This window comes from Pantoea agglomerans, assembly GCF_020149765.1.
Classification (GTDB): domain Bacteria; phylum Pseudomonadota; class Gammaproteobacteria; order Enterobacterales; family Enterobacteriaceae; genus Pantoea; species Pantoea alvi.
The window spans coordinates 115,344-171,187 of record NZ_CP083809.1 but is presented as its reverse complement, the minus strand read 5'-3'; the positions used below and the strand labels follow the sequence as shown (position 1 = coordinate 171,187).

Sequence of the window (55,844 nt, the reverse complement as noted above, 5' to 3'; positions counted from 1 at the left end):
TCCTTTGCCTGCACGGCATAACGCCGCTGGTTTCGAGGATTATCTCCTGCCCCTTTCTGGCGCAGGAATAGGTGTCGGAAGAGCTGAAGGCTCTCTTCAGCGTCGGCGCTAACAACCTGCCGCTGCACGCCCTCTGTCTCGCTATCGAGCGCAGAGAGACGACGATTACCGCGGCAGCCTGCTAGCCGCCGGGAAGTGAACGGATTAGCTAAGGCGATCGAGCCAGCGCGCATAAGCCTGATCCCACAGCGCGGCAGGGGTGCCCGCTTTGCCAAGGCCAAAGCCGTGACCGCCGCGGCTGATCTCTATCAGCTCCACCGGCACGCGGTTGCGCCGACAGGTATCGCGCATCAGCTCGGTGTTATAGGGGTTGGAGACAGGGTCATCTTCCGCCTGCGCCAGAAAGGTGGGCGGATAGCTGCGGGTTACGTAATTCTGCACCGACCAGTTCGCCTCTTCCGCCGACGTCGCGCCGTTGCCCACCAGAATACGGTGCGTGGTGGTGTGGGTATAAGGCGCTTCCAGGGTAATAACCGGATAGATCAAACCAACGCTGTCGACTTTCGGCACCACGTGATCCAGCTCATCCTGGAATTCATAGGAGCGGAAATCTGGACGCGCCGCCGCCATGCCGAGCAGGTGCCCGCCGGCGGAGAAGCCCAGCACGTGCACTTTGCGCTCCAGCGAACGCACCAGCCGAATAGCGCGCTGCGCGTCCTGCAGCGGCGCAAGATGGCCCGCCTGCCACTTCTCTTCCGGCAGACGATAGCTCAGCACATAGGCGGTGTAGCCGTTGCTGTTGAGCCAGCGCGCCACCGGCCAGGCCTCGCGACCCATGCCGATAAACTTATAGCCGCCGCCCGCCGCGATCAGCACCGCTTCGCCGTTGGGGTTTTCTGGTTTAAACCGCTGAATAGCCGGGCTGACAATATTGGACCAGGAGCCGTGCTTGTTAACGCGCAGCGGCCCCGACGGCCCGCCGCCGCCCGGCGGTTCGTCCGGCCACAGCGGAATGACCTCATCGCGGGCAAAGAGCTTGCCTGCGGTCATCGAAAGGAGAAGGGCTCCAGACCCCAAAAGAAAGTGTCGACGCGTGATCATGATGCCCGTTGAGTCAATGCCAGTAGCTGATCCAGACGCGCCTGTCAGCGGCGGCGCTGTTATTATGTGACGCATATCAATTGCTGGCGATTATGTACGCAATCCGGCACAAAATGCCACAAAAAAAGGTGGGCTGAAGGCGTTAATTCGCCCGCGGCGCGGAGAGCATTTACTCTGTTTAAATCTTCCGCAGCCGCGCGCATAAAAGAGACCGCGCAGAGAGTTTTTCAGGGGGGAGATCGTCAGGCGAAACGGTTTGCCGGTCTGTTTCCTGTGCGAAAACAGCGTGATTAGCAGGAATTACAGAAGCCTGATTGAGTCGAGGACAGGCAAAAGAGGTTGGCAGGCAAAGCCGCCATCACGCCTGAAACGGCGCGGCGTCTGGAAGCGGAATAAGGCATAACCCCCTGCTGTTAAAAAGGCCCGCAGGGGTGCGGGCCAGAAGCGTTAGCGACGCGGCCAGCGTTAATCTTCCTGCTGAAACTGCGTCATTACCGTCTGCTCGCACAGCGGCTCGTCGGCGCGCAGCTTGCCTCGTTCGTCTTCGCCCAGCTGCAGCCAGGCGTTCGCCACCTCGCTGGCGATATCCTCGTCAAACGAAGGCTGGTTCATCGCGCTCGACGATTTGCTCATCGCCGTATAGCTTTTCATTTTCTGCACGTAGGAATCCGCCGTGCCCACCTGGGTCTCCCCGCTGACGATATGGCAGAGCTTGCTGGCATAAACGTTTTCCTGCGGAATATTGGTCTCATCGTCAGCGGCCAGCGCGGCGGATGAGGCCAGCATCCCCAGTACAATCAACAACGACTTTTTCATATCCACTCCTGTTTTAATCGGGTGACGGTTTACTCGTCGTGATGCCGGGCGGAAAGGCGCGCCGAGCGCCAGTTCAGCAGCGGCGTGACCGTCACGCCATGAATGACAATGCTGCACACCACCAGTGTCAGCGCCATATCAACCATTGTTTCGGCCTGTTGTCCCGCCATGCCGTGTACCCAGGCGAAGGCGATATAGTTAATACTGCCGATACCGCGAATGCCGAGCCAGCCGATCAGCAGACGGCGCACCGGCGGAATGCCGCAGCGCAGCGTTGTCAGCCATACCGCCAGCGGCCGCACCACGATAAATAATGCCAGTCCCAACAGGATGCCGTCGAGGTTCCAGTGATGGGCAAGCGTCACCCCCAGCACCACCATCATCGCCGCCGCCAGCAACCGCTCAATCGTATCACCAAATGAGAGCGCGTCGCTGACCACCAGCCCGACCGACTTCACCATATTGCCGCTTTCCCCGGCGTGTTCCAGACGGTTGTTGGGATTGACCAGCGCTTCAGCGGGCAGCACCCGCTCCTCTTCGCTCAGCTCTTCCGGTGGAAAACTTTTAAAGACGCGCAGCTCGGCGCGGCGCAGCCCGACGCCAGCGGCGAAGGTCGCCAGAAAGCCAGACGCGCCCAGCGCTTCCGCCGCCGCGTAGCTGAGCGCAATCAGCGCCAGCGCGAGAAAATCGTTGGGTGCCACATCGCCGTGCGCGTTGCGCAGCCGCGTCGCCAGCAGCCCGACAAGGCGGCCAAACAGAAAGCCTAGCCCCAGACCACCGCCGATGCCCCAGATCACCTCAACCGCCGTCCAGTGACCAAAGCTGCCCCAGGTCAGGCTTTCGCCGTTAAACAGCAGCAGCGCCAAAACAAGCAGCGGCAGCGCCGATCCGTCGTTCATGCCCGCTTCGCTGGAGAGCGCCACGCGCAGCGCGTCGTCGTCGCGCGCATCGTTAACGGAGATCAGGCTCGCCAGCACCGGATCGGTCGGCGCGACGATGGCGCCGAACGCCAGCGCCAGCGGCCAGTCGAAACCCGCCAGCCAGTGCGCCAGCAGCGTCATGCCGCCTACCGTCAGCAGCATCGCCGGGAAGGCGAGCAGCATTCCGAGCCGCCAGCTGTGCGCGCGCAGCGGCAGGCGCAGCTTCAGTCCGGTGATAAACAGCGAGGCCGCCATGGTGATTTCAGTGATATGCGCGGCGGCTTCCGAATGTTTCAGAATGTCGATCTGCACGACGTCGAACACCCAGGGTCCGCAGAGGATCCCGGCTAACAGGTAAAGCCCAAACGACGTCACCGGTCCGCGATGTATCCATCCCGACGCCAGCGACATTAATAACAGAAGGCAGCCGGTGGCTGCCATCCAGGCAAGAAAGCTCATAACGCTCCGTTTTCCCTAAAGATTATGTTTAATCCTGGCACAAGAGCGCGAAAACGGGATCAGTTCTTCAGGTGGCGGCTCGCCAGGCGAAGCGCGAGGCTGGCGGCCCCGGCCAGGGTAGCGAGCGTCACAACGCCATTCCAGCCCCAGCGCGCCAGCGCCAGACTGCCCAGCGCAGCGCCGGTCGCCATGCCGATAAACACCACGGTAAACAGCAGCGCGTTAAGGCGGCTGCGCGCCTCTGGCGCCAGGCTGTAAACCAGCGTCTGGTGCGCCACCAGCGTGGCCTGCACCCCGAGATCGAAGCCGATGGTGCTGAGCACGATCAGCGCCAGCTGGGCAGGTAACGGCAGCGCGGGCAGCAGAAACATCAGCGCGAAGGAGAGGGTAACCAGCCCGGCGCCGACGATGGTGACGCGCGCCGGGCCGATACGGTCGGCAACGCTGCCCGCCAGCGGCGCGGCCATGGCACCCGCCGCGCCCGCCAGGCCAAAGGCGCCCGCAACTGCACTGTCGAGGTGGAAGCGATCGCTGAGCATCAGCGCCAGCGTCGACCAGAAGGCGCTGAAGCCGACCGACAGCAGACCCTGGGCCAGCGCCGCGCGCCGCAGCGTCTGATGGTGGCGCCAGAGATGCGCCAGCGACAGCAGCAGTCGCGGATAGCTTACCGAGGTGCCGGGGGTAAAGCGCGGCAGCACGCGCCACAGCGCCAGGCTGATGCAAAGCACCATTGCCGCCGCCAGCCAGTACATGGCGCGCCAGCCGAAATACTCCGCCACCACGCCGCTCACCACGCGCGACAGCAGGATGCCTACCAGCAGGCCGGTCATCACCGTGCCGACCGTTTTGCCGCGGCTGCGCTCGGGAGCCAGCGCGGCGGAGGCCGGTACGATATCCTGCGCCACCGTCGCCGTCAGGCCGGTGACAAAGCTGGCAACCAGCAGCGCGTTCAGGCCACCGGAGAAGCCGCACAGCAACAGTGCCGCCACCAGCAGCAGGCCCTTAATCAGGATAATGGCGCGGCGATCGTGACGGTCGCCCAGCGGCGCCAACAGCAGAATACCCAGCGCATAGCCCATCTGCGTCAGCATCGGCACCATGCCAACCGCGCCGACCCCGACGCTAAACTGTTTGCCGATGATATCCAGCATCGGCTGGCTGTAGTAAATCGAGGCCACGCTCAACCCTGCGCCTGCGGCAAGGGTAAAGACCAGCGGGCCGGGCAAGGCTTCGGCCGGGCTGGCCGCAACGCTGTTAATTGCTGACATAATGATATTCTCCACAGGGGTATGGCGCTTAGTAAAGCGCATTGCCGCCATACGCGGTAGACTGATAAAAAGCAGAACTGTTATACGTGGTGAGTATGAACAACTTATCCAGTCCCGATCGTATTGAACTGATGCAGACCTTTATCCGCATCGTCGAGAGCGGCAGCCTGTCGGCAGCGGCGGCGCAGCTTAATACCACCCAGCCCACCATCAGCCGTCGGCTGCAGGCGCTGGAGCAGCGTCTTGGGCTGAAGCTGATCCTGCGCACCACCCACGCGCTCAAGCTGACCGACGACGGCGAGCGCTGCTACGCCCATGCGCGCCAGCTGCTGGCCACCTGGCACGCGCTGGAGGATGCGCTGACCCACGCCAACGATGAACCGGTCGGCACGCTGCGGGTGCGGGCGCCGCACGCCTTCGGCCAGGATCAGCTGGTCGCGCCGCTGGTGGACTATCTGATGCGCTACCCGCGCCTGAACGTGGAGTGGATGCTTAACGACCGCACGCCCGACTTTATCGCCGAGAATGTCGACTGCGCGATTCAGGTTGGCGCGCTGAGCGATCCCGCTATCGTGGCGATTTTGCTGGCAGAGGTGCCGCGCATCGTGGTCGCCTCGCCGGATCTGCTGGCGCGGCACGCGCCGATCGACGCCGTAGAGCAGCTGGCGACGCTGCCCTGGCTGGCGCTGACCAGCTTTTACCGTAACGAAATTGCGTTACAGCGCATTGACGACGGCCAGCCGGTCAATATGGCGATTGCGCCGCGCCTGAGCAGCGACAGCCTCTACGCGGTGCGTAAAGCGGCATTAATGGGAATGGGCGCGGCGATTATGTCGTCCTGGGTGGTGCAGGAGGATTTAGCGCGCGGCGAGCTGGTGCAGCTTACGCCTGAATGGCAGGCGCCGCCGCTGCCAGTCTGGCTGACCTACCCCTGGGCGAGCTACTACCCGGCGCGATTGCAAAAATTCTTTGAAATGGTGCGGGAAGTAATGCCCCAGCTGACCGGCACGCGGCCAGCCGGGAAATTTTAGCCCGCAGCCCGGCGGGGGTTACGAATGCTTTTTATCGTTTTTCGACATATTGTCCAGCCAGCCCATCACAAAGGCCGACAGCACAAAGGTCAGATGGATAATCACATACCACATCAGCTTGTCGTTGGGCACGTTGCGCGCTTCCATAAACACGCGCAGCAGATGGATAGAGGAGATTGCGACGATCGACGCGGCGACCTTGTTTTTCAGTGAGCCGGAGTCCATCTTGCCGAGCCAGCTCAGCTTCTCTTTGTGGTCGTCGATATCAAGCTTAGAGACGAAGTTCTCATAGCCCGAGAGCATCACCATCACCAGCAGGCCGCCCACCAGCGTCATGTCGACCAGCGCCAGCAGCAGTAAAATCAGATCGTTTTCCGCAATGCTGAGAATATTGGGCAGCAGGTGAAAAATTTCCTGGAAAAATTTAATCGTCAGCGCCAGCAAACCCAGCGAAAGTCCAATGTAAACCGGAGCCAGCAGCCAGCGCGACGCATACATCAGGTTTTCGGTAAAACGTTCCATAATTTCCCACAGATAATCAGACAGGTAAGGCAGTATAACCGATCCTCTGTGAAGTTATTTCAGCGCCTCTTCAGAAATTTCAGGCGCGGGCGGCAGCGGCAAGGAGAGGCGAAAAGCGACGCCGCCTTCAGGGCGATTTTCAGCCCAGATGCGCCCGCCGTGGCTCTCGACGATGGTTTTGCAGATGGCCAGCCCCAGCCCGACGCCCGGCACCGACGACTCTTTATCGCCGCGCGCGAACTTGTCGAAGATGCGCGTCAGGTCTTTGTCGGCGATGCCCGGCCCGTTATCCCAGACCGCTATCTCGAGCCGTTCGCCGTCGCGCCAGGCGCGAATGCCGCGCTGCGCGCTGTTGCCCGCATATTTCAGACTGTTTTCAATCAGGTTGGTCAGCACTCGCTCCAGCAGCGTGCTGTCGCCTTTGATCAGCACCAGCTCCGACGGCAGGTCGAGCGTGACGCCGTGTCCTTTTAGCGACGGTGCCATGCTGCTGAGCGCGCCGCCGATCACCTCGTCCAGCGCCAGCCACTCTTCGCGCAGGTTCAGTCCGCCCGACTGGATGCGCGCCATATCGAGCATATTGCTTACCAGCCGGATGGTGCTCAGCGTCTGCTCACGGATCTGGTTGGCCTGGGTGACATACTTCGACTCTTCGCTGGCCAGGTCCAGCATCAGCATCTCCGCCTGGCCGAACAGCACGGTCAGCGGCGTGCGCAGATCGTGCGACAGCGCGGAGAGCAGCGCGTTGCGCAGCTGTTCGCGCTCCGCCGCCAGCCGCGACGCCGCCTCGCTCTGCGACAGCGCCATCCGCTCCAGCGCGTTGGCGATCAGCACGGTAAAGGTCTCCACCAGCCGCTGCTGCTCCGGGATCATCAGCTGACGCAGGTTCTGCGGCTCCACCACCAGCAGCCCGCGGCAGTGCGCGCCGCTCTTCAGCGGCAGGATCTGGTAGGGCACGGCTGGCAGCGTGTCGGTGCCTGCACCTGCGGGCTGGCCTTTGCTGTAGCTCCATTTGGCGATGGCGCGATCGGGCTCGCTGCCCGGCGTCGCCGCGCCCGTCGCCACCAGCTCGCCCTGCTCGTCCGGCAGCAGCAGCAGGCTGCGCGCCTGCAGCGTGACGTCGATAACCCGCTGCGTGGTGGCGGCAATATCTTCAGGCGTCAGCGCGCTGCCCAGCGATTTAGCCATCTCATAAAGGTGACGCGCGCGCTGCTCGCGGTAGCGCGCGACGCGCGCCTGATAGCGCACGCCCGCGGTGAGATTGCCGACAATCACCCCCACCGCCAGCATCACCGCGAAGGTCACCAGATACTGCAGGTCGGAGACCGCCACCGTGCCGGTCGGGGCAACAAAAAAGAGATCGAAGGCGAGAATATTCATCACCGTGGCGATCACCGACGGCCAGCGCCCGTAGCGCAGCGCGATAATCACCACCGCCAGCAGATAGATCATCACGCCGTTGGCGGTATCGAATCCCGCCAGCAGCCAGCGTCCGGCGGCGGTGACCAGAATACAGAGCAGCAGCGCCATCAGCACGCCGCGCAGCGGCAGACGCCAGCGGTCGCCGCCGACGCGCGCATCCGCTAACGCTGGCGCTTCAGCCGCAGGCTCATCGAGCGCCACCACCAGCAGATCGAGATCCGGCCCCAGCTTGCCGAGGCGCGTGGCGAAGCTGTCGCGGTGCCAGCGCCGCAGCGGGCGGCGGCCGGTGACAATCTTGCCGAGATTATGCTCGCGGGCGTAGCGCAGCACCGCCTGCGCCTCGTCGGGATCGGAGAGCGTGGCGGTCTCCGCGCCCAGCTCCTGCGCCAGCTGCAGCGTTTTCAGGACGGCGCGCCGGCGCGCTTCCGGCAGCCGGTTAAGGCGCGGCGTCTCAACGTAGACCGCGTGCCACTCACTGCCGAGCCGCGCCGCCAGCCGCGCGGCGATGCGCACCAGCTTTTCGCTGCCGGAGTCCTCACCGATGCAGAGCAGAATGGCATCGCGCGTGTGCCAGACGCAGTCGCGGCCCTGCTGGTCGCGCCAGGCGCGCATCTGATCGTCGACGCGGTCGGCGGTGCGGCGCAGCGCCAGCTCGCGCAGGGCGAACAGATTGCCCTTGCGGAAAAAATTTTCGATGGCGCGCTCCGCGCGATCGCCCACGTAGACCTTGCCCTCTTTCAGGCGCTGGCGCAGATCGTCCGGCGGCAGATCCACCAGCACCACCTCATCAGCGCTGTCGAAAAAGGGGTCGGGCAGAGTTTCGCGCACGCGAATGCCGGTCACGCCGCCCACCACGTCGTTCAGGCTTTCCAGGTGCTGCACGTTGACGGTGGTGATGACGTCGATGCCCGCGTCCAGCAGCTCGTCGATATCCTGCCAGCGCTTGGGATGGCGCGATCCCTGCACGTTGGTGTGCGCCAGCTCATCCATCAGGATCACCGCCGGATGGCGCGCCAGCGCGGCATCAAGGTCGAACTCGGCATGACGCGAGCGGCCGGTAGCGCGCCGCGGCAGCACCGCCAGCCCATGCAGCAGGCTGGCGGTCTCTTCCCGGCCGTGCGTCTCCACCACGCCGATCAGCACGTCGAGCCCCTGCGCGCGCAGCCGCTGCGCCTCCTGCAGCATGGCGTAGGTTTTGCCCACGCCCGCGCAGGCGCCGAAGTAGATTTTCAGCTTGCCGCGATGGCTGTCGGTCTGCTGCAACAGCAGCGCGTCGGGATCGGGGCGTTCGCGTTCGTCGTTCATTACATCCTTCAGGGTTGAGTCAGCGCGTCCAGCGCCAGGTTAAGCCGCAGCACATTAACGGTGGGATCGCCGCTAAAGGCGAGCAGCGGCCGCTGCGTATTGGCGTCGATCAGATCCTCCACCGTTTTCAGCGGCAGCTGACGGGCGGTGGCGACGCGCGGCGCCTGCCAGCGCGCGGCGGCGGGCGAAATCGCCGGATCCAGCCCGCTGGCCGACGCGGTCACTAAATCTACCGGCACCGCCTGCGGCGAGAGCGGATTAGCGGCGCGCAGCGCGGCGACGCGATCCGCCACCGCCTTGTCGAGCGCCGGATTGCTTGCCGCCAGATTGCTGCCGCTCGACGCCAGCGGATTATAGGGCGCGTCGCCGGTGGCCGACGGCCGCCCCCAGAAATAGCCGGGTCGGGTAAAGTTCTGGCCGATTAGCTCAGAACCCTGCGCTTCAATCAGCGATCCGTTGGCCTGGGCCGGAAACAGCCACTGGGCCAGGCCGGTAGTAAGCAGCGGATAACCGACGCCGGTTATCAGGGTAAGCAGCAGTAAAACTAACATTGCCGGACGTAACTGACTCATTTTTTTCTCCTTACGCCAGACCGAGCAGCACTAACAGCAGGTCGATGGCCTTAATGCCGATAAAGGGCACCAGCAGCCCGCCCACGCCGTAGATCAGCAGGTTGCGGCGCAGCAGCGACGCCGCGCTCAGCGGCCGGTAGCTCACGCCCTTCAGCGCCAGCGGGATCAGAAAGACGATCACCAGCGCGTTAAAAATCACCGCCGAGAGAATGGCTGACGACGGCGAATGCAGATGCATCACGTTGAGCAGATTGAGCTGCGGATAGGTCGCCGCAAACGCCGCCGGAATAATGGCGAAATATTTGGCGACGTCGTTGGCGATACTGAAGGTGGTGAGCGAGCCGCGCGTCATCAGCATCTGCTTGCCGATATGCACCACTTCCAGCAGCTTGGTGGGGTTCGAGTCGAGATCCACCATATTGCCCGCCTCTTTCGCCGCCTGGGTGCCAGAGTTCATCGCCACCGCCACGTCGGCCTGCGCCAGCGCCGGGGCGTCGTTGGTGCCGTCACCGGTCATCGCCACCAGCCGCCCTTCCGCCTGATACTGGCGGATCAGCGCCAGCTTCGCTTCCGGCGTCGCTTCCGAGAGAAAGTCGTCGACCCCCGCTTCCGCCGCGATCGCCGCCGCGGTCAGCGGATTATCGCCGGTGATCATCACGGTTTTGATCCCCATTTTGCGCAGCTCGGCGAAACGCTCTTTAATGCCGCCTTTAACGATATCTTTCAGCGCCACCACGCCCAGCACCTTCGCCCCTTCCGACACCACCAGCGGCGTGCCGCCCGCGCGCGCCACCTCTTCCACCAGCGCGTTGACCTCCGCCGGGAAGCGGCCGCTGTTGGCTTCGATATGGCGCTTGACCGCGTCCACCGCCCCTTTGCGGATCAGCCGGTCCTGCACATTGACGCCGCTCATGCGCGTCTGCGCCGAGAAGGGGATAAAGCTCGCCCCCAGGCTGTTCAGGTCGCGCTCGCGCAGGTTGAAGCGCTGTTTCGCCAGCACCACGATACTGCGCCCCTCGGGCGTTTCATCCGCCAGCGAGGCGAGCTGCGCTGCATCGGCCAGCTGCTCTTCGCTGACGCCCGGCGCGGGCAGAAACTGCGTCGCCTGGCGGTTGCCGAGCGTAATGGTGCCGGTCTTGTCCAGCATCAGCACGTCGACGTCGCCCGCCGCCTCAACCGCGCGTCCGCTGGTGGCGATGACGTTGGCGCCCAGCATACGGCTCATGCCCGCCACGCCGATGGCGGACAGCAGGCCGCCGATAGTGGTGGGGATCAAACAGACCAGCAGCGCCACCAGCACCGTGACGCTGACCGGCGCGCCGCCCCATGCGGAGAAGGGCCAGAGGGTAACGGTCGCCAGCAGAAACACGATGGTCAGCGACACCAGCAGAATGGTCAGCGCGATCTCGTTAGGCGTTTTCCGCCGCTTCGCGCCCTCTACCATAGCGATCATGCGGTCGAGAAAGGTCTCGCCTGGGTTGACGCTGCACTGGATCACCAGCCAGTCGGAAAGGATGCGCGTGCCGCCGGTCACCGAGGCGAAGTCGCCGCCCGACTCGCGGATCACCGGCGCGGATTCGCCGGTGATGGCGCTCTCGTCGACCGAGGCGCCCCCCTCCAGCACTTCGCCGTCGCAGGGAATAATATCGCCCGCCTCCGCCAGCACAATGTCCCCCTTGCGCAGGCTATCGGCCGAGACCTGCTGCCACTGGCCGCCGTGGCGCGGCTCAGACAGCTTTTTCGCAAAGCTGGTTTTCTTGACCCCTTTCAGGCTACTCGCCTGCGCCTTGCTGCGCCCTTCCGCCAGCGCTTCGGCGAAGTTGGCAAACAGCACGGTGAACCAGAGCCAGAGCGCAATAGCGCCGGTAAAGCTGGCGCGGCCGTCGAGCCAGCCCCCCGCCATGCCCAGCGCCAGCAGCGTGGTCAGCAGGCTGCCGAGCCAGACCACAAACATCACCGGATTGCGAAACTGCACGCGCGGATCCAGCTTTTTCAGCGCGTCGACCAGCGCGACGCGCATCAGTGCGCCGTTCAGCGCCTGTTGTTGACGACTCATGAGTGCGTACCCTGAAGAAGTTGCAGATGCTCAGCGACTGGGCCCAGCGCCAGAGCGGGAATAAAGGTCAGCGCGCCCACCAGCAGCACCGCGCCGATCAGCAGCGCGATAAACAGCGGGCCGTGCGTCGGCAGCGTGCCGTTGCCTACCGGCTGCGCTTTTTTCACCGCCATGCTGCCCGCCAGCGCCATCACCGGAATAATGATGCCGAAGCGGCCGACCAGCATGCAGAACGCCAGCAGCAGGTTCCAGAACGGCGTGTTGGCGCTCAGGCCCGCAAAGGCGCTGCCGTTGTTATTGGCGGCGGAAGAGACCGCGTAGAGCACTTCGCTAAAGCCGTGTATGCCCGGGTTCGCCATCCCTGCGCGGCCTGCGTCGGTCATCATCGCCAGCGCGGTGCCGAGCAGCACCAGCGTCGGCGTCACCAGAATCGCCAGCGCGGTCATCTTCATTTCGCGCACGTCGACCTTTTTGCCCAGATACTCCGGCGTGCGGCCGATCATCAGGCCCGCGATAAACACCGCCAGCACCACGAAGAGCAGCATGCCGTAAAGGCCCGCGCCGACGCCGCCAAACACCACTTCACCCAGCTGCATCAGCCACATTGGCACCATGCCGCCCAGCGCGGTAAAGGAGTCGTGCATCGCATTCACCGCGCCGCAGGAGGCGGCGGTGGTGATGACCGCGAACAGGCTGGAGTTGAGGATGCCAAAGCGCGTCTCTTTACCTTCCATATTCAGCGCGCTGTCCGCGCCGAGCGCCAGCAGGTGCGGGTTGCCGCGGGTTTCCGCCCACATCACCGCCACCACGGCCACTACAAACATCAGCGACATCGCCCAGAGCAGCATATGGCCCTGACGACGGTCGCGCACCGCATAGCCAAAGGCGAAGCAGAGTGCCGCCGGGATCAGGAAAATCGCCAGCATCTGCACAAAGTTGGTCAGCGCGTTGGGGTTTTCAAACGGATGGGCCGAGTTGGCGTTAAAGAAGCCGCCGCCGTTGGTGCCGAGCATCTTGATCGCCTCCTGCGACGCCACCGGCCCCATCGCCAGCGTCTGCTTCGCCCCTTCCAGCGTGGTGATGTCGTGGTACGGCAGGAAGTTCTGAACGCTGCCCTGGCTGACGAACAGTAGCGCCATCAGCAGGCTGATCGGCAGCAGCAGATAGAGCGTGATGCGCGTCAGATCGCGCCATGCGTTGCCGAGCGTATCGGTGGCGCGGCTGGCGAAGCCGCGGATCAGGGCGAACGCCACCGCGATGCCGGTCGCCGCCGACACGAAGTTCTGCACCGTCAGGCCGACCATCTGGCTAAAGTAGCTCAGGGTGCTCTCGCCGCTGTAGGACTGCCAGTTGGTATTAGTGACGAAGCTCACCGCGGTATTGAGCGCCAGATGCCAGCTCAGCGCAGGCAGCTGCTGCGGGTTAAGCGGCAGCCGGTCCTGCAGCAGCAGGATCGCCATCAGCACGACAAAACCGAGCAGGTTAAACAGCAGGATCGCCAGCAGATATTGCGTCCAGCGCATGGCAGGCGCCTGCGCGCCGAGCAGCCGCCAGAGCGGACGCTCAACGCCCGCCAGCACCGGCTTGTCAGCGATCAGCACCGCCAGCCCGCGGCCCAGCGGCTGCGCCAGCACCATCAGCACCAGCAAATAAACAGCAATCAGTAAAAACGCGTTGGCGGCCATTAAAACGCCTCCGCATTTAACAGGGCATAGATCAGGTAGCCCAGTAACAAAAACACCAGCACGATGCCGGTTATTACGCCCACGCTCACAGCGACCTCCAGAGGGATCAGGGTTTCCCAATAGCCTGCGCGCATCGGTATAAAGAAGCGGTTAAATTGCCTGTAGCGGGCGTAAAAAAGTTATAAAAATGGCGAATAAACAGGTGGATGAGCGGGGGGTGCTGCCTTTTTTAATTATAAAACCCGCTGGCGCAGCGTAACGGCTCTGCTGACATTGTGAAGAAGATTGATATTCATTATCATTTCGATTTCCTTGCGAAATAATTGTGATGCGTTCTCTTTTTTCTCTGCTGCTGTTGCTGCTGTGCAGCGGCGCCTGCTTCGCGAAATCCATTGTCGATATCACCGGCCAGCGCGTGATGCTGCCCGATCGTCCTCAGCGCATCATTCTGGGCGAAAGCCGCATGCTCTATACCCTGGCGCTGATCGTGCCCGGCAATCCGGCGGCGCGTATCGCAGGCTGGCCTGCGGATATGGCGAAGTACGACGCGCAAAGCTGGCGCCAGTTCACCGCCGCGTTTCCGGCGATCAAAGCGGTGCCACAGCTGGGTAGCGGCGCGCTGCGTGATCTCAACCCCGAGCAGGTGCTGAAGCTCAGGCCCGATCTGATTATCCTGCCGCGCCTGGCGAAAAGCGGCGCGGAAGAGGCGCATTTCCGCCAGCTGATGCAGCAGGTCAATATTCCGGTGATTTATGTCGACCTGCGGGTCGATCTGCTCAACAACACGGTGCCGAGCCTGAAGATTCTGGGCGACGTGTTCGACCAGCCGCAGCGCGCGCAGGCCTTTATCGATTTCTATCAGCAGCATATGGATAAGGTGCGCGACCGGCTGGCGAGCTATCACGGCGCAAAAACCCGCGTAATGCTGCATCTGCACCTGGGCCGACGCGACACCTGCTGCACCACCGCGGTCAACGGCAATCTCGGGCAGCTGCTCGCCTTTGCGGGCGGCGACAATATCGCGGCGGGCGCGGTAAAAGGGGTGTTCGGCGAGATCAACCCTGAGCAGGCGCTGGCGCAGCCGCCGCAGGTCTATATCGCGACCGGCATGGCGGACGCGGACAACGACAAAACTCTTCAGCTCGGCCCGGCGATCGGCGCCGGCGAGGCGGCCGCCAGCCTGCAAAAGCTGCTGGCCGCGCAGCCGGTTCTTAGCCAGCTTGAGGCGGTAAAAAACCATCGCGCCTTCGGGCTGTGGCACAACTTCTACCTCAGCCCCTGGCATGTCGTGGCGGTAGAGTTTTTCGCCAGGGCGCTCTACCCGCAGCTGTTCGCCGACCTCGATCCGCAACGCACGCTTGAGCAACTTTATCAGCGCTTTCTGCCGCTGAATTTATCAGGGACTTTCTGGAGCCAGTTACCGCAATGAAACCGCTTTCTTCTCTTCTGCTGGGCGGCGCGCTGCTCTCCGGCAGCCTGCAGGCGCAGGAATCTACGCTGCTGGTGACGCAGGACGCCGAGCCGCAGGAGAATGGCTACCAGCCGCACAGCAGCGTGACCGCCACGCGCGCGCCGGCAAAGCTTATCGACACGCCGCAGAACGTTACGGTGGTGCAGCAGCAGGTGCTGCAGGACAGCGCCGCGCAGAACCTCGACGAGGCGGTGAAGTTCGTCAGCGGCATTACCCAGGCTAATACGCTGGGCGGCACGCAGGATGCGCTGATCAAGCGCGGCTTCGGCGATAACCGCGACGGCTCGATTCTGCGCGACGGCGTGCGTTCGATTCAGGCGCGCAACTTTACCCCCACCAGCGAACGCGTTGAGGTGCTGAAAGGCCCCTCCTCTATGCTCTACGGCATGAACGAGCCGGGCGGCCTGGTTAACGTCATTAGCAAGAAGCCGCTGCTGACGCCGCAGGTGCATCTGGAGGGCCGCAACAGCAGCTTTGGCGGCGGTGGCGGGCAGCTTGACGTGACCGGCCCGCTCGGCACCAGCGGCTTTGCGGGACGGCTTATTGTCGATCACGACGAAACTGACTACTGGCGCAATTTCGGCCGCACGCGCCAGACGGTGATTGCGCCGTCGCTGATGTGGTTTGGCGAGAGCACCACCCTGCGCGTCGCCTGGGAACATATGGAGTATCTGGTGCCGTTCGATCGCGGCACGGTAATCGACCCGAAAACCGGCAAGCCGGTGAACACGCCGCGCGAAGAGCGCTTCGACGAGCGTTTTAACGCCACGCGCGGCGATCAGGATACCCTGACGCTGGCCGCCGATCGGATCCTGAACGACAGCTGGACGGCACATCTTAACTACAGCTTTACCCGCAACGCCTACAGCGACCATCAGGCGCGCGCCACCGCCTTTAACGCCGATACCGGCGTGCTGACGCGTCAGGCCGACGCCACCGCCGACGCCCAGAGCCGCTCACAGATGGTGCAGCTGACGCTGAACGGCGACGTCGACTGGGGCCGCGTCAGTCACCAGCTGCTGGCCGGATTCGACTACGAAGCTGACCGCACCTTCCGCGGCGATATGCTGCGCGGCAAAAAGAATAGCCGCTTCAATATCTGGCATCCGGTGTATGACGAGATGTCATCGACCTCAACCGTGAGCGCTGCCGACAGCGATCAGCGCGAAAATATCGACAGCCGCGGCCTCTTTGTGCAGGACGCCATTCGCCTGACGCCGAACTGGCTGCTGCTCGGCGGCCTGCGCTACGACAGCTTCGACGTAATGGCGGGCAAAGGCCGTCCGTTCGTCGCCCGCACCCGCAGCACCGACAGCCGGCTGGTACCGCGCGCGGGCGTGGTTTACAACCTCAACGACTGGTCGAGCCTCTACGCCAGCTACACCGAATCCTTTAAGCCGAACGTCTCTATCGCCACCGAGATCGGCGCGCTGCCGCCGGAGCTGGGCAAAGCCTGGGAAGTGGGCGGTAAGATCGATCTGCCCAACGGCGTGACCGGCACGCTGGCGCTGTTTGATATTCAGAAACGCAACGTTATGGTTGATGAACTGGTGAATGGCGAGACCCTGACGCGCACCGCCGGAAAGGTGCGTTCGCAGGGCGTCGAGCTGGATCTGGCGGGCAAGCTGACCGACTCCCTCAGCCTGGTAGGCAGCTACGCCTGGACCGATGCGCGCGTCACCGCCGATCCGGCGAATAACGGCAACGCCATGAGCAATACCGCGCGCCATACCGCCGCGCTGTTTCTCACCAACGATTTTGGCACCACCGGCCTGCTGGCGGCGGACGATCTGCGCGCCGGCGTCGGCGCGCGCTACGTCGGTCGCCGACCGGGCGATGCGGCCAACAGCTTTTATCTCGATGATTACACGGTGGCGGACGCCTTCGTTGCCTGGCAGATGCCGCTTAACCGCTACCGCGTCAAGTGGCAGGTCAACGTTAACAATCTGTTTGATAAGACATTTTATCCGTCCAGCGGCAATAACCTGCGCGTCGCCGTTGGCGAGCCGCGCGAGATCGTGCTGCGCGCCAGCGTCGATTTTTAACTCGCCAGCGCCCAGACGCGATTAAGATCGGCGTTTACCCATAGCGGACTCTCTTCTGCGCCGATAATGCTGTCGGTGCAGAAGCTGTCGCTGAGATCGATACGTTCCGGCCTGACTTCGCGCTGCGCATGCAGCGACCAGAAGGCGTGTACCACCGGCTTCAGCAGCGAGCGCTCCCCCGCTTTCACCACCAGCGCGACGCGTCCCGAGGCGAGCCTGACCAGCGAGCCGACCGGATAGATGCCAATGGCGCGCACGAAAATATGCAGGATCTGCTGGTCGAAGTGGCCGCGCCAGTTCAGCATATTGTGCATCGCTTCGGCGGGCGTCCAGCCTTTACGGTAGCTGCGCGTCGAGGTGAGCGCGTCATAGACGTCGCACACCGCGGCCATGCGCGAGTAGAGGGAGATCTCCTCGCCCTTTAGCCGGTGCGGGTAGCCGCTGCCGTCATACTTTTCATGATGATGCAGCGCGATATCCAGCAGATCCTCGTCGGCACCCGCCTCCATCAGCATCTGCACGCCGGTCACCGGGTGCTGGCGCATAACCTCAAACTCTTCGTCGCTGAGCTTGCCGGGCTTATTGAGGATCTCCAGCGGCACCGCTGCTTTGCCGACGTCATGCAGCAGCCCGCCCATGCCGACGCGCCGCACCTGCTGGTCGTCCAGCCCCAGCTGCTGCGCCAGCGTAATCATTAACCCGCAAACCGCCATAGAGTGCAGATAGGTATAATCGTCATGATTTTTAAGGCGCGCGACGCTCAGCAGCGCGGTCGGCTCGCGCCGGATTGAACCGGCGATTTCGTCTACCAGGTCGAGCGTGCCCGCCAGGTTGAGGCGGTGCCCAAGGCGCGCCTCGTTGAACATCGCCATGACCTGCGTCTTGCCCTGCTGGAAAATCTGCTGCGCCTGGTCCAGCTCCAGGAAAAAGGGGGTGCGCGCGACGGGCTGACTGGCCGCCGACGGCGCGGCGGGCGCTGGCACCGATCGATTCAGATCGATCCAGAGCCGCTGGATCCCTTCACTGCGCAGCATTGCGATCTGGCGCGGATCGGTCACCAGCATCTGATTACGAATACGTTTGTCTTTAATCCACCAGACCTCGAGCTTATGGATAAACATCCCTGGCCGCAGCTCGTCGACGGTGATTTGTTTTATCACGATATCTCTCCTAAGGATCGCTCCCGGTAGAGAGATATCGGCAGATGAGCAAATTTTCTTCAGTGGGGAATGAAGTGGTCGGCGCAGCGCTTTATATCGCCTTCACGCCCTGCGCCGTCTTTTTCGCCTCGCGCGCCGCTTCAGGCGTCGGCGTTTCGCCGACGCGCGCGATCGGCCCCATCACAAACAGGAACAGCAGCGCGGCGACCACGCAGTGCGCGCCGACGAACCCCAGCCCGATGCTGTAGCTGCCGGTCAGCCCGACAATCACGCCGAACAGCAGCGGCGTAACGAAGCCGGCGATATTACTGATGCCGTTGAATATGCCGCCTGCAAGGCCGACCGCCTCTTTCGGCGCGGTGTCGCTAATCACCGTCCAGGTGCCGGCACCCGCCGCCACCCCCTTGCCAAAGAAGGCGAAAGACATAATGGCGATAATGCCGAGGTTGCTCGGGATAACCGCGGCCATCACCAGCGACGCCGCCATTAGCATGCCGATAATAAACGGCGTTTTGCGCGCCCAGGAGAGGCTCCAGCCGCGTTTGATCAGCATATCGGAGATATAGCCGCCGCTGATGCCGCCGAGAAAGCCGAACAGCGCGGGCGCGATGGTGGCGAAACCGGCGTCCATAATATTCATGCCGCGCGCCTGTACCAGATAGATGGGAAACCAGGTAATAAAGAAGTAGCTGAGCGCGATGGTGCAGTACTGACCGAGATAGGCGCACCAGAGCATGCGGCTGGAGAGCAGGGTTTTGAACATTTTTTTGTTCAGCGCGGGCCGCGCCTTCAGAGTATGGGCCGCGTCGATATCCACCAGCGCCCCGCCCTCGACGATATAGTTAAGCTCGCTGGCGGAAACGCCGGGATGGTTGCGCGGCTCGCGCATATAGGCCGCCCAGACAAACACCGCCAGCACCCCGATGCCGCCCAGCACGAAGAAAGGCCACTCCCAGCCAAAGCGCGACACCAGCCAGCCGGAAAGCGGCGAGAAAATGGCCACGGCGAAGTATTGTGCCGTGCTAAACAGCGCAGAGGCGCGCCCGCGCTCTGCGCCGGGAAACCACATAATCACCACGCGCGCGTTGGCGGGAAAGGCGGGCGCTTCTATCAGCCCCAGCGCAAAGCGCAGCGTAAACATCAGCACCAGCGCGGCGGTGATGCCGCCCGCCAGTTCGCCGACAAAGCCCATCGCAATGGTGGAAAGCGACCAGAGCGCCAGCGTGATGCCGTACACTTTTTTCGCGCCAAAGCGATCGAGCAGCAGGCCGCCGGGGATCTGGCCGATCACATAGGCCCAGCTAAACGCGGAGAGGATCAGCCCAAGCTGGATCGCCGAGAGTCCAAATTCATCTTTGATCGCCGATCCTGAGATCGACAGGATCGAGCGGTCGGCGTAGGCCACCACTGACAGAAACAGGATCAGGCAAAGGATCCAGATACGTACGCGGGTGGGCCGCGCGGCAGCGTGCTCTTTTCTCATCAGGTGAATTCCTTAAAAAGGAGGCATTCCGCCCCGGAAAAAACGATCAGGCATACCGCGTTAAACGCCCTGTGGAGGAAATATAGGTAGCAGGCGAAGGGTTGGTCATTGGGCGAGTGGTGAAATCATGGGCGCTATCTGGCCCTGATTTTGGCAGCCTTCACAACGCAGCTTGCGGCGCCGCACATAAGCGGCAAAAACGGCGGCTGCCGCACGGGGAATGTGCGCCAGCTCCAGGAAATCATGGTGCGCTGCGCTATGAAGCGCAGCCGTACCAACCGCCCAGGCTACCACGTCAGCTACCAGGGCAACGACAACGCGAAAGCGGTGCCCGAGCTGGCCGACACAGAGTGGGTAGAGCGGATGTAGATACAATGTTGATACAATACTGGTTAAAGAGTAGACTGACCTCAACAACAGAAGTGGCTGCAGTAGCAGACGAAAAGAAGCGGCAACGTGTTAACTGGATTATCTAAAATGCGACAGACAATTAAGCGCTGGGGCAACAGCCCCGCGGTGCGAATTCCCGCACATATGATGACCCTGATGAACATGGACATCGACGCAGAAGTCGAGATCAGCGTTCAGACAGACGCTAATAACATGCAGCGTCTGGTCATTGAGCCGGTGCGCCAGGTTACTCTCGAGACGATCATGAGCCAGGTAACCCCTGAGAATATGCATGGCGAAATGGACTTCGGAGACGCACAAGGACAGGAGATCTGGTAATGCCCTTTGTTCCCGATGCTGGAGATATACTCTGGCTCGATTTCACTCCGCACGCCGGGCATAAGCAAGCTGGCCGCAGGCCGGCGCTGGTCATGAGCCCGGCAATGTACAACCGCATCGGCATGATGATATGCGTCCCGCTTACCACCAAAATCAAAGGTAACCCTTTTGAAGTGCCGATCGCCGGCGCACCCGCAAACGTGGCGCTGGCAGACCAGGTCCGTAACCTGGACTGGAAAGCGCGCAACGCGGCGCCAAAGGGCAAAGCCACCGCTGATGAGCTCGAGGCTGTGCGTAAACTCACTCGCATGCTGGTCGGCTAAACCTTCGGTAAAGGGCTGGTCAGCGAATGAGTGCCCCCCCAAAAAGCGAGGCGATGCGGTTTACTCCGCTCAGCACAGAGGACGGGAAACTGACATGCTTCTTCCCCGTCGCCAGCAGCGCGCCGCTACTGTGAATAGTTTTCGCGCAGCATCGCCATCAGAACAATATCGTGATAGTCGCCGTCGCGCAGGCAGGCCTTGCGGCGCACGCCCTCCTGCTCAAAGCCGATGCGCTGATAGAGCCGCCGCGCGCGCGCATTATCGTGAAACACCTCCAGCTCTACGCGCGTCGCGCCCAGCCAGTTAAAGGCGTAGTCCAGGCCATTTCGGATTAAACGTTCGCCGATGCCGCGTCCGCTGAAAGCGGGATCGACGCCGATGCCGAAGCTCAGTCCGTGACGGGTACGCGGCCGGTTTTCAATGAACAGCGTCATTTCGCCGACCATCTGTCCATCCAGCTCCGCAACAAAACCGATATAGCCCTCGCTATCCATACGTTCGAATTTTTTCTGCCATATCGCCACGCTGGGAAAGGGCAGCTGGGTGGTCCAGCGATAGACCTCTGGGTGGCTGTAAAGACGCTGAAACCCAGCGGCATCGCTGGGTTCACGGCCGCGAATGATTAATTCCATATCGGTAATCCCTTATAAGTTGCACTAAGCTGTTTACTCTCCCCAGGCGTAAAGAGAGTCGTTATGTTGTATCGCCGTTTCGAACGTTTTATCAATATTTTCCAGGATGCTCCATCTGATTCGCCCCCGGGCCGCATCGGTGCCTTCTATTTTTACTACCTGCGCCAAGTGTGGCCAAGTTTCGCGGCGCTGCTGGTGGTCGGGCTGGGATCGGCGCTGATTGAGGTGGCCCTGTTTAGCTATCTCAGCCGTATTATCGACCTGGTCAACGCCTCGACGCCCGCCACGCTGTTCGCCGAGCACTGGCCTGTTCTGCTGTGGATGGCGTTTGTGGCGCTGATCCTGCGCCCGGTGTTTATCGCGCTGCACGATATGCTGGTGCATCAAAGCATTAACCCCGGCATGACCAGCATGATCCAGTGGCAGCAGCATAACTATGTGCTGCGCCAGAGCCTGAACTTCTTCCACAACGACTTTGCCGGACGTATCGCCCAGCGCATCACCCAGACCGGCAACGCGCTGCGCGACTCTGCGGTGCAGCTGGTGGACGCCATCTGGCATGTGCTGATCTATGCGATTACGTCGCTGGTGCTGTTTGCGGAAGCTGACTGGCGGCTGATGATCCCGCTGACGATCTGGATCGTCGCCTATATCGCCTCGCTGCGCTATTTTGTGCCGCGCGTAAAGGCGCGCTCCGTTGTGGCGTCGCAGGCGCGCTCAAAGCTGATGGGCACCATCGTCGACGGCTACACCAATATCGCCACGCTGAAACTCTTTGCGCACCACGATCTGGAAAAGCGCTACGCGCGCGAAGCGCTGCAGGAGCAGACCGATAAAAACTATCGTCTGAGCCGCATGGTCACCAGCATGGACGTGACGCTCTCTTCGCTTAACGGCCTGCTGATCGTCTCTACCTCCGGCCTGGCGCTCTGGCTGTGGAGCCAGTCGCTGATCAGCGTCGGCGCCATCGCGCTGGCGACCGGTCTGGTGGTGCGTCTGGTCAATATGTCCGGCTGGATTATGTGGGTGGTGAACGGCATTTTTGAGAATATTGGTACGGTGCAGGACGGCATCAACACCATCGCCCAGCCGCTCAGCGTGCAGGACGCGCCGCAGGCAAAAGTGCTGCAGGTGACGCGCGGCCAGATCCGCTATGAGGATATCCGCTTTGACTACGGCGGCGGCCATCAGGTGATTAACCGCCTTAACCTCAACATCAAACCCGGCGAGAAAATCGCGCTTATCGGCCCTTCCGGCGCGGGCAAGTCAACGCTGGTCAATCTGCTGCTGCGCCTCTACGACCTGAACGGCGGCCGTATCACCATCGACGATCAAAATATCGCCGAGGTGACACAGGCGAGCCTGCGCGGCCAGATTGGCATGATCACCCAGGATACGTCGCTGCTGCACCGCTCAATCCGCGAAAACCTGCTCTATGGCCGCCCGGACGCCACCGAGGCGGAGCTGCAGACGGCGATTCGTCGCGCGCGCGCCGACGAGTTTATTCCGCGCCTTTCCGACGCCGAAGGGCGCACCGGGCTGGACGCGCACGTCGGCGAACGCGGCGTGAAGCTCTCCGGCGGCCAGCGTCAGCGCATCGCCATCGCCCGCGTGCTGCTGAAAGACGCGCCAATTCTTATTATGGATGAGGCGACCTCGGCGCTCGACTCCGAGGTCGAAGCGGCGATTCAGGAGAGCCTGGGCACGCTGATGGAGGGGAAAACGGTGATCGCCATCGCGCACCGCCTGTCGACCATCGCCAAAATGGATCGCCTGATCGTGCTGGATAAGGGCCATATTGTTGAGATGGGCAACCACAGCGAGCTGCTGGCGCACAACGGCCTCTATGCGCGGCTGTGGCGTCACCAGACCAGCGGCTTCGTCGGCGATCACTGATCGCCACGTCGATACGGCAAGGCGTCGCGCGCCTCATCAGCCCACGCGCGCACGCCTTGTCGCTCTTCCTGAAGAAAATCTGCCACCGCATCGCGCAGGCCGGGATGCGCCAGATAGTGCCATGAGGTGGTGAGCTGCGGCTCAAAGCCGCGCACCAGCTTATGCTCCCCCTGCGCGCCGGCGTCGAACCGCTTCAGGCCGGCGGCGATGGCGTAGTCCATGCCCTGATAGAAACAGGTTTCGAAGTGCAGGCGATCGAACTCCGCCAGGCAGCCCCAGTAGCGGCCATATAGCGTCTCGCCATCCACCAGACAGAACGCCATCGCCGCCGGCTGCTGGTGCAGATGCGCGATCGCCACGCGAATGCTGTGCGGCATGCGCGCCGCCAGCAGGCTGAAAAAGTCGCGCGTCAGATAGGGCCGCTGGCCGCGCACCGCATAGGTGTTGGCGTAGCAGGTATAAACAAAGTCCCACTGATCCTCGCGCAGCTGGTCGCCGCGATACCAGTTAAATTCAAAGCCGCTCTGCGCCACCCGCTCGCGCTCTTTGCGCAGCTGTTTGCGCTTGCGCGACATCAGCGTGTCGAGGAAGTCCTGAAAGTCGCGGTAGCCGCGATTGTGCCAGTGATACTGACAGCCGAGGCGCATCAGCCAGTCTGGCTGCGGCTCAAGCAGCGCATCGCCACGCGCGTCGGTGAAATTGATATGCGCACTGCTCAGTCCGTGCTGGTGCAGCGTCTCCGGCAGCGCGGCGAGCAGCTGCGTGGCGGCCTGCGCGTCGCCCAGCAGGCGCGCGCCGGTCACCGGGCTAAAGGGAATGGCCCCCAGCCATTTCGGATAGTAGCGAATGCCCGCGCGCTGGCAGGCGTCCGCCCAGGCGTGATCGAAGACATATTCGCCCCATGAGTTGCGCTTGCGGTAGCCGGGCAGCGCAGCGCGCAGCGCGCCCGCTTCCCGCCACAGCAGATGATCCGACTGCCAGCCGCTTTCGGCGCGAACGCTGCCGCTCTCCTCCAGCGCCAGCAGAAAGGCGTGGCGTAAAAAGGGCTGATCGTCGGGCAGCAGCGCGTCCCATTCAGCGGCGTCAACATCCGCCAGCGAAGCAAGGTGAAGCAGAGACATGCGGAACTCCAGACCAAAACGGGCGAAAAGCTAGTCAAGCAGGTTTTGCCGCACAGCGAAAGGGCAACGGCACCTAATGTGAAGCGATGAAGCGGGCGTTCGGCTGGGCGGGCGGCAGAGCGAAGCCGTTACGCAGCCGCCTGGCTTCTTCGCCCGGCGACCGGCCAAACAGTCGGCGGAATTCGCGGCTGAACTGCGAAGGGCTTTCATATCCCACCGCCAGGCTGGCGCCAGCGGCGGTCATCTGCTGGCGCACCATCAGCAGCCGCGCCTGGTGCAGGCGGATCGACTTCACGTACTGCATCGGCGACGTCTGGGTTACGGCGCGAAAGTGAGCGTGAAAGGTTGCGTGGCTCATGCCGGCGCGGCGGGCAAGCTGCGCGATATCAAGTTCCTGCGCATAGTGCTGATGAATATGACGCAGCGCCTGGGCGATTTTGCCAAAGGCGCCCTGCTGCGTCAGGGCGGCGCGCAGTTCTCCTCCCTGCTCGCCGCTCAATACGTGGAAGTAGATTTCCCGCACCAGCGCCGGGCCAAGCAGCGCGGCCTGTAGCGGATCGCCCAGCGCATACAGCAGCCGCGTCACCGAGCGTTGTAGCGCATCGTCGAGCGGCGTGGAAACCATCCCGGCCGGCTGGTGCGTCACCGTTGCGCCCGCCTGCTCCATCTGCAGCAGCAGCTCCGCCGCTACGGGCAAGTCGAGGTGCATATAGATCGCCAGCAGCGGCGCCTCGGCGCTGGCGTCGGTCTCCATAATAAAGGGGACCGGCACGGAAACCGCCAGATAGTGCTGCGCATCGTAGCAATAGACGCGATCGCCAAAATAGCCGCGCTTGCGCCCCTGCAGCACGATCACGATGCCGGGATCGTAGAGCACCGGCGTGCGGCTCAGCGGACGGTTGGCGCGCAGCAGCCGCACATCGGGCAGCGGCGTCAGGTTATAGCCTTCCTGCGGCGCAAGGGCGGCAATCAGGCGGAGTGCGTCGGCGTTCATAAGAGGATTATGCACGCATGCGGCGTAATTTCCTGCCCGCAAGCAGAAAAATCAGCGTTTCAGGCAAGGATGGCAGATAAACAGGCATCCTCTTTTGCGGGCAGCGGGCGCAGTCTAAGACCTCCCCCCTAAAGAGGAAAGCAGATGAAAAAGATCATGATCACCGGCGTCAGCAGCGGTTTCGGTCAGGCGCTGGCGCAGGCGGCGCTGGCCGCCGGCCACAGCGTTTTCGGCACCGTGCGCAGCCAGCAGGCGCTGGACGCCTTTACGGCGCGCGATCCGGCACGCGCCCACGGTGCCATTCTCGATCTTACCGACCCTGAACGCATCGCCCCGCTGGTGGCGACGTTTGAAGAGGCGTACGGCCCGCTCGACGTGCTGATCAACAATGCGGGCTATGGCCATGAGGGTATTTTCGAAGAGGCGACGCTGGAGGAGATGCGCCACCAGTTTGACGTGAACCTGTGGGGAGCGGTGGCGATGATGAAGGCGCTGGTGCCGCGTTTCCGCGCTCGGCGGCGCGGGCAGATTATCAATATCACCTCAATGGGCGGCTTTATTACGCTGCCCGGCATCAGCGACTACTGCGCCAGCAAATTCGCGCTGGAAGCCTTTTCAGAGACCCTGAGTCAGGAGCTGGCCGGGTTCGGTATCGCCGTGACCGCCGTCGCGCCGGGCTCGTTTCGCACCGACTGGGCAGGCCGATCGATGGTGCGCAGCCCGCGTACCCTTCACGACTACGATGCGCTCTTCGATCCGGTACGGGAAGCGCGTCTCGCCAAAAGCGGCCGCCAGAACGGCGATCCCCATAAAGCGGCGCTGGCCATCCTCAGCCTGCTGGATCACCCCGCGCCGCCGGCGCATCTGCTGCTGGGCAGCGACGCGCTGCAGCTGGTGCGCGACAAACTGCGCAGCCTTGAGAGCAGCCTCGCCGAATGGGAGAGCGTCACGCGTTCAACCGACGGCTAAAAGCCTGTACATTGGCGTTTTCAACTGCAGGAACGCCCTATGGATCGGCTTGATTGTGACCGGATGTTCGTCGCCGTGCTGGAGCTGGGCAGCTTTGCCGCGGCGGCGGCGCGGCTCGGCGTCAGCAGCGGCCAGGCGTCAAAACTCGTGTCGAGACTGGAGCGGCAGCTCGGCGTGCAGCTGGTGAAGCGCAGCACGCGCGCCCTGTCGCCTACCGACGTCGGCCGCACCTATTATGAACAGGTCAAAACCCTGCTTGACGCCTTTGACGCGCTCGATGCCAGCGTGCGCGAAAGCGCCGGTACGCCGAGCGGACGGTTGAAAATCAGCGCGCCCGTGACCTTCGGCAGCGCGGTGCTCTCCCACGTGCTGGTCGCCTTTGCCAGACGCTATCCGCTGATCGAACTGGACGTCAGCTTTTCCGATCGCCCGGTCAGTATCGTGGACGAAGGCTTCGATATCGCCGTGCGTATCGGCAACCTGAGCGACAGCAGCCTGATTGCGCGCCGCCTGGGGGAAATCGCGGTGCGCCTCGCCGCCGCGCCGCGCTATCTGCAGCAGCACGGCACGCCGCTGCACTGGCGCGCCATCGGCGATCATCAGTGTATTACCGACACGAACTTCCGCGATCCCTGGAACTGGCCGTTCGCCAGCGAGGAGGGCGAGACGGTGACCGTGCCGGTGCGCGGCCGCGTGCGCTTCGCCAATACCGAAGCCTGCCTGCAGGCAGCGGTTGCCGGACTGGGCATCGCACGCCTGCCCGATTTTATCGCCGCCCCGGCGCTGCAGCGCGGCGATATCGTGCCGGTGCTGGCGGACTACGACGTGCCGCCGCTCGGCCTGTTCGCGCTCTACCCCGCCGCGCGCCATCTGGCGCAGCGCACCCGACTGCTGGTCGATTTTCTGGCGGATCACTTCGATCGTTTTCCGCCCGGCCAGTTCCTTCCAGAATGGAAGGAATGATTGCCGTTTTGACCCGATTATCAGCCACCGGGAAGAGTAATAAGCTGCAGCTCTTGTCAGCATGAGGAGCAGCGCAATGTTAGTCAGAGGTAAATGGAGTGCGGAGTGGCATCCGGTTCAGGCCACGGATAAACAGGGCGGGTTTGTTCGCCAGACGTCGAGTTTTCGCCACTGGATCAGCAGCGATGGCAGCGCCCCCTTTCCCGCCGAGCCGGATCGCTACCATCTCTATGTCGCGCTGATCTGTCCCTGGGCCTCGCGCGCGCTGATCGCCCGCAAGCTAAAAGGGCTGGAGTCGGTTATCAGCGTGTCGGTGGTTGCGCCGCAGCTGGGCGAACAGGGCTGGCGCTTCGGCGGCTTTCCCGGCGCGGATCGCGATACGCTCAACGGTGCCAGTTATCTGCACGAGCTTTACACCCGCGCCGATGCCGATTTTACCGGACGCGCCACCGTGCCGGTGCTGTGGGACAAAAAGACGCAGACCATCGTTAACAACGAGTCGGCGGATATCGTGCGCATGTTTAACAGCGGTTTTGGCGACCTCGCCGATAACCGTATCGATCTCTATCCCGGCGCGCTGCGCGCTGAAATCGACGCGCTGAACGCGGCGATCTACCCGCGCCTGAACAACGGCGTCTACCGCGCTGGTTTCGCTACCACCCAGCTCAGCTATCAACAGGCCTATAGCGACGTATTTGAACAGCTGAACGAGCTGGAAGCGCGCCTGGCGGACGGCCGCACTTTCCTCTTCGGCGAGCGCGTCACCGAGACCGATATTCGCCTGTTCGTGACGCTTATTCGCTTCGACGTTGCCTATTACGGCCTGTTCAAGTGCAATCAGCGCCGGGTGCGCGACTATCCGTTGCTCAACCGCTATCTGAAAAGCATGCTGTCGATTTCCGGCGTGCGCGAAACGGTAGATATCGAGCACATCAAACAGGGCTATTATTCTATTAAGGCGCTCAATCCCAACGGGATCGTGCCGGCAGGCCCGGATATGAGCGAGTACGGTTTTTAAGGAGAAGCGGATGGCGAAAGCGTTAGTGATTTTTCTGCATGGCGTCGGCAGTAACGGCGATGATTTAGCGGCGCTGGGCCGTCACTGGGCGCCGCTGCTGCCGGACGTTATCTTCGCCGCGCCCGATGCGCCTTACCCTTTTCCACACGGCGCAGGTTTTGAGTGGTTTAGCCTCGACGGCGTGACGCCGGACAACCGACCGGCGCGGGTACGCGCCGCACGCGCCGCCTTCGACGCCACGCTGGAGGCGATTCTCGCGCGGCACGGGCTACGCGACCAGTGGGACAACGTGGTGCTGGTCGGCTTTTCACAGGGATCAATCATGGCGCTCGACGCGCTGGCGTCTGGACGCTTCCCGCTGGCGGGCGTGGTGGCCTTCTCCGGCCGGCTGGCGTTTGACGAGCCGCTGTCGCCTTCGGTTCAGACCCCTGCGCTGCTGATCCACGGCCACGCCGACGCGGTGATCCCGTGGCGCGAGAGCGAATCAGCCGCGCAGCGCCTGAAAGCCGCTGGCGTCTCCCTTGAGCTTCAGCTTGAACCCCGAACCGAACACACCATTTCCGCGCAGGGCGCGATGCGCGCCGCCGCGTTTATCGCGCAGTGTCTGCAGGATTAAGGCCAGAAACGCCTGAGCGCGGCATACGCCTGCCGCGCCGCCTCATGTGGCGGCAGGCGCTTCAGGTCGTCATTAAACACTTCAATCCCTACCGGTCCCCGGTAGCCCGCGCTTTTTAGCTTATCGACAAAGCTGCCGACGTCGATGATGCCCGCGCCGGGCAGCTGGCGCCGGTGCTTCGCGAGCTGCATAATCGCCTCTTTATCCTGCGGTGCCGGCTGAACCGCCATATCGCACAGCTGCACTTCATAAATCCGCTCGGCGGGAATGCCATCGAGATGCGAGGCGTCGCCGCCCAGCGCACAGATATGAAACAGATCCACCACCAGCCCGATATTGGGTTGATCCAGCCGCCGCAGCCGCTCCCAGGCTTTCGGCAGCGTATTGTCGACGCTGCACCACGCCATCGGCTCATACATGATGCGCATGTCGAAGCGCGCAGCCTCGGAAGCGAGCCAGCGCAGATCCTCGTCGATTTGCTGCACGATAGCGTCGTCGCGCGTGGTGGCGGGCGCCTGAATGGTGTCGCAGCCCAGCGCCTGCGCCAGGGCGATAAACTGCCGCAGCTCGTCCCGCTTTTGCCGACGCAGCTCGCCAGGGGCACCGGTGAAGTCGCGCAGCACCTGCAGGTTGGTGAAGCCCATCCCCTGCTGCGCCAGACGCGCCGCGCCAGCCTGACAGGCTTCAACATCTTCCCGCCAGATTTCGACCTGATCGAATCCGGCGTCGCGCGCCGCCTGAAGTTTCTCTTCGGTATTACCGCTTAACAGCACCAGGTTAAGGAATGCAGGCTGAGTCATGAACGTCCTCCTTAATCGTCCGGAATCATCGGCTGCCGCAGAGGCGGAATGCTCCGCGGCCGATATTTGCTTTTAGCCGAGCAGATTCACCAGCGCGAAGCCGGCGAAGGTCATCAGCAGCGATCCGGTAACGTGCACCAGCACGCTCGCCATCGCCCACAAATATTTACCTGATTGTAGCAACATAAGGATTTCTGCCGAGAAAGTGGAGAAGGTCGTCAGGCCGCCGCATAAGCCGGTGACGATCAGCAGCTTCCAGGCGGGATCAAGCTGAGGGTATTTCATAAACCAGGCCAGCGCGGCGCCGATAATAAATCCGCCTGCCAGATTCACCAGCAGCGTGCCCGGCGGCAGGCTGGGAAAGAGCGCGTTAAAGCGCAGCGAGATAAGCCAGCGCAGCGTACAGCCGGTAGCGCCGCCCAGCATAACGGCGAACAGCGACTTCAACATAGTTAACTCCTGTAGTCAGCGATCGCGCAGGGAGGTGGCGGAGAGAGAGCACTAGCCTGACACACCAGCAACGCCTGCGAGAGGATTCGGGTTAATGTCAGGCGTCATCAGCCGCTGGGGTCGCCAGCAGGCGGTTAGGGAAGGTGGAACGCCATCACCTTAAGGCGTTGATAATACGATGATGCACCGGGAGTGACAAGCGGGTCAGACCAGCAGCAGGCGGCGAAAAAGCAGGTTCTGGAGACTTTGCCGCGGCGAGTTTTTTAATAAAAGCGTACCTCTTCTAACAGCATTTAATAATTTTTATATAGTCAGAGCAGTACTGAATAATCTTTTCATCATTGGTTATTAAGATCAGATTTTCTTCTCGAGCCTGGGCGACCAGCAAACGATCAAAAGGATCTTTATGCATCTTTTCTGGTAAGTTGCGGATGGAGCAGGCATGGCGTGAGGTAATGGGGAGTTCAATATAGCCCGCCTCTTTTAATCCTTCAGTCAGGCTGACTGGATCAAAGCCAAAATCGGGTTTACCTAAATCGGCCTTGATAGCGATTTCCTGAATTGAGGCAGGCGAATAATAAAGTCGATTATTGTGGTCGGCCAGGATAGCGATGGTCTCTGTAGCGAGTTTTTCTGGCTGCCAGCCAATCCAGATAAGGGCATGGGTATCAATTAAATATCCGCCTTCTGTCGAAGCAGAAGCTTTATTCTTCCCTGGTGCCATGCTCGCTATTCCCGTAAAACAGCGCTTCAATCTTGTCGGCGTGCAGTTGGTTAAAGTTGTCTGGCACGCTGATTTCGCCCTTCTCTTTCATAAACCCGATGCGCGGCGTTTTCTCAGCCGGAGTCAGAGGAACGAGCTTCGCCATCGGCTGACCGTTTCGGGCGATAATATATTCCTCACCTGTAGCCGCTACATGCGCTATGAGTTTAGAAAAATGCGTTTTTGCCTCGTAAAGGTTCAACTTGTGCATAAAACCTCTGTTAGTTGGTCAAGTTACTCGCCAGCGATCGTGCTTTGTTAGTCTAAAGACATGATGTTTGCTGGTCAATTTCTATTCAGCACGCGCAGAGAATAGTGATGCAATCATTCACAGATTTCTGCTTTAAGGAGAAGGTTATGCGCACTCTGATTTTCGATACCGATATCGGCGTAGATGACGCCTTCGCGCTGGCTTACGCGGCGCGCACGCAGCGGCTGCTGGGCATCACAACGGTGTTCGGCAACGTGGCGGTGGGCCAGGCGGTAAAAAACGCTCGCCTGTTTTGCGACAGGATGCGGATCGACGCCCCGGTCTATCGCGGCTGTTCGCGCCCGCTGGCGCTGGCACCCAGCGAGCCGGCGAAGCTGCACGGCGAAGATGGCCTGGGTGACGCGTTTGCCAACCCCTACAGCGACGCCGCGCCGGACGCGGTGCCCTTTATTATCGACAGCGTGCGCGCGCGGCCGCATGAGGTGACGCTGGTGGCGATTGGCCCGCTGACCAATATCGCCAGCGCCATCAATCAGGCGCCCGATATTATCCCGCTGGTGAAAGAGCTGGTGATTATGGGCGGTGCCTTCGGCACCGACGGCCACAGCGGCAACGTCACCCCCTTCGCCGAGTTCAATATCTGGAAAGATCCGCACGCCGCCGATCAGGTGCTCAGCTCGGCGCTAAACATCGTGGTGATGCCGCTCGACGTGACGCACAAGGTGCTGATCAGCGGCAAGGAAGTGCAACAGCTTAACCAGCCTGTGCTGAGCGCCATCGTGCGGCCCTATCTTGCCTACAGCCTGCAAAAAGAGGGCTTCGACGGCATGGCGCTGCACGATACGCTGGCGATCGCCTGGCTCTGCCAGCCCGAGGCGTTTCAGCTGAGCGAAGGGCCGCTGCGCGTTATCACCGAGGGCATCGCGCGCGGGCAAACGGTGCGTAAGCTGAGCGCGCTGGCGTCGCGGGAGGATCCGTTTCGCCATCTGCCCGCCCAGCGCGTGGCGCTGGGGGTCGACGCCGAACAGGTGCGCGACCACTTCTTTCGCACCCTTAGCGATCGAAGTGAATAACGCCCTTAATCAGCTCGCGGTTGTTGATCACCTGTGGCTCGAAACTTTCCGCCAGCGTCGAGAAGGCGAAGTGCGCGTTGAGCATCATGCCAGCGCGCAGCTGGCCGCTCGCCATCAGGTCGCGCACGCGATCGAAGTCTTCGCGCGTCGCGTTGCGGCTGCCCATTAAGGTGCTCTCTTTCTTGTGGAACTCGCTGTCCGGGATGGTCAGATCGCCTTTATGCAGGCCGACATAGACCACGGTACCGCCGTGGCGCATCAGGTTGACCGCGTTGTTCATCGCCGCAGGGCTGCCGGTCGCGTCGATTACCTTCAGCGCCAGCCTGCCGTTAAACTGCGCGCGCAGCGCATCGTAAAAATCATCGCGCGTTGGATCGAGCGCCGTCAGGCCCAGCTCTTTGGCAACGTGCGCGCGGCGAAACGCGCTGGTGTCCGCCACCACGACCTGAGCGCCTGCCGCCGCCGCAATCGCCGCCACGCCCAGCCCGATTGGCCCCGCGCCCACCACCAGCACATCCTCATCCGCGCCGACGCTTGCCCGACGCACCGCATGCGCGCTGATGGCGAACGGCTCAATCAGCGCGGCCGCTTCCGGCGCGACCTCCTCTACCTGCAGCAGATTACCGGCCGGCACCGCGAGATACTCGCAAAAGCCGCCATCCTGATGCACGCCGATAACAGAGATCTTTTCGCAGCAGTTGGTCTTGCCGCTCTGGCAGGCGTCGCAGCGCAGGCAGGAGATATAGGGGATCAGCGCCACGCGCTGGCCTGGCTCAACCCCTTCCGCGCCGTCGCCCAGCGCCACGACTTCGCCGCACAGCTCATGTCCCAGCACGCGTGGATAGCTGAAGAAAGGCTGGTTGCCCGCCCAGGCGTGGATATCGGTGCCGCAAATGCCGGCGGCGATGATTTTAATCAGCGCCTCGCCCGCCGCAGGCGCAGGCTGCTCGCGCGTGGTCCAGACCATTTTTTTAGGTTCAGCGATGACCAGGGTTTTCATTGTTGTCATGGTGGTTCTCCGGTTGTCCTGCCGCAGTTATGACGAATTGATCACAGAGCGGCTGTTTTGCCCGCGCGATCTGTGAGGCACGGCGTTTTTTTTGGGATTTGAATGGTTTTTAATAAATAAAAACCCGGAGAGCGCCCGTGAGCCGAAATCTGAATCTGCGCCAGAACGTGATTAACCAGATGCTGGAAGGGATCGCCCAGCGCCATATCCGTTCGCCGCTGCCCGCCCAGGCGGCACTGGCGGAGATGTTCAATATCAGCCGTACCACGGTGCGCCACGCGCTGCACTATCTGACGCAGTGCGGCGTGCTGGAAAAGGTGGCGGGAACCTATGTGATCGTGCGGCAGCCGCAGGAGGAGGATGGCTTCAGCGAACTGACCTCGCCGATTGAGCAGCAGGCGAGCCAGTTCGAGCAGGCATTTTTCGAGATGATCAACCAGCGCCAGCTCGCGCCCGGCGACGCCTTTAGCGAGCTACAGCTGGCGCAGCGGGTCAGGGTCAGTCCGGTGGTGGTGCGCGAGTTTCTGCTGCGCTTTATGCGTTACGATCTGCTGGAGCCGGTCAGGCGCGGCCGCTGGCGCATGAAAAAGTTTACCCTCGACTACGCCGACAAGCTGTTTGAGCTGCGCGAGATGCTGGAAACGCACGCCCTGACGCGGTTTCTCAACCTGCCGCCGCAGGATGAGCGCTGGATCCAGGCGCGCGATCTGCTCGATCGCCACCGCGCCCTGCGCGATACCATCGCCAGCGACTATCGCCAGTTCGCCGCGCTGGATAAAGAGCTGCATTCGCTGATCCTTTCTGCCGCCAACAACCCCTTTTTTAACCACTCGCTGGAGATTATTTCGGTTATTTTTCATTCGCATTATCAGTGGGACGAGCGCGATCTCAAGCAGCGCAATATCGTAGCGCTGGAGGAGCATATGGCGCTGCTTGCCGCGCTGATTAGCCGTCAGGATGTCGATGCCCTGCTGGCGCTGCATACCCATCTGGCAACTTCCCGCCTCTCTATGGCGCGCTCAATTCAGCAGTACAATTAAAAACCGATTAAAAACCGCAAAGCATTAGCTCCCGCACGAATCAGAAACATCTTCGCAACATCCCGGCGGCATTGCTTCTAGTCTCGACTGCAACTCATGGCGAGCCGCTGAGCCGCTATGTTCTCTGACCTCTGATAACGATAACGACCCCGCTACGGGAGTATGCCATGGAAAATACCTCAATCCGCGACGTTAAAAAGCCGGCCGTCGGCGCGCAGCCTGGCCAGGAGTATGTGCCGGCGCGCAGCGATATCGTGCGTTCGCCGCGCATTCGCAAGATTCAGATCACCGCCATGCTGCTGCTGCTGTTTGCAGCCATCATTAACTATCTGGACCGCAGTTCGCTCTCGGTGGCCAATATGACCATCCGCGAAGAGCTGGGGCTGAACGCCACCGAAATCGGCATGCTGCTCTCCGCCTTTTCGCTGGCGTACGGGCTGGCGCAGCTGCCCTGCGGCGCGCTGCTGGATCGTAAAGGCCCGCGCATTATGTTAGGCCTCGGCATGTTTGTCTGGTCGCTGTTTCAGGCGGCGGCCGGGCTGGTGCATAACTTCACCCAGTTTATTCTGGTGCGAATCGGCCTCGGCATCGGCGAAGCGCCGATGAACCCGTGCGGCGTGAAGGTGATCAACGACTGGTTCAACATTAAAGACCGCGGCATGCCGATGGGCTTCTTTAACGCCGCCTCGATGATTGGCCTGTCGGTGGCGCCGCCGGTGCTGGCTGCGATGATGCTGGCGTTCGGCTGGCGCGGCATGTTTATCACCATCGGCGTGCTCGGTATGTTTCTGGCGATTGGCTGGTACATGATCTATCGCGACCGCGACAACAACAGGCTGAGCGCGGAGGAGATCCACTATCTGCAGGCGGGCAGCGTGGCGTCGCGCCAGGAGCCGCTGAGCTTCGCCGAATGGCGCGGCCTGTTCAAGCAGCGCACCATGTGGGGCATGATGATCGGCTTTAGCGGCATCAACTATACCGCCTGGCTCTATATCGCCTGGCTGCCGGGCTATCTGCAGTCGACCTACCACCTGGATCTGAAGAGCACCGGCCTGCTGGCGGCAATTCCTTTCCTGTTCGGCGCGGCGGGCATGCTGCTTAACGGCTATGCGGTGGATGCACTGGTGCGTCGCGGCTTTGATGCGGTGAAGACGCGCAAAGTGTGCATTATCACCGGCATGCTACTGTCGGCGGCCTTTACCGCCTTCGTGACGCGCGCAACCGACACCACCAGCGCCGTGACGCTGATCGGTATGGCGCTGTTCTGCATCCACTTCGCGGGCACCTCCTGCTGGGGTCTGATCCACGCCAACGTTACGGCGCGCATGACCGCTTCGGTCGGCAGCATTCAGAACTTCGCCAGCTTTGTGTTCGCCTCCTTCGCGCCGGTCATTACCGGCTGGGTGCTCGATACCACCCAGTCGTTCAGCCTCGCGCTGATGATCTGCGCCGGGATCGCCGTGGTGGGCGCCCTCGCCTATCTGGTGCTGGTGCGCAAGCCGATCACCGACGGCGTTTAGCCGTAAAGGGCCGGGCGCCCTGCCCGGCTAGCTCAGCTTATGCAGCGTCACGCCGTGGCGCGCGCCGTAGCGTTCGATACCGGCAATCACCTTTTCCACACTCAGGGGCGGCGGCGGCGCGAAGAGCGGCGCCCGCGCCCGCAGCGCGGTGTCGAAGTGCGCGGAAGCGGCGAAATCATGCGGATAGCGCTCGGTATCGACGCCGACAAACGCCCCCTCATGCATCGCGCGATCGAGCAACCCCCGCCAGCGGTCGAGCGGTGCCAGGCCGATACTCTCCGTCCCGGTTGAAGAGAGCAGCATATCGATATCGCGATAGCGCGGCTGGCGATCCAGGAAGCGCGCCAGAGAGGCGGCGGAAGGCTCGGCGCCCGACATCAGCCAGAACGGAATGGCGTGCTGACGCATGGTGCACCAGGGATCCATCAGCAAATAGCTGCTTACCGTCAGGCGCGTCGCGTTGATGCCCGCCGCCAGATACCAGTCGCGGTAGATCTCCGCCACGACGAAGCTCAGCGCCTCAGGGTCCTGATAGCGTATCTCCAGCAGCTGCCAGCCCTGATCTGCCGCCAGCTTTTTCAGCGGCGACTTCAGATACTCGTCCAGGCCCCACTCCGCTTCCGGCACGGTGTCGGTTGGCGCAGGTGCATCCCACTGCTCGCGATCGCTGCCGGAACGCGCCAGAAACTCCGCGACGCGTCCGCCGCCCTGCAGATAGTCGCTCTCGGTTGCGCCGCCTGGCCCGCCGAACTGGAAGAAAGAGCGGTCGCTGGTGCGCGTTACCGGCCACTGCCGCGTACAGTGGCTGATAAACAGCGTGCTGTTGCCCGGCAGGCTGCGCATCAGAAATTCATTAAAAGCCAGCGGCAGCGCGCGCAGCTTGAGGTGAAAGTAGCGCATCCTGGCCAGCAGCTGCCGGTCCTGATTGGGATCCTGGATATGGTGCACCGCCAGACGCGGCCAGGCCGCCAGCAGCGCCGCCGCGACCGATTTTCCCTGCTCAAAGCCCGCCTGCGCGTCGTCGGGATCGCTGTGCGCCGCGCGTACCGGACAGAGAAAGGTTTGCGGCAGCCAGGGCGCGCCCGCCGCTGCCGCCAGATGGGTCAGCGCGCCATTGGACGAGCCGATAAAAGCGGCGGGATAGTCCTGCTCCGGGTATTCGCTCACCATCCATTCGGCGATGCCCTCAACATCCAGATCCCCCGCCTGCGACTCGCTGATGCCCTCCGCCAGGCCGCCGACGGCGTAGCCCCACTCTCTCAGCCGGGTCGGCAGACGGTCGAGCGATGGCAGCAGGCGATCGCGTATCGGCGAGGTTTCGCCGTCGTCGACCGGTTTATCATGCAGCGTATGGGCCAGCGCCATCAGCATGGCGGTAGCGGAGTCGAAACGGGCGATGCCTTTAGGCAGTTTACTCATCCTGATACTCCTGCTGAATGCGCGTCAGAAAGGGACGGATGGCGTGGCGAAAGCTCCACGGATAGACATAGTGCAGCGTATGGGTGCCGCCGCGCAGCGTCAGCACCTCACCGCGCGGCAGCAGCGCGCCCAGCTCATCGACCCAGCGCGCAGGCGAAACCGTATCGCGCGAGCCGCGCAGCAGCAGCGTTGGCGCGTTGATATAGGGCAGACGGTGTTCAATACGGTCCTGCAACAGCAGACGGTGGGTTTTCAGGGCGCGCCACAGGCCCGCTTTGGCGAGATCGACGCGCGTCAGCGACGCGGCGGAGCGATGGCGTTCGAGACGGCCATTGCGCCAGCCGCGCCAGGCCTGACGCAGCAGGCTGCGCGCGTGGCGATCCACCGTCGGCCCCTGGAAAACCAGCCCGGCAACCGCCTCGGGATGTTTCACCGCCAGCGCGGCAAGCACCTGGCAGCCGGAGGCGCTGCCGATCCAGATAGCGCGCGTCAGCTGGTTATGCTGCAGCCACTGCCAGAGCGCCTCGGCCTGCTCGTCAACCGACAGCGCCGCCACGGAAGCGGGCAGCACGCTGGCACCGAACCCCGGCAGATCCGGCACCAGCACGCGGTAGTTGTTGCTCAGCGCCAGCGCCAGCTCCTCCATCGGCCGCCCCGACATCACCAGCTCATGCACCAGCACCAGCGGCAGGCCAGGCGCGTCGTGGGGAGTCACGCGGGTAAACATGCGCCACTCGCCAACCTGCTGAAAATAACCGGCCAGCCCGGCGTGATGGCTGCGTGGCGAAACGGGCGGCGTCTGTTTTAAACGTCGCCACTGCTGAACGCTCCACCAGGTTGCCGCTGCGCCCAGTCCTAGCCCGGCCAGCAGCGCGCCGCTCTTCCAGCGCGTCGGTTGTTCCTTACGCCTCATTACCTGCTCCTGAATAGGGTTGTGTCACTTCAGTGTAGGCGGCGAAATCGTGACCAGCAGGCGAGACGGGGGAAGTTATTTTCAGGGGCGCGCCAGCCGCGCCTCGCACTGCTGCGCGATTTCCCACAGGCGATGGCGAATAACCTGCTTCAGGTGCAGCGTGGACTGCGACTGCGGCCGATCGCGGCGGCTGATGAGCGTGACCTCGAACGGCAACGGCTGCGTAATCGGCAGCAGCGTCAGCTGATCGGCGTAGCGGCAGGCGGTAAAAAGATCGACCACGCCGACGCCGCCGCCCGCCAGCACCATATCCGCAATCACGGAGTAGGTTTTAATCGAGAGCGACACGGCCGGATAGAGCCGTTTGTCGTCAAGGGCGCGGTGCAGCACGCGGCCAAGCGGATCCTGTGCCTGCATCAGCAGCAGATTATTGGCACAGAGCCACTCCAGCGACACCGGCGCTTCCCGCTGGAGATGGGGAGGCAGCAGCGCCACCATCGAAGAGTGAAAAAGCGGCTCCGCCAGCAAATCCGCGTCGACCTGCTGGCCAAACACCAGCGCAAAATCGAGCTGGTCATCAAGGATGTTGCGGCACAGCGTGGAAAAATGTTCGGTTACCAGCTCGACGTTAACCGCCGCCGCCTGGTGACGATAGCGCACCAGCGCGGGCGCCATCACCATCTGACCAAAGGCGTGCGCCGCGCCGACGCGCACCGTCTGCCCTTCGCCGCGCCGTAGCTGATCCGCCAGCTGATTAATCGCCTGCAGCCGGTGATAAAGCGCGTCAACCTCCGGCAGCAACCGCCGCCCTTCAGCGGTGATCACCAGGCCTTGCGCGCGCCGTTCGAACAGCGCAAAGCCCAGCTGCTGTTCGGCATGGTTGAGCACGCGGCTGACGTTGGGCTGCGACACGTTCAGCAGCCGCGCCGCCCCGCTGATGCTGCCCGCCTGGGCGATCGCCTGAAAAACTTCAATATGGCGCAGACGCATGGTTATTCGCCCCAGGTCGCTTCCAGCACGCGCAGCCAGTTGCCATAGCAAATTTTATGCAGCAGTTCAGGGCTATAGCCGCGCGCCGCCAGGGCGGCGACCAGCCGAGGGAAACCGGCTACGTCGCGGAAGTCATCCGGCATGGTGGCGCCGTCGAGATCGGAGCCAAAACCAACGCCATCTTCGCCGACCTTGTCGAGAAGATACTCAACGTGGCGAACAATTTCTTCGAGGCTGGTGGGCGCGTCGCGCCTGCCGTCTTCGCGCAGAAAAGGCACGGCGAAATTCACCCCGACAAAGCCGCGCGTCTCGGCAATCGCCGCCAGCTGGCGATCGGTGAGATTACGCGACTGCGCGCTAAGCGCGTGGGCGTTCGAATGGCTCGCCACCAGCGGCGCGTCGCTGATAGCAGCGGTGTGCCAGAAGCCTTTTTCATCCATATGGGAGAGATCCACCAGAATGCGGCGTCGATTGCAGTGGCGCACCAGCGCCTTGCCCGCCTCGGTCAGTCCGTTGCCGGTATCGGGCGACGACGGATAGCGGAAGGGAACGCCCTCGCCGAACTGGTTAGGGCGGCTCCAGAGCGGCCCCAGGCTGCGCAGACCGCTGGCGTAGAGGATATCGAGCAGCTCGCCATCGACGTCCAGCGCCTCCGCGCCCTCAATATGCATCACCACTGCCAGCCTGTCGCTGGCCATGCAGCCGCGGATCTCCTGCACGCTGCGGCAGATTTTAATCTGCTGCGTGGCCTGCTCGATGCGCAACAGCAGCGCCAGCATAGAGAAGGTGGCGTCGCGCGCGGTGGCGGTCGCCTCTTCAGAAAGAGAAACGGGAGATGGCGCGCTTCTTGCAGCACTTCCGTCGTCCGCAGCGGCGAGAGAGGCGTGCCCGGGCGCCCAGGCGGCAAAAATGCCGCCCGCCATCTTGCCCTGGCGCAGGCGCGGAAAATCGAGTTGGCCCGACGGCGTTCCCTGTAGAAACGCGTTGACCGCATCCGGGCGATGATGCTGCCACAGCCGACAGAGTACGTCGTTGTGACCATCAAATACGGGAACTTCCGGCCATGCCTGATGATGATTTTCCGACATTTTTTAGATTCCGTTTGCAAAGGGTATTGCACAAAAGCGGCATGCAGGCGGCGCGGACGCACCAAAACAGAGCAGGCGTTTTATGCGGCGATGAGAGCGATTATTAATCGCCTGCGGCCAGACGACTGTCAAGCTAAATAACAGCGCGATTTTATTTTTTAATTTTATTAATCAATAACCTGGAGTTAAAATGGTCACCAGAAGACGCTTTATCGCAGGATGCACCGCCGCGCCCTTTTTATCCTGGCTGAGCCTTAACACCGCCTTTGCCGCCACGCCCCCCAGCATGCTGGTTATGGCGATGCAGCTCGACAATATGACCAGTCTCGACCCGCATGAAAGCTTTGAAGCCACCGGCGGTCAGATCTGCGGCAACCTCTACCAGAAGCTGGTGCAGCCCGATCCGCAGCAGGCGGATAAGGTTATCGGCATGCTGGCGCAAAGCTGGGAAGCAAACGCCGACGGTTCGGTATTTACTTTCCATCTCGATCCGGCCGCGACCTTCGCCGACGGCACGCCGCTCACCGCCGAGGATGCGGCCTTTTCCATCGAGCGCATCGTTAAGCTCGACAAGAGCCCGGCCTTTATCATTAACCAGTTCGGCTTTACTAAAGAGAATGTCACCAGCAAAGTGACGGCGAAAGATGCCCATACGCTGGAGATGACGCTGGGCGCGCCCACGTCGGAGTCATTTCTGCTCTACTGTCTCTCCGCCACGGTCGGCAGCATCGTGTCGAAAAAAGCCTGCCTCGCCAACCAGCAGAACAACGATCTCGGCAACGCCTGGCTGAAGCAGCACAGCGCCGGCTCAGGTGCCTTTACGCTGCGCAGCTGGAAGGCGAGCGAAACGGTGATCCTGGAGCTGAGCCCGCAGTACGCAGGCAAGAGCGCCATCAAGCGCGTCATTCTCAAACATATCGCCGACCCCGCCGCGCAGTCGCTGATGCTGCAAAAAGGCGATGTGGACGTCGCCTACGATCTCACTACCGAGCAGTTGAAACCGCTGCAGTCCGCCAGCGACGTAACGCTGGTGAAGCAGCCGCTTTCCGCCATTATGCTGATGTCCTGTAATACCACGCACCCGCAGCTGCAAAAGCCGCAGGTGTGGCAGGCGCTGAAATGGGCGATCGACTACGACAGCATCCAGAAAAATATCCTGTCGCTGACCTACAACGTACACCAGAGCTTTCTACCGTCCGGCTTTCCGGCGGCGCTCGACGACGCGCCTTTCCACCGCGACGTAGACAAAGCGAAAGCGCTGCTGGCGGAAGCGGGCTACCCGGACGGCTTCGAAATTACCCTCGACCACTACTCGATGCAGCCCTATCCCGATATCGCCCAGGCGATTCAGACCCAGCTCGGCGCTATCGGCATTAAGGTGTCGCTCATCGCCTCGGAGAACCGTCAGGTGCTGACCAAAATGCGCGCGCGTCAGCATCAGCTGGCGATCACCTCATGGGGCGCGGACTACTTCGATCCCCACTCCAATACAGAGGCCTTCTGCGTCAATACCGACAACACCACCGGCGCGCGCAACCGCACCCTGGCCTGGCGCTGCGGCTGGTCAGACGACGAATTTAACCAGCTCACCGCTCAGGCGCTGCACGAAAGCGACCCGGTGCAGCGCCTCGCGCTGTATAAAAAAATAGAGCAGCAGCATCGGGAGAAGAGTCCGTTTATTTTTATGATGCAGCAGATCCAGACCACCGCCTGCGCGAAAAATCTCTCTGATGTTCATATGACCGTGCTGGAGCAGTGGCCCTATCAGCAGGTGAAAAAAGCGTGACGGGCGCGATAACACGCGGCGTCAGCTCGCTGGGCAGCCTGCTGCTGACGCTGTTCGGCCTGACGGTGCTGACCTTCTTTATCGGTCGGGTGATGCCGACCGATCCGGTGCTGGCGGCAGTCGGCGACAACGCGCCGCAGTCGGTGGTGGAGCGCGTGCGCGCGGAGATGGGGCTAGACCAGCCGCTCTACGTGCAGTTCGGCCACTATCTTAACCAGCTGCTGCACGGCGACCTGGGCCGTTCCGTGCTGACCTCAAACAGCGTCGTCAGCGATATCGCCCGCTTTTTTCCGGCCACCATGGAGCTGGCGACGGCGGCGATTGTGATCGCCGCGCTGATCGGCATTCCCCTCGGCGTCTGGGCGGCGGTGCGTCAGGGCAGCTGGCTCGATCAGACCATTCGCGTGATCTGTCTGGCGGGCCATTCGCTGCCGGTGTTCGTGCTGGCGCTGCTCAGCCTGCTGCTGTTCTACGCCGTGCTCGGCATCGCGCCGGGGCCAGGGCGGCAGGATATTATCTGGCAGGATATGATCCCGCAGGTCACCGGATTTCTCACCATCGATTCGCTGCTGGCGGGCGAATATGACGCCTTCCGCGACGCGCTGGCGCACATGGCGCAGCCGGTCTGCATCCTCGCCTACTTCAGCATGGCCTACATCACGCGTATGACCCGCACCTTTATGCTCAACGCGCTCAGCGGCGAGTTTGTGATTACCGCGCGCGCCAAGGGGCTGTCGTCACGCCGCGTTATCTGGCGCCACGCCTTTCCCACGGTGGCGGTGCAGCTGGTCACGGTGCTGGCGCTGACCTACGCCGGGCTGCTGGAGGGGGCGGTGGTGACGGAAAATGTCTTCGCCTGGCCGGGCCTCGGACAGTATCTCACCACGTCGCTGATGAACGCCGACATGAATCCGGTGGTGGGCGCCACGCTGCTGGTCGGCACGGTTTACGTGCTGCTCAACCAGCTCGCCGACCTTCTCTATCGACTCTGCGATCCACGGGTAAAATAATGTTTATTTCACGCAACTGGCTGCTCGCCGATTCGCCGGCCAACCGCCGGCAGGCGGTGTGGGGACGCCGCTACCGCCTGTGGCTGAACCTGCGCGCCAATCCGCTGGCAACAGGCGGCATGGCGGTTATTCTGCTGATGCTGCTGCTGGCGATCGCCGCGCCGCTGCTCACCCCTTACGATCCCGGCGCGCAGCATCTGGAAAACCGTCTGGCCGCGCCCTCCGCCGCGCACTGGCTGGGAACCGATGAGCTGGGGCGCGACCTCTGGACGCGTATTATTTACGGCGGCCGCACCACGCTCGGCATGGTGATCGCCGTTGTGGCGCTCACCGCTCCGCTCGGCCTGCTGATCGGCTGTATCGCCGGCTATCTCGGCGGCTTTGTCGACAAGGCGCTGATGCGCATCACCGATATTTTTCTCGCCTTTCCGCGCCTGATCCTGGCGCTGGCCTTCGTCGCCGCGCTCAAGCCGGGGGTCGAGAGCGCGGTGCTGGCGATCGCCCTTACCGCCTGGCCGCCGTATGCCCGACTGGCGCGCGCGGAGACGCTGCAGTTTCGCCACAGCGACTTTATCGCCGCCAGCCGCCTGACCGGCGCCTCGCCGCTGCGCATTATTCTGCGCCACATTATGCCGCTGTGCGTGCCGAGCCTGATCGTGCGCGTCACGCTCGATATGAGTTCAATCATTATTACCGCCGCCAGCCTCGGTTTCCTCGGCATGGGCGCGCAGCCGCCGTCGCCGGAATGGGGCACGATGATCGCGACCGCGCGCCGCTTTCTCTTCAGCGAATGGTGGGTGCCGCTGATGCCGTGCATCGCCATTTTTCTCACCTCGCTGGCCTTTAACTTTCTCGGCGACGGTCTGCGCGACGTCCTCGATCCCAGGGAGCGCTAAATGCTGGTGGAAATTGAGAACCTACGCATCGCCTTTCGCAGCCGCGCTGACAGGGTCGAAGCGGTGCGCGGCGTCAGCTTTAGCGTCGGCAAAGAGAAATTCGCTATCGTCGGCGAAAGCGGCTCGGGCAAATCGCTCACCGCGCGCAGCCTGATGCAGCTGCTGCCCGGCAACGCCGAGGTCAGCGCCGACGCGCTGCGTTTTGACGGCATCAACCTGCTGGGCGCCAGCGAGAAAACGCTGCGGCAGGTTCGCGGCAGACGCGTCGGCTTTATTCTGCAGGATCCGAAATATTCTCTTAACCCGGTGATGACTATCGGCCAGCAGGTCGCCGAAGCCTGGCGCGAGCACAAAGGCGGCAGCAGAAAAGCGGCGATGCAGGCGGCGATCGGCCTGCTGGAACAGGTGAAAATCCGCGACCCCGCCGCTGTGGCGCTGCGCTATCCCCATGAGGTTTCCGGCGGCATGGGGCAGCGCGTGATGATCGCCATGATGCTGGCGCCCGATCCCGAACTGCTGATTGCCGATGAACCCACCAGCGCGCTCGACGCCACGGTGCAGGCCGAGATTCTGCGCCTGATTGACGACCTGGTGTCGGCGCGCGGCATGGGGCTGATTCTGATCAGCCACGACCTGCCGCTGGTGTCACACTTCTGCGACCGCGTGGCGGTGATGTACGCCGGACGTATCGTCGAGCAGCTCGATGCCCACCAGCTGCACCAGGCGCAGCATCCCTATACGCAGGGGCTGCTGGCCTGCCTGCCATCGCTGCGCCACCCGCGCGCGCGGCTGCCGACGCTGCAGCGCGACGCCGCATGGCGCGATTAGGAGAAAGCTATGTTTGAGATCGATAAGCTGGACGTAAACTTCGGCGCGCACCGCGCCGTTAAAGCGGTTTCGTTCCAGGTCGGCAGCGGCGAGAGCTTCGGCATGGTAGGCGAAAGCGGCTCGGGCAAATCGACGGTGCTGCGCGCGCTGGCGGGCCTTAATCACGACTGGCGCGGTGAGATCCGCTTTGGCGGCATGGCGCTGACCGCCAGGCGCGGCCGGCCCTTTTTTCGTCAGGTGCAGATGGTGTTTCAGGATCCCTACGGCTCGCTGCATCCGCGCCAGACAATCGACCGCATTTTGCATGAGCCGCTGCTGGTACACCGCCTCGATCGCGCCGAGCAGCGCATCAGTCAGGCGCTGAGCGACGTCGGCCTGCCCGCCGCGGCGCGCTTTCGCTATCCGCATCAGCTTTCCGGCGGCCAGCGTCAGCGCGTGGCGATCGCCCGCGCGCTGATCGCCGAACCGGAAGTGCTGCTGCTGGATGAGCCCACCTCCGCGCTGGACGTTTCGGTACAGGCGGAAATTCTCAATTTGCTCAGCGATCTGCGCAGCGCGCGCAATCTTACCTATATTCTGGTGACGCATAATCTGGCGGTCGTCACCCATCTTTGCCAGCGTATCGGCGTGATGCAGCATGGCGAAATGGTGGAACAGCTCAGCGCGGAGGATCTGCGCGCGCGGCGTCTCCATCATCCGCATACCGCGCAGCTTTTCGATTTAAGCATTGGGCTGGAGGAGCCGGCATGACGCTGGAGTGGCAGCAGGCGGCGGCGGTCGCCGACGAGATCGTTCAGGGCTGGCGACGGCCCGGCGCGCCAGGCGGCGCGATAATGCTGTTCGACGCCCGTCAGGTTCATTCGACGCACTGCGCCGGGCTGGCGGATCTGGCGCAGCAGACGCCGTTTACCCTCGACAGCGTGGTGCGCTACGCCTCGCTCACCAAACATCTTTTCGCTGCGCTGGTAACCGGGCCGGGCCGCCGCTATCTGTCGCCTGACGACAGGCTGGCCGATCACCTGCCGCAGCTGCGCGGCGCCAGCGGGCAGGTTACCGTCGGCCAGGCGCTGGATATGTCGAGCGGGCTGCCGGATCTGCGTGAAACCCTGTCGCTGATCGGGCTGTCGGTCTATAACGCCACCACCGACGCCGACCTGCTGGCGTTCCTCGCCGCGGAGAGCGGGCTGAACTACCCGCCGGGCAGCGAAGTCTCTTATACCAATACCGGCTATCGGCTGGTGGAGGAGGCGCTTAAAGCCAAAGGGGTGCGTTTCGACGCGCTGCTGCAGCAGTATATCTGCCAGCCGCTCGATATCAGCCTGTCCGCCCCCGAAAGCTGGTTCGACGTCGTGCCCGGTCTGGTGCCGGGCTACTGGTTCGACGGCAGCCGCTGGCAGCTCGCCAGCGCCGGCCTTCATCTTTCCGCCTCCGGCAGCGTAGCCGGCAGCCTGCGCCATCTGACGCGCTGGCTGCAGGCGCTGCTGAGCGACCTTGGCCCCGGTGCGGGCGTGCTGCAACGCCTCAGCGCGCCGCGCCTGCTGGCGGACGGGCGCGTCAGCGGCTACGGGCTGGGCCTGGCCACTACCCAGCTCGGTACCCAGACGCTGTTTGGCCACGGCGGCTCGCACGCGGGCTATAAAAGCTATTTTCTGCTGCACCCTGAGCGCCGGGTCGGCGTGGCGCTGGTGGCGAACCGGGAGGATGTCGCCACCTCTGAAAGCGCGCTGCGGGTGATGGCGGCGCTGCTTAACCGGGCGCTGCCGGAGAAAGGGCACCCTCTCGCGCCCGGCCTCTATACTGGAGAACAGGCGGCGGAGTGGCTGGAGATCAACGGCGACACGGCAACCTGGCTGGGGGCAAGCGAAACCCTGTGGCGCGACGACGCGCACGGCGACGCGCGCTCGCTCTCCAGCACCCTTCCGCTGCGGCTGCGCCAGGAAGGTGCCGACATCGTCGGCGAAATTGGCCATGCTGCGCCGCGCCGCTTTACGCCAGCGCAGCCAGACAGCGCCAGCCTGCAGGCGATGCAGGGACGCTGGTTTCTGCCGCAGTGGCGCAGCGAACTGGAGATTGCGGGGGAGAAGCTGATTATGGGCATCGGCCCGGCGGCGATGGTTGCCAGCCTGCAGTCGCTGAGCGGCAACCGGGTGCTGGCGACCGCGCAGGACGGCCCCTGGCAAAAGCGCTTTATGCTGGAGCGCGACGGCAACCGGCTGCGCCTGCTGCTTAACCGCAGCCGGGTGGTGCAGTTTACGCGATAACGTTGCGCAGCCTGCCGATCTTCTCAATTTCCACTTCCACTACGTCGCCGCTGAACATAAACAGCGGCGGCGTGCGTTTTTTACCGACGCCGCCTGGCGAACCGGTAAAAATGACGTCGCCCGGCGAGAGCGGACTGAAAGCGGAGATGTACTCGATAATACTGGCGACGTTATGCACCATGCTGCCGGTGGTATCGTTCTGAACTTCCCGTCCGTTAAGGAAGGTTTTGATCGCCAGCGCCTGCGGATCGCCAATCGCCTCGGCCGTGGTCATCCAGGGGCCGAAGCCGCCGGTCTGCGGCCAGTTTTTCCCGGCGGTAAACCAGGTGAACTGCATGTCGCGTACCGTCGCATCCATAAAGCAGCTGTAGCCCGCCACGTAGCTCAGCGCCTCGTCGGCCTTCACCCGATGCGCCGGTTTGCCGATGATCACCGCCAGCTCGCCTTCATAGTCAAATTCGCTGGTGGAGTCAGGCTTCATCAGCGGCTGGTCATGACCGGTCAGAGAGTCGGCGAAGCGGATAAACAGCGTCGGCGCATTCTGGGTTTCTGAAAACTCCTTGCGCTTATCGGCGTAGTTCATGCCGACGCAAAAAACCTTACCGGGATTGTCAATTACCGGCAGAAAGCGCAGCGCAGCAAAGGCGTAGTCGGCGGGCAGATCGCGAAACGCCGCCAGATCCGCCAGCGAGGAGCGCTGCAGAAAGGTTTTCAGATCCGGGCACTGCGCGCCCAGGCGCGTGCCGACATCCACCACGCCGTTTTCTTTTACGATGCCGAAACTTTTAATGCCCTGGTCTGGAAGATAAAAACTGCAAAGCTGCATTACTGCCTCGTTGTTATCGATAAATTCGCGCGCAGGTTAACAAAAGATGAGATAAAAATCGTACGAACTTCCGCTCATCCGATGACATAAGGTTTAATTTTGTGTCGACGCCAGATAAGAGAAGGCGCTGAGCAGGCTGACCAGCGTCGCCATACGCTCCGCCTGGTAGCCGACCGTGACGGCATCGAGGCGCGCGACGCCGGGGATCAGGCAGAAAAGATCCGCCAGCACCGGTTTGCTCGCCTGTAGCCTCAGCCGATAGGGCGCGCTCAGAGAGGTTTCGCACGCGCCAGAAGCGCGCGAAACCGCGCGCGCCGCCGCTTCCCGGATACGCTCGCGCGCCGCCTGCGGACTAAGCGATTCGGCGCAGGTGTGAGAAATTGCGCGCTTTACGCAAACATATTCCGCGTCGGGGTGGCGTTCGCCGATCCACTGCTGCAGGCAGTTGTCTCCGCTTACCAGCCACAGCGGCGTGCCCTGCTCCGCCGCCGCCGCCGCGTAGATGTCGCTTTCCCCTGCCACGCGATCGTTGATCAGGATGCGCCAAAAGGCGCGTCCGTTGATGGTGTGCGCCAGCACGCCCGCCTCTCCCGCCGCGCTGTGATAGCCGATCAGCATCAGGCCATCGAAGCGCTGCTGTTCCAGCCCCTCGACCATCGAGAGCGCGCGCGGTTTGCCCTGCACCAGCCTGGCGCGCGCATCCATCTGCTCGGCGCGCAGGTTGGTCATCTGCGCATGGCTGTCGGCGACCACCACCTCGGTGGCGCCCGCGGCGAAAGCGCCGTCGATGGCGGCGTTCACCTCCTGCTCCATTAAGGCGCGCGCCAGCTGCCATTCGGCGTGGCCGGGTGCGCACTGCTCCGGGCGCATCACGCCCGCGACGCCTTCAATATCGGCTGAGATAAAGATCTTCACTCTGTGACTCCTGCAAGGCGGTCGAGCACGTCGCTGAGCGCCGGACGGTGGTGGCCGCGAAAGCCGGTGACGGGCCGGGCGCTAAGCAGCGCGTCCAGCACCGCATGTTCGGTGGCGTCGGCCGCCGCCGACAGCATCGGCTCCAGCGCGGCATCCTGCGGCGGCTGCGGCGCGGGCTGCGTAGAGAACGCCACCGCGATATCGCCGGATCCGTGTCCCCAGTAGCTGCCAGACCGCCCCAGGCCAGCACCGGCGCGCTTCGCTATGCGCGTCAGCTGGCGGGCGTCGAGCGGCGCGTCAGTCGCGAGGATAATAATGACAGAGCCGGCGTCGCGCTGCGGCGTCAGCGACGGCAGCAGCGGCGCGATCCGCTCGCCAATGCGCACGCCATCCAGCGTCAGCGCCTCCAGCACGCCGAAGTTCGCCAGCACCAGCACGCCAAGCGTGGCGTTAAGGGCATCAATGCGGCGCGAGGCGCTGCCGATGCCGCCTTTCAGGCTGAAGCAGCTCATGCCGCGCCCTGCGCCAACGCTGCCGCGCGCGAAGTCGGCGTCGGCGGCGTCGAGGGCGGCCTGCGCCATCGCTTCGGTCACCGCCATCGCCTGAATATCGTTGAGCCAGCCGTCGTTGCACTCCAGCGCCAGCGGATTGACCGTGGGCAGCGCCCGTCCCAGCTCGGGGTTGGCGCCAATCGCCGCGCGCGCCAGCGTGTTGAACAGCGTGCCGATCGCCAGCGTGTTGCTGAGCAGAATCGGGGTCTGCAGCACGCCCAGCTCGGCGACCTGCACCAGCCCGACCGGCTTGGCGAAGCCGTTAAACACCGCCGCACCGCACGGCAATGGCCGGATGAAAAGATTCTCCCCTGGCGGCACAACTGCCGTCACGCCGGTTTGCAGCTCGTCGCGGTCCAGCGTGTAGTGGCCCACGCGCACGCCGGGCACGTCGCTGATGCGGTTGGTCGGCCCGCAGACGCCGCGCGGCAGACCAAGGCGGCGCGTGGCGCGCCAGCGCTGCAGCAGCAGGTCGCATTGTTGTTGGTGAAAGTCCATCTTTAGCTCTTTAGTTTAGGATCCAGCGTATCGCGTAGCGCATCGCCCAGCAGGTTGAACGCCAGCACCGTCATAAAAATCGCCAGGCCGGGAAAGACGCTAACGTGCCACAGCCCCGCCATCATCATGCTGCGGCTCATGGCAAGAATATTGCCCCATTCCGGCACGTCAGGCTCCGGGCCGAGGCCGATAAAGCTCAGCCCGGCGGCGGTAAGGATGCTGGTGCCGATGCGCATGGTGAAGTAAACGATCACGTTCGGCAGCGTGCCGGGAAGAATATGACGCAGCAGAATCACCCGATCCGGCGCGCCCGCACAGCGCACCGCTTCAACATAAGCGGCCTGCTTTAGCGACAGCGTCGAGGCGCGTACGATGCGCGCAAAGACCGGCACGCTGAATACCGCCACCGCGATAATCACGTTGTTGAGGCCGGGCCCCAGTATCGCCACCACCGCAATCGCCAGCAGCATGCCGGGAAAGGCGAAGAGCACGTCGGAGCCGCGCATAATCAGCATATCGACCCAGCGCCCATAGTAGCCCGCCAGCAGGCCAAGCACGATGCCCGCCAGCATGCCGAGCGTCACCGATACCACACCGACGTAGAGGGAAATACGTGCGCCGTAGATAATGCGGCTCAGAACATCGCGCCCAAGCTCGTCCGTGCCCATCCAGTGCGTCCCTGACGGCGGCATGGAGAGCGCCGTCCAGTCTGGCTCCATGGGATTCCAGGGCGCCAGCCAGGGGGCGAAAAGCGCAACCAGCACCAGCAACAGCACGAAACTGCCCGACGCCAGCGCCAGCGGATTGCGCGCAAAAGCGTGCAGAAAGTCGCGCCACGGCGAGCGGATCGCGTCGCTGTCGACGGTGGTTAGCGTCTGCTGGCTCATTTGGCCCCCTGACTGAGACGAATTGCCGGATTAACCACCGCATAGAGCAGATCCACCAGCAGGTTGATAACGATAAATTCAAACACGAACAGCATCACCAGCGCCTGAATGACCGGCTGGTCCTGCGCCTTGATCGATTCGATCAGCAGCCAGCCCAGGCCGGGCCAGTTGAACACGCTCTCCACCACGATTGACCCGCCGAGCAGAAACCCGAACTGCAGGCCCAGCATGGTGATCACCGGGATAAGCGCGTTGCGCATCACATGTTTCCAGGTCACGCGCGCCGCGCGCAGTCCTTTGGCGCGAGCGGTGCGCACATAATCTTCCTGCGCCACCTCAAGAAACGCCGAGCGGGTAAAGCGCGCCATAACGGCCGCAACCGACGAGCCGAGCGTAATGGCGGGCAGGATAATATCGGCAGGCTGGTTGAAGCCGCTGACCGAGAAGAAGCCGAACGGCATGGCGACGAACTGGATCAGCAGCAGACCGAGCCAGAACGCCGGCATTGAAATGCCGCCGACCGCGGCGCTCATCAGCGCCCAGTCCAGCCAGCCGCCGCGTCGCAGCGCCGCCGTCACGCCCAGCGCCAGGCCGAGCGCCACCGACCAGGCGAATCCCGCCAGCGCCAGCCACAGCGTCGGCATAAAGCTCTTTTGAATCAGCTCCAGCACCGGCTGCTGGGTGCGGTAGGTGACCCCCAGGTCGCCGCGCAGGATGCCGCCCAGCCAGTTAACGTACTGCTGCGGCAGCGGATCGTTCAGGCCGAGATGCTGACGCGCCGCCTCAACCGCCTCGATCGGCGCGTCAGGCCCGGCGTAGATCCGTGCCGGATCGCCAGGCAGCAGCTTAATAAAGCCAAAGACCAGCAGCGAAACTACCAGCAGCACCGGAATCATCTCCAGCAGTCGACGCAGGATGTATGCGAACATAACCTTCCTTTTTTACAGTGCCGTTGGGCGTTATTTAAAGACCGCCTGATTAAAGAGCAGATTGCCGTCCGGCAGCATCGACACGCCGCTCAGCTTCTGCGTTTTGCCGACCAGGTTATCTGGCGTGCCGAGAAAGGCGACAGGCGCATCTTTCCACAGCAGACTCTGCGCGTCGGCGTAGGCTGCTGCGCGCTTCGCCGGTTCAGCCGTCGCCAGCCCGCCGGCGATCGCCTTATCCACCGCCGGGTTGCTGTAGTAGGAGACGTTGTAGGAGGTCGGCACCCAGGATTCGGTGGCGAACAGCGGACGCAGCGCCCAGTCGGCATCGCCCGTCGAGGTAGACCAGCCGCCGTAGTAGAGATCGTACTCGGCCTGTTTTGGATCCTTTACACCCCAGAGTCTGGCGTTGCGCGTGCCGGAGTCCATCGGCGTGACGGTAACGCGGATGCCAACGGTGGCGAGCTGCGCCTTAAGAAACTGCGCGGCGCGAACGCTGGCGGTGGCGTTGGTACACCAGAGCTTGAGATCGAGACCGTTCGGGTAGCCCGCCGCCGCGAGCAGGGCTTTCGCCTCTTCCGGCGCGTAGCGATAGTTCGGCGCGCTCTGTTTCTGATAGAACTGCACCCCGCCCGGGATCGCCGAGGTCGCAGGGGTGCCCATACCGGCAAAGCCCACCTTCAGCCATAGCTCGCGGTTAATGGCATAGTTGATCGCCTGTCGCACGCGCGTATCCGCCAGCGGCTTATGCTGGGTATTGATCGCCATATAGTAGAGATAGATGCTGGGATCGCGCTGGATCGCCAGCCGGCTGTCGCTCTGCACCGCGCCGATAAGATCGGACGGCAGCGGATAGATCGCATCTACCTGGCCCGACTTCAGCGCCGCGACGCGCGTAGCGTCTTCCGGGCTGGGCGAGAAGATCACGCGATCCACCTTCGGCCAGCCTTTATTCCAGTAGCCGTTGAATTTCGTCAGCGTCACCGCCTTGCCGGGCTGCCACTCCACAAAGGTAAAAGGCCCGGTGCCGACCGGATGCAGACGCAGCTGCGCCTCGTCGGGAAAGGCTTTCAGCACCGTCGGGCTCCACATCACCGCCGACGGGTGCGCCAGGGTGTTGATAAAGGCGCCGAACGATTCGCTCAGGTCGATTTGCACTTTATTGGGTGCCAGCACCGTAACGCTTTTGATCATGCGGTAAAGACTGTTGCGCTTCAGCCCCTTTTTCTGGTCGGCGAGCCGGTCGAGGTTAGCCTTTACCGCGTCAGCGTTAAACGGCGTGCCATCCTGAAAGGTCACGCCGTCGCGCAGGGTCAGCGTAAACTGCGTGGCATCGTCGTTGCTGGTATAACCCGTCGCCAGCCAGGGCATCAGGGTCATTTTGGCATCGAACTGAAACAGTCGTTCAAATATCCCGCTCTGCACCGAATAACTGATGTTATCGGAGGTATCATGCGGGTCGAGGCCGGTAATATCGGCGTACATTGAGATACGCAGATCCTGCGCCTGCGCGACGCCGGCCAGCGTGAGTGTTAAACCGAGGGCAACAGAGGTACGGCGAAAAAATGGCTTCATAAAAGGCTCCTGGTGGCAATAAATAGGCGCAATTAACGGTCGTCGGCCACCCAGTGATCGGGCGCGACCTGGCGATAACGGTGTTTACTCACTCTCTCTGTTACGCTGCGTATTGGGGATGGAATTTCACCGTCGTCGAAACGGCGCTCCGGGCGGTGACGCGGATCGACCACCGGCACCGAGGCCAGCAGACGCTGCGTGTAGGGATGCTGCGGCTGATTAAAGAGCGACTGCCGCGGCCCAATCTCCACGATCTGTCCGAGATACATCACCGCCACGCGGTTGGCGATGCGCTCCACCACCGCCATGTCATGCGAGATAAAAATCCAGGCGACGCCGGTCTGCTGCTGCAGATCCATCATCAGGTTGATGACCTGCGCCTGAACCGACACGTCGAGCGCAGAGACCGCTTCGTCGGCAATAATAATGCGGGGTTTAAGCGCCATCGCGCGGGCGATAGCGATACGCTGCCGCTGTCCGCCAGAGAACTCATGGGGGTAGCGCCGCGCATGTTCCGGCAGCAGGCCGACGCTCTTTAACAGCGCTTCAACCTGCGGCGTCGCCTCGTCGAGCGATCGCACCAGCCCGTGCAGCAGCAGCGGCTCGGCGATAGTAAAGCCCACGGTCAGTCGCGGGTTGAGCGACGCGTAGGGGTCCTGAAACACCATCTGGATTTCGCGCCGCAGCGGCTGAAACTGCGCCTCTTTCAGGCTGGCAATTTCGCGGCCGGCGAAGAGAATACTGTCGGCGTCGCCGTCGACCAGCCGCATCAGCGCGCGGCCGGTGGTCGATTTGCCGCAGCCGCTTTCGCCGACAATCGCCAGGGTTTCTCCCGGCCAGAGGGCGAAGTCGATCTGTTCGACCGCATGCACGCGGTGCGTCAGCGCGGAAAAAATACCGCTGCGCACGGGAAAGCGTACGGTCAGTCCACGCACGTCGAGCAGCGGTTTCTCTTCGTAGCGCGCGGTGATGTGCGCCTCCTCCTCTGGCGCGTCGCTGTGCAGCAGCGGAAAACGCTGCGGCCAGCGCTGTTCGCGCATGTCGCCAGGTTTCGGCACGGCCGCCAGCAGCGCCCGGGTGTAGTCATGCTGCGGCGCGGCGAAGATCGCCTCCACCGGCCCCTGCTCGACGACGTTGCCGCGATACATCACCACCACGCGGTCCGCGACTTCCGCCACCACGCCCATATCATGCGTGATAAACAGCACCGCCATCCCTTTTTCCCGCTGCAGCTCGCGCAGAATATGGAGAATGCGCGCCTGCACCGTGACGTCGAGCGCGGTGGTCGGCTCGTCCGCAATAAGCAACTGCGGATCGCACGCCAGCGCCTGCGCAATCATCACGCGCTGGCGCATCCCGCCGGAGAGCGCGTGCGGATAGCTTTTCATTACCCGATCGACGTCGGCGATGCGCACCTGACGCAGCAGCGACCGCGCGCGGGCCTGCGCTTCAGCGCCAGAGCAGAGTCGATGGTCGCGCAGCGCTTCGGTAAGCTGATCGCCCACGCGCAGCACCGGGTTGAGCGAGGTCATCGGCTCCTGAAAAATCATCGCCATCTCCCGTCCGCGCAGCCTGCGCCGCTGCTCATCGCTGAGCCGGCTGAGATCGCGCGTTTCGCCCGTGCGGTCGCGAAAGCGAATCGCGCCGCCGTCGATGCGCGCCGAGGCGGCCAGCAGCCCCATTACCGCCAGCGAGGTGACCGATTTTCCCGATCCGCTCTCGCCGACGACCGCGACAATTTCCCCGGGCTGAATGGCGAAAGAGACATCGTGCAGCGCCTGATGCGAACCGCTGCGCCCGCGAAAGCTGACGCTGAGATGCTCTATCGCCAGCACCGGCGCGCGCGCTGAATCGGCAACGCTGGCGGCGTCAGGCAGGCGAGAAGTGTCCGTCATCGTTGCTCCATATGCGTTACAGCCAGATACGGCCTTGTGAATAGGAAAGGAAGGGCGAACTGTCCGCCGCCAGCCAGATGGGGCCATCCAGATCGACATGTTCTGCCTGCGGGGTAACCAGCAGCGCCGCCTCCATCGCCAGCGAGGAGCCGAGCATGCAGCCGACCATCAGCCGCATCCCCTGCTTTTTCGCCTCGTCAGCCATCGCCAGCGCCTCCGTCAGGCCGCCGCACTTGTCGAGCTTGATATTGATCATCTCGTAGCGATCGCGCAGCGCGGCGATATCGCCGCGCGTGTGGCAGCTTTCATCAGCGCAGAGCGGAATGGGATGGGCGATGCCCGCTAAACCGGCATCCTCGCCCGCCGGCAGCGGCTGTTCGATCATTGCGAGCCGGTAAGGCAGCAGTGAGGCAAACAGCGACGGCAGATCAAGCCCGCTCCAGGCTTCGTTGGCGTCGGCGATCAAGGTGGCGTCAGGCGCGGCGGCGCGGACAGCCGCGACCTTTTCCACAATCGCCTCGCGGTCGAGCTTGATCTTGAGCAGCAGCGCGCCGCGCGCTACCGCGTCCGCCGCCGCGTCGGTCATCTTCTCGACGCTGTCGAGGCTGAGGGTTTCAGCGGTCACCACCGACGGCGGCGCGCTCAGCGCGGCCTGCTGCCACAGGGTTTGCTTCGCCCGCGCGGCGTCCAGCCGCCACAGCGCGCAGTCCAGCGCGTTGCGCGCCGCGCCCGCGTTAAGCTGCGTTTGCAGCGCATGGCGGCTCAGCCCCGCCTCGATCGCCTCTTTCATCGCGTTAAGCTGCGCGTGCACGCTCTCGACGGACTCGTTATAGCGCGGCGTCGGCGTGCATTCGCCGCAGCCGATAAAACCGTCCTGCTCCAGAACGACGCGGATCACCGCCACGGCGGTGCGGGTGCCGCGCGCAATGGCGAATGGCCGCGCCAGCGGCAGCGTCAACACCTCAATCAGCATGCGACGCATCTCAGCCCCGCTCTTTCAGCAGGGCGGCGATCGCATCAATGCCGAAACGCACCGGATCCGTTGCGGGCACGCCAAAGGTGTCGCTGAGCTGCGCGCAGTAGTCGCGCGCCTCTTGTTCGCTGAAGTTAGAGGTGTTGATGGCGAAACCGGCCAGC

Annotated in this window: 53 protein-coding genes and 1 riboswitch (1 of these 54 only partly in view); of the genes, 20 read left to right on the top strand and 33 right to left on the bottom strand. The window is 62.8% G+C overall.

Annotated features, from left to right (window positions below):
• Nucleotides 1-204: 204 nt before the first annotated feature.
• From LB453_RS03215 to LB453_RS03200, 4 genes are all read right to left on the bottom strand, one after another.
• Nucleotides 205-1,101, bottom strand: a complete 897-nt coding sequence (locus LB453_RS03215; RefSeq protein ID WP_103796270.1) for an alpha/beta hydrolase — start codon at nucleotides 1,099-1,101, stop codon at nucleotides 205-207.
• Between the two features lie 465 nt (nucleotides 1,102-1,566).
• Nucleotides 1,567-1,917: a hypothetical protein gene (locus LB453_RS03210; protein ID WP_103796269.1), complete on the bottom strand. Its 351-nt coding sequence runs from the start codon at nucleotides 1,915-1,917 to the stop codon at nucleotides 1,567-1,569.
• A gap of 29 nt (nucleotides 1,918-1,946) precedes the next feature.
• The gene (locus tag LB453_RS03205; protein ID WP_103796268.1) at nucleotides 1,947-3,296 is read right to left on the bottom strand and encodes a cation:proton antiporter; all 1,350 of its coding nucleotides are present in this window, start codon (nucleotides 3,294-3,296) and stop codon (nucleotides 1,947-1,949) included.
• Between the two features lie 59 nt (nucleotides 3,297-3,355).
• On the bottom strand, nucleotides 3,356-4,564 hold the full coding sequence (locus tag LB453_RS03200) for an MFS transporter (protein ID WP_103796392.1): 1,209 nt from the start codon (nucleotides 4,562-4,564) through the stop codon (nucleotides 3,356-3,358).
• A gap of 95 nt (nucleotides 4,565-4,659) precedes the next feature.
• Between LB453_RS03200 and LB453_RS03195 the strand changes: the two genes are divergently transcribed.
• Nucleotides 4,660-5,595 carry a LysR family transcriptional regulator gene (locus LB453_RS03195; protein ID WP_103796267.1) on the top strand — a complete coding sequence of 312 codons (936 nt, stop codon included), beginning with the start codon at nucleotides 4,660-4,662 and terminating at the stop codon, nucleotides 5,593-5,595.
• Between the two features lie 18 nt (nucleotides 5,596-5,613).
• On the opposite strand, the gene LB453_RS03190 is transcribed toward LB453_RS03195, so the two are convergent.
• The 6 genes from LB453_RS03190 to kdpF are packed head-to-tail and all read right to left on the bottom strand — an operon-like array spanning nucleotide 5,614 to nucleotide 13,246.
• Complete coding sequence (locus LB453_RS03190; protein WP_103796266.1) at nucleotides 5,614-6,117, bottom strand: TIGR00645 family protein; 504 nt, start codon at nucleotides 6,115-6,117, stop codon at nucleotides 5,614-5,616.
• A 54-nt stretch (nucleotides 6,118-6,171) separates the two neighbouring features.
• On the bottom strand, nucleotides 6,172-8,844 hold the full coding sequence (kdpD, locus tag LB453_RS03185) for a two-component system sensor histidine kinase KdpD (protein WP_224481591.1): 2,673 nt from the start codon (nucleotides 8,842-8,844) through the stop codon (nucleotides 6,172-6,174).
• A gap of 8 nt (nucleotides 8,845-8,852) precedes the next feature.
• Nucleotides 8,853-9,416 (bottom strand): potassium-transporting ATPase subunit KdpC, encoded by a 564-nt coding sequence (gene kdpC / locus LB453_RS03180; RefSeq protein ID WP_103796264.1) that lies wholly within the window; start codon nucleotides 9,414-9,416, stop codon nucleotides 8,853-8,855.
• A 10-nt stretch (nucleotides 9,417-9,426) separates the two neighbouring features.
• Nucleotides 9,427-11,472 (bottom strand): potassium-transporting ATPase subunit KdpB, encoded by a 2,046-nt coding sequence (gene kdpB, locus LB453_RS03175; protein WP_103796263.1) that lies wholly within the window; start codon nucleotides 11,470-11,472, stop codon nucleotides 9,427-9,429.
• Nucleotides 11,469-13,157 carry a potassium-transporting ATPase subunit KdpA gene (gene kdpA / locus LB453_RS03170; protein WP_103796262.1) on the bottom strand — a complete coding sequence of 563 codons (1,689 nt, stop codon included), beginning with the start codon at nucleotides 13,155-13,157 and terminating at the stop codon, nucleotides 11,469-11,471. The genes kdpB and kdpA overlap by 4 nt, the downstream gene beginning before the upstream one ends.
• Nucleotides 13,157-13,246, bottom strand: coding sequence for a K(+)-transporting ATPase subunit F (kdpF, locus tag LB453_RS03165; protein WP_033753373.1), 90 nt, complete (start codon nucleotides 13,244-13,246; stop codon nucleotides 13,157-13,159). The genes kdpA and kdpF overlap by 1 nt, the downstream gene beginning before the upstream one ends.
• Nucleotides 13,247-13,485: 239 nt before the next feature.
• Here kdpF and LB453_RS03160 point away from each other — a divergent pair, with 239 nt between their 5' ends.
• Nucleotides 13,486-14,586 (top strand): ABC transporter substrate-binding protein, encoded by a 1,101-nt coding sequence (locus LB453_RS03160; protein WP_103796261.1) that lies wholly within the window; start codon nucleotides 13,486-13,488, stop codon nucleotides 14,584-14,586.
• Nucleotides 14,583-16,673, top strand: a complete 2,091-nt coding sequence (locus LB453_RS03155; protein ID WP_103796260.1) for a TonB-dependent siderophore receptor — start codon at nucleotides 14,583-14,585, stop codon at nucleotides 16,671-16,673. Before LB453_RS03160 ends, LB453_RS03155 begins: the two co-directional genes overlap by 4 nt.
• Here the strand turns inward: LB453_RS03155 and LB453_RS03150 are convergent.
• A complete protein-coding gene (locus tag LB453_RS03150; protein WP_103796259.1) occupies nucleotides 16,670-17,833 on the bottom strand; it encodes an HD-GYP domain-containing protein in 1,164 nt (387 codons plus the stop codon). The genes LB453_RS03155 and LB453_RS03150 overlap by 4 nt on opposite strands.
• Nucleotides 17,834-17,924: 91 nt before the next feature.
• Nucleotides 17,925-19,316, bottom strand: a complete 1,392-nt coding sequence (locus LB453_RS03145; protein ID WP_103796258.1) for an MFS transporter — start codon at nucleotides 19,314-19,316, stop codon at nucleotides 17,925-17,927.
• A gap of 150 nt (nucleotides 19,317-19,466) precedes the next feature.
• On the opposite strand from LB453_RS03145, the gene LB453_RS03140 reads away from it, so the two are divergent.
• From LB453_RS03140 to mazF, 3 genes are all read left to right on the top strand, one after another.
• Complete coding sequence (locus LB453_RS03140) at nucleotides 19,467-19,685, top strand: hypothetical protein (RefSeq protein WP_103796257.1); 219 nt, start codon at nucleotides 19,467-19,469, stop codon at nucleotides 19,683-19,685.
• 108 nt (nucleotides 19,686-19,793) lie between these two features.
• The gene (locus LB453_RS03135) at nucleotides 19,794-20,045 is read left to right on the top strand and encodes an AbrB/MazE/SpoVT family DNA-binding domain-containing protein (protein WP_103796256.1); all 252 of its coding nucleotides are present in this window, start codon (nucleotides 19,794-19,796) and stop codon (nucleotides 20,043-20,045) included.
• Entirely contained in the window at nucleotides 20,045-20,368 is a 324-nt protein-coding gene (mazF, locus tag LB453_RS03130; RefSeq protein ID WP_103796255.1) for an endoribonuclease MazF, read from the top strand. Before LB453_RS03135 ends, mazF begins: the two co-directional genes overlap by 1 nt.
• Before the next feature lie 125 nt (nucleotides 20,369-20,493).
• On the opposite strand, the gene LB453_RS03125 is transcribed toward mazF, so the two are convergent.
• Nucleotides 20,494-21,000: a GNAT family N-acetyltransferase gene (locus tag LB453_RS03125; RefSeq protein WP_103796254.1), complete on the bottom strand. Its 507-nt coding sequence runs from the start codon at nucleotides 20,998-21,000 to the stop codon at nucleotides 20,494-20,496.
• Between the two features lie 63 nt (nucleotides 21,001-21,063).
• Here LB453_RS03125 and LB453_RS03120 point away from each other — a divergent pair, with 63 nt between their 5' ends.
• Entirely contained in the window at nucleotides 21,064-22,896 is a 1,833-nt protein-coding gene (locus LB453_RS03120) for an ABC transporter ATP-binding protein (RefSeq protein ID WP_103796253.1), read from the top strand.
• On the opposite strand, the gene LB453_RS03115 is transcribed toward LB453_RS03120, so the two are convergent.
• On the bottom strand, nucleotides 22,890-24,017 hold the full coding sequence (locus LB453_RS03115) for a GNAT family N-acetyltransferase (RefSeq protein WP_103796252.1): 1,128 nt from the start codon (nucleotides 24,015-24,017) through the stop codon (nucleotides 22,890-22,892). The genes LB453_RS03120 and LB453_RS03115 overlap by 7 nt on opposite strands.
• A gap of 73 nt (nucleotides 24,018-24,090) precedes the next feature.
• On the bottom strand, nucleotides 24,091-25,011 hold the full coding sequence (locus LB453_RS03110) for an AraC family transcriptional regulator (protein ID WP_103796251.1): 921 nt from the start codon (nucleotides 25,009-25,011) through the stop codon (nucleotides 24,091-24,093).
• 144 nt (nucleotides 25,012-25,155) lie between these two features.
• On the opposite strand from LB453_RS03110, the gene LB453_RS03105 reads away from it, so the two are divergent.
• The 4 genes from LB453_RS03105 to LB453_RS03090 all read left to right on the top strand — a co-directional run bounded on the left by LB453_RS03105 (nucleotide 25,156) and on the right by LB453_RS03090 (nucleotide 28,577).
• Nucleotides 25,156-25,980, top strand: a complete 825-nt coding sequence (locus LB453_RS03105; RefSeq protein WP_103796250.1) for an oxidoreductase — start codon at nucleotides 25,156-25,158, stop codon at nucleotides 25,978-25,980.
• 39 nt (nucleotides 25,981-26,019) lie between these two features.
• A complete protein-coding gene (locus tag LB453_RS03100; protein WP_103796249.1) occupies nucleotides 26,020-26,943 on the top strand; it encodes a LysR family transcriptional regulator in 924 nt (307 codons plus the stop codon).
• 76 nt (nucleotides 26,944-27,019) lie between these two features.
• Nucleotides 27,020-27,961: a glutathione S-transferase family protein gene (locus LB453_RS03095; RefSeq protein ID WP_103796248.1), complete on the top strand. Its 942-nt coding sequence runs from the start codon at nucleotides 27,020-27,022 to the stop codon at nucleotides 27,959-27,961.
• Between the two features lie 10 nt (nucleotides 27,962-27,971).
• Nucleotides 27,972-28,577: an alpha/beta hydrolase gene (locus LB453_RS03090; RefSeq protein WP_103796247.1), complete on the top strand. Its 606-nt coding sequence runs from the start codon at nucleotides 27,972-27,974 to the stop codon at nucleotides 28,575-28,577.
• Here the strand turns inward: LB453_RS03090 and LB453_RS03085 are convergent.
• The 4 genes from LB453_RS03085 to LB453_RS03070 form a co-directional block, all read right to left on the bottom strand.
• A complete protein-coding gene (locus LB453_RS03085; RefSeq protein ID WP_103796246.1) occupies nucleotides 28,574-29,377 on the bottom strand; it encodes a sugar phosphate isomerase/epimerase family protein in 804 nt (267 codons plus the stop codon). The genes LB453_RS03090 and LB453_RS03085 overlap by 4 nt on opposite strands.
• Nucleotides 29,378-29,449: 72 nt before the next feature.
• The gene (gene crcB, locus LB453_RS03080; protein ID WP_103796245.1) at nucleotides 29,450-29,827 is read right to left on the bottom strand and encodes a fluoride efflux transporter CrcB; all 378 of its coding nucleotides are present in this window, start codon (nucleotides 29,825-29,827) and stop codon (nucleotides 29,450-29,452) included.
• A gap of 91 nt (nucleotides 29,828-29,918) precedes the next feature.
• Nucleotides 29,919-29,995: riboswitch (Fluoride riboswitch) on the bottom strand.
• 115 nt (nucleotides 29,996-30,110) lie between these two features.
• A complete protein-coding gene (locus LB453_RS03075; RefSeq protein ID WP_103796244.1) occupies nucleotides 30,111-30,551 on the bottom strand; it encodes a type II toxin-antitoxin system VapC family toxin in 441 nt (146 codons plus the stop codon).
• On the bottom strand, nucleotides 30,532-30,801 hold the full coding sequence (locus tag LB453_RS03070) for a type II toxin-antitoxin system Phd/YefM family antitoxin (RefSeq protein WP_103796243.1): 270 nt from the start codon (nucleotides 30,799-30,801) through the stop codon (nucleotides 30,532-30,534). Before LB453_RS03070 ends, LB453_RS03075 begins: the two co-directional genes overlap by 20 nt.
• Nucleotides 30,802-30,947: 146 nt before the next feature.
• On the opposite strand from LB453_RS03070, the gene LB453_RS03065 reads away from it, so the two are divergent.
• On the top strand, nucleotides 30,948-31,874 hold the full coding sequence (locus LB453_RS03065) for a nucleoside hydrolase (RefSeq protein ID WP_103796242.1): 927 nt from the start codon (nucleotides 30,948-30,950) through the stop codon (nucleotides 31,872-31,874).
• On the opposite strand, the gene LB453_RS03060 is transcribed toward LB453_RS03065, so the two are convergent.
• Nucleotides 31,855-32,883, bottom strand: a complete 1,029-nt coding sequence (locus LB453_RS03060; RefSeq protein WP_103796241.1) for a zinc-binding alcohol dehydrogenase family protein — start codon at nucleotides 32,881-32,883, stop codon at nucleotides 31,855-31,857. The genes LB453_RS03065 and LB453_RS03060 overlap by 20 nt on opposite strands.
• A 137-nt stretch (nucleotides 32,884-33,020) precedes the next feature.
• Here LB453_RS03060 and LB453_RS03055 point away from each other — a divergent pair, with 137 nt between their 5' ends.
• A complete protein-coding gene (locus LB453_RS03055) occupies nucleotides 33,021-33,923 on the top strand; it encodes a GntR family transcriptional regulator (RefSeq protein WP_103796240.1) in 903 nt (300 codons plus the stop codon).
• Between the two features lie 167 nt (nucleotides 33,924-34,090).
• Nucleotides 34,091-35,443: an MFS transporter gene (locus tag LB453_RS03050; protein WP_103796239.1), complete on the top strand. Its 1,353-nt coding sequence runs from the start codon at nucleotides 34,091-34,093 to the stop codon at nucleotides 35,441-35,443.
• A 27-nt stretch (nucleotides 35,444-35,470) separates the two neighbouring features.
• Here LB453_RS03050 and LB453_RS03045 read toward each other — a convergent pair whose 3' ends face one another.
• From LB453_RS03045 to LB453_RS03030, 4 genes are all read right to left on the bottom strand, one after another.
• On the bottom strand, nucleotides 35,471-36,862 hold the full coding sequence (locus LB453_RS03045; protein ID WP_103796238.1) for a hypothetical protein: 1,392 nt from the start codon (nucleotides 36,860-36,862) through the stop codon (nucleotides 35,471-35,473).
• Nucleotides 36,855-37,775: an alpha/beta fold hydrolase gene (locus LB453_RS03040; RefSeq protein ID WP_103796237.1), complete on the bottom strand. Its 921-nt coding sequence runs from the start codon at nucleotides 37,773-37,775 to the stop codon at nucleotides 36,855-36,857. Before LB453_RS03040 ends, LB453_RS03045 begins: the two co-directional genes overlap by 8 nt.
• An 81-nt stretch (nucleotides 37,776-37,856) precedes the next feature.
• The gene (locus LB453_RS03035; protein WP_103796236.1) at nucleotides 37,857-38,765 is read right to left on the bottom strand and encodes a LysR family transcriptional regulator; all 909 of its coding nucleotides are present in this window, start codon (nucleotides 38,763-38,765) and stop codon (nucleotides 37,857-37,859) included.
• A gap of 2 nt (nucleotides 38,766-38,767) precedes the next feature.
• Complete coding sequence (locus tag LB453_RS03030) at nucleotides 38,768-39,853, bottom strand: dipeptidase (protein WP_103796235.1); 1,086 nt, start codon at nucleotides 39,851-39,853, stop codon at nucleotides 38,768-38,770.
• A 190-nt stretch (nucleotides 39,854-40,043) separates the two neighbouring features.
• Between LB453_RS03030 and LB453_RS03025 the strand changes: the two genes are divergently transcribed.
• From LB453_RS03025 to LB453_RS03000, 6 genes are all read left to right on the top strand, one after another.
• On the top strand, nucleotides 40,044-41,639 hold the full coding sequence (locus LB453_RS03025) for an ABC transporter substrate-binding protein (protein ID WP_103796234.1): 1,596 nt from the start codon (nucleotides 40,044-40,046) through the stop codon (nucleotides 41,637-41,639).
• A 92-nt stretch (nucleotides 41,640-41,731) separates the two neighbouring features.
• The gene (locus LB453_RS03020) at nucleotides 41,732-42,649 is read left to right on the top strand and encodes an ABC transporter permease (RefSeq protein ID WP_233215857.1); all 918 of its coding nucleotides are present in this window, start codon (nucleotides 41,732-41,734) and stop codon (nucleotides 42,647-42,649) included.
• Nucleotides 42,649-43,545 (top strand): ABC transporter permease, encoded by an 897-nt coding sequence (locus LB453_RS03015; RefSeq protein WP_199187329.1) that lies wholly within the window; start codon nucleotides 42,649-42,651, stop codon nucleotides 43,543-43,545. The genes LB453_RS03020 and LB453_RS03015 overlap by 1 nt, the downstream gene beginning before the upstream one ends.
• Complete coding sequence (locus tag LB453_RS03010) at nucleotides 43,546-44,373, top strand: ABC transporter ATP-binding protein (protein WP_103796232.1); 828 nt, start codon at nucleotides 43,546-43,548, stop codon at nucleotides 44,371-44,373. It begins immediately after the preceding gene.
• 9 nt (nucleotides 44,374-44,382) lie between these two features.
• On the top strand, nucleotides 44,383-45,123 hold the full coding sequence (locus LB453_RS03005) for an ABC transporter ATP-binding protein (RefSeq protein WP_103796231.1): 741 nt from the start codon (nucleotides 44,383-44,385) through the stop codon (nucleotides 45,121-45,123).
• Nucleotides 45,120-46,634: a serine hydrolase domain-containing protein gene (locus LB453_RS03000; protein ID WP_103796230.1), complete on the top strand. Its 1,515-nt coding sequence runs from the start codon at nucleotides 45,120-45,122 to the stop codon at nucleotides 46,632-46,634. The genes LB453_RS03005 and LB453_RS03000 overlap by 4 nt, the downstream gene beginning before the upstream one ends.
• On the opposite strand, the gene LB453_RS02995 is transcribed toward LB453_RS03000, so the two are convergent.
• The 9 genes from LB453_RS02995 to dgcN form a co-directional block, all read right to left on the bottom strand.
• Nucleotides 46,624-47,460, bottom strand: coding sequence for a fumarylacetoacetate hydrolase family protein (locus LB453_RS02995; protein WP_103796229.1), 837 nt, complete (start codon nucleotides 47,458-47,460; stop codon nucleotides 46,624-46,626). The genes LB453_RS03000 and LB453_RS02995 overlap by 11 nt on opposite strands.
• Nucleotides 47,461-47,553: 93 nt before the next feature.
• Nucleotides 47,554-48,375: a M55 family metallopeptidase gene (locus tag LB453_RS02990; RefSeq protein WP_103796228.1), complete on the bottom strand. Its 822-nt coding sequence runs from the start codon at nucleotides 48,373-48,375 to the stop codon at nucleotides 47,554-47,556.
• Nucleotides 48,372-49,424, bottom strand: a complete 1,053-nt coding sequence (locus LB453_RS02985; protein ID WP_103796227.1) for a P1 family peptidase — start codon at nucleotides 49,422-49,424, stop codon at nucleotides 48,372-48,374. Before LB453_RS02985 ends, LB453_RS02990 begins: the two co-directional genes overlap by 4 nt.
• 2 nt (nucleotides 49,425-49,426) lie before the next feature.
• Complete coding sequence (locus LB453_RS02980; protein ID WP_103796226.1) at nucleotides 49,427-50,311, bottom strand: ABC transporter permease subunit; 885 nt, start codon at nucleotides 50,309-50,311, stop codon at nucleotides 49,427-49,429.
• On the bottom strand, nucleotides 50,308-51,240 hold the full coding sequence (locus LB453_RS02975) for an ABC transporter permease (RefSeq protein ID WP_103796225.1): 933 nt from the start codon (nucleotides 51,238-51,240) through the stop codon (nucleotides 50,308-50,310). Before LB453_RS02975 ends, LB453_RS02980 begins: the two co-directional genes overlap by 4 nt.
• 30 nt (nucleotides 51,241-51,270) lie before the next feature.
• Nucleotides 51,271-52,812: a glutathione ABC transporter substrate-binding protein gene (locus tag LB453_RS02970; protein ID WP_103796224.1), complete on the bottom strand. Its 1,542-nt coding sequence runs from the start codon at nucleotides 52,810-52,812 to the stop codon at nucleotides 51,271-51,273.
• A gap of 32 nt (nucleotides 52,813-52,844) precedes the next feature.
• Nucleotides 52,845-54,707, bottom strand: coding sequence for an ABC transporter ATP-binding protein (locus LB453_RS02965; RefSeq protein ID WP_103796223.1), 1,863 nt, complete (start codon nucleotides 54,705-54,707; stop codon nucleotides 52,845-52,847).
• Nucleotides 54,708-54,723: 16 nt separating this feature from the next.
• A complete protein-coding gene (dgcA, locus tag LB453_RS02960; protein ID WP_224481589.1) occupies nucleotides 54,724-55,689 on the bottom strand; it encodes an N-acetyl-D-Glu racemase DgcA in 966 nt (321 codons plus the stop codon).
• Between the two features lies 1 nt (nucleotide 55,690).
• Nucleotides 55,691-55,844 carry the 3' end of an N-acetyltransferase DgcN gene (gene dgcN / locus LB453_RS02955; protein WP_103796221.1) on the bottom strand. Its footprint extends 854 nt past the window's final position, so 154 of the gene's 1,008 nt are visible here — the last part of the coding sequence; the start codon falls outside the window, past its right edge — the gene reads right to left on this strand; the stop codon is at nucleotides 55,691-55,693.

What these genes read in the sequence shown, in the direction of transcription:
- LB453_RS03215 (WP_103796270.1), bottom strand. Translation starts at nt 1,101, where the DNA reads ATGATCACGCGTCGACACTTTCTTTTGGGGTCTGGAGCCCTTCTCCTT.
- LB453_RS03210 (WP_103796269.1), bottom strand. Translation starts at nt 1,917, where the DNA reads ATGAAAAAGTCGTTGTTGATTGTACTGGGGATGCTGGCCTCATCCGCC.
- LB453_RS03205 (WP_103796268.1), bottom strand. Translation starts at nt 3,296, where the DNA reads ATGAGCTTTCTTGCCTGGATGGCAGCCACCGGCTGCCTTCTGTTATTA.
- LB453_RS03200 (WP_103796392.1), bottom strand. Translation starts at nt 4,564, where the DNA reads ATGTCAGCAATTAACAGCGTTGCGGCCAGCCCGGCCGAAGCCTTGCCC.
- LB453_RS03195 (WP_103796267.1), top strand. Translation starts at nt 4,660, where the DNA reads ATGAACAACTTATCCAGTCCCGATCGTATTGAACTGATGCAGACCTTT.
- LB453_RS03190 (WP_103796266.1), bottom strand. Translation starts at nt 6,117, where the DNA reads ATGGAACGTTTTACCGAAAACCTGATGTATGCGTCGCGCTGGCTGCTG.
- kdpD (WP_224481591.1), bottom strand. Translation starts at nt 8,844, where the DNA reads ATGAACGACGAACGCGAACGCCCCGATCCCGACGCGCTGCTGTTGCAG.
- kdpC (WP_103796264.1), bottom strand. Translation starts at nt 9,416, where the DNA reads ATGAGTCAGTTACGTCCGGCAATGTTAGTTTTACTGCTGCTTACCCTG.
- kdpB (WP_103796263.1), bottom strand. Translation starts at nt 11,472, where the DNA reads ATGAGTCGTCAACAACAGGCGCTGAACGGCGCACTGATGCGCGTCGCG.
- kdpA (WP_103796262.1), bottom strand. Translation starts at nt 13,157, where the DNA reads ATGGCCGCCAACGCGTTTTTACTGATTGCTGTTTATTTGCTGGTGCTG.
- LB453_RS03160 (WP_103796261.1), top strand. Translation starts at nt 13,486, where the DNA reads ATGCGTTCTCTTTTTTCTCTGCTGCTGTTGCTGCTGTGCAGCGGCGCC.
- LB453_RS03155 (WP_103796260.1), top strand. Translation starts at nt 14,583, where the DNA reads ATGAAACCGCTTTCTTCTCTTCTGCTGGGCGGCGCGCTGCTCTCCGGC.
- LB453_RS03145 (WP_103796258.1), bottom strand. Translation starts at nt 19,316, where the DNA reads ATGAGAAAAGAGCACGCTGCCGCGCGGCCCACCCGCGTACGTATCTGG.
- LB453_RS03135 (WP_103796256.1), top strand. Translation starts at nt 19,794, where the DNA reads ATGCGACAGACAATTAAGCGCTGGGGCAACAGCCCCGCGGTGCGAATT.
- mazF (WP_103796255.1), top strand. Translation starts at nt 20,045, where the DNA reads ATGCCCTTTGTTCCCGATGCTGGAGATATACTCTGGCTCGATTTCACT.
- LB453_RS03125 (WP_103796254.1), bottom strand. Translation starts at nt 21,000, where the DNA reads ATGGAATTAATCATTCGCGGCCGTGAACCCAGCGATGCCGCTGGGTTT.
- LB453_RS03120 (WP_103796253.1), top strand. Translation starts at nt 21,064, where the DNA reads ATGTTGTATCGCCGTTTCGAACGTTTTATCAATATTTTCCAGGATGCT.
- LB453_RS03115 (WP_103796252.1), bottom strand. Translation starts at nt 24,017, where the DNA reads ATGTCTCTGCTTCACCTTGCTTCGCTGGCGGATGTTGACGCCGCTGAA.
- LB453_RS03110 (WP_103796251.1), bottom strand. Translation starts at nt 25,011, where the DNA reads ATGAACGCCGACGCACTCCGCCTGATTGCCGCCCTTGCGCCGCAGGAA.
- LB453_RS03105 (WP_103796250.1), top strand. Translation starts at nt 25,156, where the DNA reads ATGAAAAAGATCATGATCACCGGCGTCAGCAGCGGTTTCGGTCAGGCG.
- LB453_RS03100 (WP_103796249.1), top strand. Translation starts at nt 26,020, where the DNA reads ATGGATCGGCTTGATTGTGACCGGATGTTCGTCGCCGTGCTGGAGCTG.
- LB453_RS03095 (WP_103796248.1), top strand. Translation starts at nt 27,020, where the DNA reads ATGTTAGTCAGAGGTAAATGGAGTGCGGAGTGGCATCCGGTTCAGGCC.
- LB453_RS03090 (WP_103796247.1), top strand. Translation starts at nt 27,972, where the DNA reads ATGGCGAAAGCGTTAGTGATTTTTCTGCATGGCGTCGGCAGTAACGGC.
- LB453_RS03085 (WP_103796246.1), bottom strand. Translation starts at nt 29,377, where the DNA reads ATGACTCAGCCTGCATTCCTTAACCTGGTGCTGTTAAGCGGTAATACC.
- crcB (WP_103796245.1), bottom strand. Translation starts at nt 29,827, where the DNA reads ATGTTGAAGTCGCTGTTCGCCGTTATGCTGGGCGGCGCTACCGGCTGT.
- LB453_RS03075 (WP_103796244.1), bottom strand. Translation starts at nt 30,551, where the DNA reads ATGGCACCAGGGAAGAATAAAGCTTCTGCTTCGACAGAAGGCGGATAT.
- LB453_RS03070 (WP_103796243.1), bottom strand. Translation starts at nt 30,801, where the DNA reads ATGCACAAGTTGAACCTTTACGAGGCAAAAACGCATTTTTCTAAACTC.
- LB453_RS03065 (WP_103796242.1), top strand. Translation starts at nt 30,948, where the DNA reads ATGCGCACTCTGATTTTCGATACCGATATCGGCGTAGATGACGCCTTC.
- LB453_RS03060 (WP_103796241.1), bottom strand. Translation starts at nt 32,883, where the DNA reads ATGACAACAATGAAAACCCTGGTCATCGCTGAACCTAAAAAAATGGTC.
- LB453_RS03050 (WP_103796239.1), top strand. Translation starts at nt 34,091, where the DNA reads ATGGAAAATACCTCAATCCGCGACGTTAAAAAGCCGGCCGTCGGCGCG.
- LB453_RS03045 (WP_103796238.1), bottom strand. Translation starts at nt 36,862, where the DNA reads ATGAGTAAACTGCCTAAAGGCATCGCCCGTTTCGACTCCGCTACCGCC.
- LB453_RS03040 (WP_103796237.1), bottom strand. Translation starts at nt 37,775, where the DNA reads ATGAGGCGTAAGGAACAACCGACGCGCTGGAAGAGCGGCGCGCTGCTG.
- LB453_RS03035 (WP_103796236.1), bottom strand. Translation starts at nt 38,765, where the DNA reads ATGCGTCTGCGCCATATTGAAGTTTTTCAGGCGATCGCCCAGGCGGGC.
- LB453_RS03030 (WP_103796235.1), bottom strand. Translation starts at nt 39,853, where the DNA reads ATGTCGGAAAATCATCATCAGGCATGGCCGGAAGTTCCCGTATTTGAT.
- LB453_RS03025 (WP_103796234.1), top strand. Translation starts at nt 40,044, where the DNA reads ATGGTCACCAGAAGACGCTTTATCGCAGGATGCACCGCCGCGCCCTTT.
- LB453_RS03020 (WP_233215857.1), top strand. Translation starts at nt 41,732, where the DNA reads ATGCCGACCGATCCGGTGCTGGCGGCAGTCGGCGACAACGCGCCGCAG.
- LB453_RS03015 (WP_199187329.1), top strand. Translation starts at nt 42,649, where the DNA reads ATGTTTATTTCACGCAACTGGCTGCTCGCCGATTCGCCGGCCAACCGC.
- LB453_RS03010 (WP_103796232.1), top strand. Translation starts at nt 43,546, where the DNA reads ATGCTGGTGGAAATTGAGAACCTACGCATCGCCTTTCGCAGCCGCGCT.
- LB453_RS03005 (WP_103796231.1), top strand. Translation starts at nt 44,383, where the DNA reads ATGTTTGAGATCGATAAGCTGGACGTAAACTTCGGCGCGCACCGCGCC.
- LB453_RS03000 (WP_103796230.1), top strand. Translation starts at nt 45,120, where the DNA reads ATGACGCTGGAGTGGCAGCAGGCGGCGGCGGTCGCCGACGAGATCGTT.
- LB453_RS02995 (WP_103796229.1), bottom strand. Translation starts at nt 47,460, where the DNA reads ATGCAGCTTTGCAGTTTTTATCTTCCAGACCAGGGCATTAAAAGTTTC.
- LB453_RS02985 (WP_103796227.1), bottom strand. Translation starts at nt 49,424, where the DNA reads ATGGACTTTCACCAACAACAATGCGACCTGCTGCTGCAGCGCTGGCGC.
- LB453_RS02980 (WP_103796226.1), bottom strand. Translation starts at nt 50,311, where the DNA reads ATGAGCCAGCAGACGCTAACCACCGTCGACAGCGACGCGATCCGCTCG.
- LB453_RS02975 (WP_103796225.1), bottom strand. Translation starts at nt 51,240, where the DNA reads ATGTTCGCATACATCCTGCGTCGACTGCTGGAGATGATTCCGGTGCTG.
- LB453_RS02970 (WP_103796224.1), bottom strand. Translation starts at nt 52,812, where the DNA reads ATGAAGCCATTTTTTCGCCGTACCTCTGTTGCCCTCGGTTTAACACTC.
- LB453_RS02965 (WP_103796223.1), bottom strand. Translation starts at nt 54,707, where the DNA reads ATGACGGACACTTCTCGCCTGCCTGACGCCGCCAGCGTTGCCGATTCA.
- dgcA (WP_224481589.1), bottom strand. Translation starts at nt 55,689, where the DNA reads ATGCGTCGCATGCTGATTGAGGTGTTGACGCTGCCGCTGGCGCGGCCA.